Source organism: Caballeronia ptereochthonis, assembly GCF_001545075.1.
In the GTDB taxonomy this organism is placed as follows: domain Bacteria; phylum Pseudomonadota; class Gammaproteobacteria; order Burkholderiales; family Burkholderiaceae; genus Caballeronia; species Caballeronia ptereochthonis.
The window spans coordinates 344,931-400,779 of sequence record NZ_FCOB02000001.1; the positions used below are offsets into that span (position 1 = coordinate 344,931).

Sequence of the window (55,849 nt, forward strand, 5' to 3'; positions counted from 1 at the left end):
CTTCATGATCCTCGTCGGGCTGATCGCCGCCGACAACCTGCTGTGGCGGGTCGGCGGCTGGGTCGGCGCGCACGTGTTCGTGATCGTCACCGGCGACCTGCGCAAGGATCTTTTCTCCTATCTTTCCGGCCACTCGCCGACCTACTTCTCCGAGAAGCAGCCCGGCATGCTCGCGAGCCGGATCACGGCGACCTCCAACGCGATCTACACCGCCGAAAACGTGATGGCGTGGAACGTCCTGCCGCCGTGCATCGCGGTGCTGGGCGCGATCGTGATGATCGTCTCCGTCAATCCGCTGATGGCCGCCGGCCTGATGTGCGCGTCCCTGGTCTTGGCGCTGATCCTCTACCGGCTCGCCAAGCGCGGCTCGGCACGGCACCACAATTTCGCGTCGAAAGCGGCGTCGGTCGACGGCGAACTCGTCGACGTGATCGGCAACATGGCGCTCGTGCGCGCGTTCGGCATGACCTTTCGCGAGCAGAAGCGCTTCGGCTCGACCGTGAAAGCGGAAATGGTCGCGCGCCAGCAGAGCCTGCTCTACCTCGAAAAGCTGCGCCTGTTCCACGCGGTCGTCACGGCGATCCTTTCGGCCGGCTTGCTCGGCTGGGCGTTGTGGCTGTGGTCGCAGGGTCGCGCGACCTCGGGCGACATCGTGCTCGTCAGCTCGCTCGGCTTCACGATCCTGCACGGCACGCGTGATCTCGCCGTCGCGCTCGTCGATGTGACGCAGCACGTCGCGCGTCTCGCGGAAGCCGTGCAGACGCTTCTGGAGCCGCACGGCATGCCCGACCGATCGGACGCGACCGAACTCGTGCCGCAAGGCGGGCGCGTCGATTTCGACGGCGTCACGTTCGCGTATCCGCGCCGCCGCCCGATTCTCGACAACTTCCATCTGCACATCGAGCCGGGCCAGCGCGTGGGCCTGATCGGCAAGTCGGGCGCGGGCAAGTCCACCGTGCTCGCGCTCCTGCAGCGCTTCTACGAAACGCAGAAAGGCAGCATCAAGATCGACGGCCAGGACATCAACTCGATCACGCAGGACAGCCTGCGTCACGCGATCGCGCTGGTGCCGCAGGATATTTCGCTGTTCCATCGCACCGTGTTCGAAAACATCGCCTACGGCCGCCCGGACGCGAGCCGCGAGGAAGTGCTCGCCGCCGCGCGCGAGGCGCGCTGCACGGACTTCATCGAAGCGATGCCGGAAGGTTTCGACACGATCGTCGGCGACCGCGGCGTGAAGCTTTCCGGCGGCCAGCGCCAGCGCATCGCGATCGCGCGCGCGATCCTGAAGAACGCGCCGATCCTCCTGCTCGACGAAGCCACGTCCGCGCTCGACAGCGCATCGGAAGAAGCCATCCAGCAGGCGCTCGACCGGCTGATGGTCGGCCGCACCGTGATCGCCATCGCGCACCGCCTGTCGACGCTGCAGAACTTCGACCGCATCATCGTGATGAGCGCGGGCAAGGTCATCGACGACGGCTCGCCGCAGGAATTGCGCGAGCGTCCGGGACTCTATCGCGAACTGCTCGCGAAGCAGCACGGCAAGCTGCCTTCGATCGTCGCGACGCCGCACAAGCAGCCGGCCTGAGGCGTCGAAACAACGAAAAAGCCGCATGTCCGAAAGGAACGCGGCTTTTTCACGCCCGCAGCGGCGGTCAGGCCGCCTTCAGATCCCGCATGAAGTTGTCGCGCCACACCGACACGTTGTTCTCGCGCAATTGGGCGTACATCTCCTCGTAGCGCGCCTTGCGCTCCGCCAGCGGCATCCCGAGCGCCGTGGCGAGCGCATCGGCCATGCCGTCGATATCGAGCGGATTGACGATCAGCGCGGCCGTCAGCTCGCGCGCCGCGCCCGCGAACTGCGACAGCACGAGCACGCCGGGATCGTCGGGATCCTGCGCCGACACGTATTCCTTCGCCACGAGATTCATGCCGTCGCGCAGCGGCGTGACGAGACCCACGTGCGCCTCGCGGAACAGCGCCGCGAGGACGGGCCGCTCGTATTGCCGATGGATATAGCGGATCGGCGTCCAGTCGAGCTCGGCGTAGCGTCCATTGATGCGGCCCGATTCGGCTTCGAGCTGCAGACGGATGTCGCGATAAGCGTCGACGTCGCTGCGCGTCGGCGGCGCGATCTGCAGGAAGGACACGTTGTTGCGCTGATGCGAATCATGCTCGATCAGCCGCTCGAACGCTCGAAAACGCTCGACGAGACCCTTCGAATAGTCCAGACGATCGACGCTCATCACGAGCTTGCGTTCGTGCAGCGTCGCCTTGACGATCTGCACGTCGCGCCCGTCCTCGCCATCCTTCGCGAGCGCGGCGATTTCGTCGGGATATATGCCGATCGGATACGCGGCGGCGCGCAGCGTCTGGCCGAAGGCGCGGACCTCGACCGGCTTCGCGCCATCGCGACCGAGCGTGCCGCCCGCCTCCGTCTCGATGTATTCGCAGAAGGCGCGCAGATCGGGCTCGGTCTGAAAGCCGAGCAGATCGAATGCGCACAGCGCTTCCATGAGCTCGCGATGGCGCGGCACGCTCAACAGAATCTGCGATGCGGGAAACGGTATGTGTAGAAAGAAACCGATGCGATTGCGAACGCCCTGCGCGCGCAGCGCCTGCGCGAACGGGATCAGGTGATAGTCGTGCACCCAGATCATGTCGTCGGGTCTGAGCAGCGGCGCGAGCTGCGCGGCCAGCCACCGGTTCACGCGGCAATAGCCGTCGTATTCGTGGCGATCGAACTCGATCAGGTCCGGGCGATAGTGGAATGCGGGCCAGAGCGTCGCGTTCGAAAAGCCGCGGTAGTACTGGTCGTAGTCGCGCCGCACGAGGCCGATGGTCGCGAAGGTCACCGGCCCGTGCTCTTCCAGCTTGATTCCGTCGGGCGGCGCTGCGAGCACGTCCCCGCTCCAGCCGAACCACATGCCGCCGGTTTCCTTGAGCGCGTCGTACACGCCGACCGCGAGGCCGCCCGCCGCGGGTCCGCCTTCGGAAATCGGCGCGACGCGGTTCGAAACGATGATGAGCCGGCTCACGCGTGCTTCCCTGCCGTGCCCGAGATCACCTGCAGCCAGTCGAGCAGCAGTTCGACCGATTCGATGCGCGCGCGCGCCACCGTCTCGCCCGGGCCGACCTTCACCGAGAGTCCGTCGAATTCGTTGACGACGGCGAAGCCTTTCTCGTCGGTGAGATCGTCGCCGATGAACACGGGCTTGCGGCCCACGAACGGCGGCTCGGCCATGTACGCGCGCACCGCGCGTCCCTTGTCGACGTCCTTGGGCTTGATCTCGTAGACCATCTTGCCAGGCTGCAGCACGTACGCATCGGCATATTCCTGCACGAGCCGCCCGGTGGCCGCGCGCGCGGCCGGCTCGCGCTCGGGCGCGTTGCGGTAGTGCAGCGCGAGCGCCGCGCCCTTGATCTCCAGCAGCATGCCCGCATTCGCGCTGACGACCTTCTCCAGCGCGTGCTCCATGCGCAGCAGCCGCTCGTCGTTGAAGCCGATGCGCTGCACGTCGCCGTTGGCGTCGCGGCGTTCCGCGCCATGCATGCCCGCGACGGGGAGATCGGGCATCTGCAGGAACGAGTCGATATTGTCGATGCCGCGGCCCGATACGACGGCAACCGCGCCGTTGGTCGCGCGCCTGAGGGCCGCGAGGATATCGGGTACCGAGCGCGGCACGAAAATGCCGTCCGGGGTGGAGGCAAGCTCGACGAGCGTGCCGTCGAAATCGAAGAAAAAGGCGGTCTCGGCAAGAGACAGGGAATCGGGAAGAATTTGCATCGATCGTTGGCCTGTGGTTTGCCCTTGATGTCGCGTGTGCGGCGCCGCACGAGCGCTGCTGTCGCGCACGAAGATTGCGCATCTTACCGCGCGAGGCCTTTCGAACCCGAAAGGCGCGCGGCTTACGCGGCTATCGAATCGCCTTTCGGCGCGCTCACGATCAGGTGCGCCGGTGCGGCAAATCGTCTCGAACCCGCCGCAATAGCGTGATGATGCGCCTACTGAATCGCCAAAGGCGTGTATTTTGAGATGCTTTCGAGACGACTCGCTGTCGACGACCAGGCCGCGCGCGCCGCGGCAATCGAACTTTCTGATGCACGCTTCGTTCCTCCTCTCCGTAGTCTCGCGGTTCAATCCCCGACGGTCCCGATGCGCCGCCCTGCTCCCGCTCGTTTCGCTCTGCGCGCTTGCCGCGTGCTCGAAGCCCGCCGAGCCCTGGCACCTGACCGACGTGTCCGGCCATCTGCCCGATCTGGACTTCTCGCTCGTCGACGACAGCGGCGCGCGCGTCAGCGGACGATCCTTCGAGGGCCGGACCACGCTCGTCTACTTCGGCTACACGCATTGCCCGGATGTCTGTCCGGAAACGATGGCGCGGCTCATGCAGGTGCTCCAGCGCGTGGGACCGGACGCGGACAAGGCGCGCATCGTGTTCATTTCCGTCGATCCCGCGCGCGACACGCCCGCGCTGCTGCACTCCTACGTGCGCGTCTTCGACGACAGGCACGCCGTCGGCCTGACGGGCACGGACCGCGCGATCGAATCGGTCGCGCAGCGATATCGGGTCGCGTATCAGATGGAGAAGCGCGATCCGGACGGCGCATACGAAGTGACGCATAGCTCCGCCGTCTACATCTTCGACGCCGACGGTCACGCGCGCCTGCTCGCCACCGATCACGATTCCGTCGACGCCATCGCGACCGATCTGAAGCGCGTGATCCACGCGAAGGACGCCTGACGATGAGCACGCTGCTTTACTGGCTCGATCCGTGGGAGCCGTCGCCGACGGTCGTGATCGCCGTGCTCGTCGCCGCCATTCTCTTCGCGCGCGGCGCGCGGCATGCGCGCGTGTCGATGTCGCGGCGCATCGCGTTCTGGGTCGGGCTGTCCGCGCTCTATGTCGCGCTGCATACGCGGCTCGATTACTTCTTCGAGCACGAGTTCTTCATGCACCGGCTGCAGCATCTCGTGCTGCATCATTTGGGGCCGTTCCTGATCGCGCTGTCGTATCCGGGCCCGGCATTGCGGGCGGGCGTGCCGTTCGCGTGGCGGCAGCGCTGGCTGCGCCCGGCCGCGCAGACGAGGATCGCGCGCACGATCTTCGACATCGTCTTCAACCCGGTGATCGCGGTCGTGCTGTTCGTCGGGCTGATCTATTTCTGGCTGCTCTCGCCGATCCACTTCAAGGCGATGCTCGATTACCGGCTCTATCGCGTCATGAACTGGAGCATGGTGATCGACGGCCTGCTCTTCTGGTGGCTCGTGCTCGACTCACGCCCTGCGCCGCCCGCGCGGCTCGCGCCCGGCAGGCGGATTCTCGTCGTGATCGCGGCGATTCCGCCGCAGATCATCCTCGGCGCGTACATCTTCTTCACGCCGCACGAGCTTTACCCGATCTACTCGATCTGCGGCCGCGCGTTCACCTGGATCACGCCGATGCGCGATCAGCAGATCGGCGGCCTGTTGCTGTGGATTCCGGGATCGATGATGAGCGTGATCGGCGCGCTCATCGCGCTGCGTCACTGGCTGCGGCTGTCGGCGAGATCGCGCCTGAGGAAGGAGCGTGGACGCGGCGCGGGCGCGCCGGTCACGGGCGCGAAGGCGAGCGCGTCATGAGTCGAAGCCGGGACGGCGCATCCACACGTGAGGAATGCCGTCCTCGTCATGCACGCCCGACGACGGCACGAAACCGAACGCGCCGTAGAAGCCCTGCAGATGCGCCTGCGCGTGCAGGCTGATCGGCTGATCGGGCCATTGCGTGAGGATCTGCCCGAGCGCGCGCTCGAGCATCGCGTTGCCGAGCTTGAGGCCGCGGAAGTTCGCGGTCGTCAGCACGCGGCCGATGCGCACATCCTTCTCGCTCTCGTCCGGATAGCCCGGCAGCAGCACGCGCAGGTAGCCCGCGAGCGCGGGACGCTTCTCGCCTTCGCCATACGCGAAGAGATGCCACGCGTCGATATCGAGCCCGTCGATGTCGCCATAAACGCAGTTCTGCTCGACCACGAAGACGGCGCTGCGCGCCGAGAGCATGTCGTAGACCTCGGCGGTCGTGAGCTCGTCGAAGGGCTTCCAGCGCCATTCGAGTTGGGAGAGTCGATCGGTCATGGGAATCGGATGCAGGGTGGTACGGAGATTATGCCGCGCGGCGAAGGCACGCGAAAATCCGTAGCATACCGACGCCAGAAAAAGAAAAAGCCCTGACGAATCAGGGCTTTCGAGTGGAGGCGCGGACCGGAGTCGAACCGGTCTAAACGGCTTTGCAGGCCGCTGCATAACCGCTTTGCTACCGCGCCGTAAGCGATTCCGGCTGCCGGTCATCACGCCGGCTGGCTCACCAAACAAAAAGGGAAGCTTGGCTTCCCCTTTGACTGGAGCGGGAGACGAGTCTCGAACTCGCGACCTCAACCTTGGCAAGGTTGCGCTCTACCAACTGAGCTACTCCCGCAATATCCTGCAACGCTGCTACTGCTTGCTTTCGATGTGCGCTCGCTGAATCAGCGCTGGGGACATCGAAAACTTCCGAATCTGGAGCGGGAGACGAGTCTCGAACTCGCGACCTCAACCTTGGCAAGGTTGCGCTCTACCAACTGAGCTACTCCCGCAATATCCTGCAACGCTGCTACTGCTTGCTTTCGATGTGCGCTCGCTGAATCAGCGCTGGGGACATCGAAAACTTCCGAATCTGGAGCGGGAGACGAGTCTCGAACTCGCGACCTCAACCTTGGCAAGGTTGCGCTCTACCAACTGAGCTACTCCCGCATTTGCTGCTGCGTTCTTCTGCTGCTGCGCTTGTTGCGCCGCGCCGTGCATCAGAGAAACGAGATTATGTAGAAGCTAAAGAGACCTGTCAACTGTTTTGTGAGAGGATTTTTCCGGTTCAACGCAATTTTTCGCGATGGGCCCGCTCGTGCTCCGTTCCTCGCCCCGCGTGCCGTTCGACCGCTCAAAGCATGCCGCCGCGCTCGCGAATCTGCGGCCACGCGAGCTTCATGTAGTAGAGCATCGACCAGACGGTGAGGAACGCCGCAACATCGATGAGCCACAAGCCCCAGACGCGCGTGTCGATCACCCATTGCGTGCCGAAGATCTTCAGCGGGCCATAGAACAACAGCATCGGAATGGCGACCATCTGGCACACGGTCTTGAACTTCCCGAGCTGATTCACCGCGACGCTCTTCGATGCGCCGATCTGCGCCATCCACTCGCGCAGCGCCGAAATCGTGATCTCGCGCCCGACGATCACGAGCGCGATCACCGCATTCAGCCGCCCCAGCTGCACGAGCACGAGCAGCGCGGCGGTGACCATCAGCTTGTCGGCGACGGGATCGAGGAACGCCCCGAACGAGGAGGTCTGATTGAGCTTGCGCGCGAGAAAGCCGTCGAACCAGTCGGTGAGCGCGGCAAGCACGAAGATGATCATGCCGAGCAGGTTGCGATGCTCCGGGCTCAGCATCATGTCCGGCAGATAGAACACGCCCACCACGAGCGGAATCAGCACGATTCGCAGCCACGTCAGGAAGATCGGTAGATTGAACGGCATGGGCGATCAACGAGTGAGGGACATGTAAGGGAGCCGCCATTGTGCCGCGTCGACCCGGCGCTCACAAGGCGGCGGCCCGACGCGGCGCGCCGCGTGGCGGGCTTTCCCGGCTCAATCTCAATGCAACTGACGATAAATCTGCTGCGCAAGCGCAAGCGATATACCCTCGACGCTCGCCAGATCCTCGACGCTCGCCGCCTGCACGCCGCGCAAGCCGCCGAAGCGCGAGAGCAGACGCTGACGCCGTTTCGCGCCGACGCCTTCCAGCTCCTCCAGCCGCGACGTCTGGCGCGCCTTCGCCCGCTTCGCGCGCATGCCGGTGATGGCGAAGCGATGCGCCTCGTCGCGAATCTGCGCGACGAGCATCAGCGCCGCGCTTTCCTTGCCGAGCTCGAGCGCCGGCCGCCCGTCGGCGAAGACGAGCGTTTCGAGCCCGACCTTGCGCCCTTCCCCCTTCGCGACGCCCACCAGCATGCCGTGATCGAGCCCGAGCTCGGAGAATACTTGCCGCGCGACCTCGACCTGCCCCTTGCCGCCGTCGATCAGCACGATGTTTGGCAGCGTGCCGCCCGCGGCCACGGGTTCGGCGGCATCGGGCGTGACGTTGGGGTCGGCGGCATCGTCGGGCTGCAGGGTCGTGGCTTCGTCGTTCGCGTTCGCCGCGGCCTGCTCCACCATCTTCTCGTAGCGGCGCGTGAGCACCTGCCGCATCGCCGCGTAGTCGTCGCCGGGCGTGATGCCGGTGATGTTGTAGCGCCGGTATTCGCCCGACTGCATCTTGTGATGGTGATACACGACGCACGACGCCTGCGTCGCCTCGCCCATCGTATGGCTGATGTCGAAGCATTCGATGCGCAGCTGCGCGAGGTCGTCCATCTCCATGCCGAGGGTTTCCGCGAGCGAGCGCGTGCGCGCCTGCTGCGAGCCCTGCTCCGACAGCAGCCGCGCGAGCGCGAGCTTCGCGTTCTGCTCGGCCATAGAGAGCCACACGCGCTTCTGGCCTTGCGGCTGGCGCAGCAGCGTGACCTTGTGCCCGGCCTGCTCGATCAGCAGATCGACGAGCTGGCGGCTCGACGGCGCATGACTCACGACGAGCACCGGCGGCACGCGATTGCCGATGTAATGCTGCGCCATGAATGCCTCGAGCACTTCGGATTCGAGCACACCCTCGCGGGATCCCGGCTCGGCCTCCGGTTCGGCTTGCCCGGGCTCGATGTTCGTCTGCGCGGCAGACCCGACCGCACGCGCGTCCTGCTCCGCCGCCTGCACGATTGCCTCGACCTCCGCCGGCGGCACGGCGGCGGCGTCCGCCTGCGCGTCTTCGACATCGGCGACTTCGGGCAGATCGTCTTCATCCCCGAGCGCCATCGCGCTTTCTACGTGCGCCGGGAAATAAGCCTTGTCGCCGAGATGCCGTCCGCCGCGCACCATCGCGAGGTTCACGCACACCTTGCCGCCGAGCGCGACGACCGCGAGGATATCCACATCGCTCTCGCCGCCGACTTCGATCGCCTGCTGATGCAGCACAGTCGAGAGCGAACTCATCTGATTGCGCACTGCCGCGGCCTGCTCGAACTTCAGCTCGGCGGCGAACGCGTGCATCTTCTGCTCCAGATCCTTCATCACTTCGCCCTGACGGCCGAGCAGGAAGCGCGACGCGTTCGACACGTCGCGCGCGTAATCCTCCTCGCTGATGAGGCCCGTGCATGGCGCCGTGCAGCGGCCGATCTGATGCAGGAGACACGGCCGCGTGCGGTTGTTGAACACCGAGTCCTCGCAGGTGCGCAGTTGGAACACGCGCTGCAGGATCTGGATGCTTTCGCGCACCGCCCATGCGCTCGGGAATGGGCCGAAGTACTGGTTCTTCTTGTCGACCGCGCCGCGGTAATACGCCATGCGCGGGAACTTGTGACCCGTCAGCTTCAGATACGGATACGACTTGTCGTCACGAAAGAGAATGTTGTAGCGCGGGGTGAGCGCCTTGATCAGATTGTTTTCGAGCAGCAGCGCTTCGGCCTCCGAGCGCGTGACGGTGGTCTCGATCTTGCGGATGCGCGTGACCATCATCGCGATGCGCGGCGAATGCAGCGTCTTCGTGAAGTAGCTCGATACGCGTTTCTTCAGATTGCGCGCCTTGCCGACGTAGAGCACGTTGCCGTCGCCGTCGTAGTAGCGGTACACGCCGGGCAGATGCGGCAGTTGCGCGAGCGTCTTTTTCGGGTCGAAATCCGCGGAATCTGGATCTTGAGCGGGTTCGTGTGCGGCGGAATCAGTCATGCAGCGAAGGTCGCGAGGTGTCTCGGGTGTGCGCGGCAGGCGCGGCGCCAGGCGTTCGTGGGGATGCGCGCGCGGGCGCCAAAGCCGCGGACGGTATCTTAGAATCGCCAGTTTAGAACATTACGCCGCGCGCCAACCTCCCCATGTCCACGCATCCCGCCGCCCCGGAACTCGCCTGCGACATCTTCTGCGCGGTCATCGACAACTTCGGCGACATCGGCGTCTGCTGGCGCCTCGCGCGGCAGCTGCGCGCCGAGCACGGCTGGCGCGTGCGCCTTCTCGTCGACGATCTGAAGGTATTTCACGCGCTCTGTCCCGAGATCGACGCGACGCTTGCGCGGCAGGAGGCGATGGGCGTCGTGATCGAGCACTGGCGCGAACCCGCGCACGCGGGCGATACGCTGGAGCTCGCGGACGTCGTGATCGAAGCGTTCGCCTGCGAGCTGCCGCATGCGTACATCGCCGCGATGGCGCGCCGCGATCCCCAACCCGTGTGGATCAATCTCGAGTATCTGAGCGGCGAGGACTGGGTCGCCGATTTTCACATGCGGCCGTCGCCGCACCCGCGCTATCCGCTCGACAAGAGCTTCTTCTTTCCGGGGCTCGGCGCGGGCACCGGCGGCGTGCTGAAGGAGCGCGATCTCGACGCGCGCCGCGAGCGCTTCGACGCGGCGTCGTGGTGGCGCGAGCGCGTCGGCGTCGAGCGGCCGGACGACGGGCAAACGGTCGTGTCGCTCTTCGCCTACGAAAACCCTGCCGTCGACGCCCTGCTCAGGCAATGGCGCGACGGCGACGCGCCGGTCGTGCTGCTCGTTCCGGAAGGACGCATCTCGGGCGCGCTCGCGCGCTTCTTCGGCTCGCCGACGTTCGCGGCCGGCATGTCGGCGCGCGTGGGCGCCTTGCAAGCCCACGCGCTCGGCTTCGTCGAGCAGCCGCGTTTCGACGAGTTGCTATGGGCCGCCGACATCAATTTCGTGCGCGGCGAAGATTCCTTCGTGCGCGCTCAATGGGCGAGGAAGCCCTTCGTCTGGCACATCTATCCCCAGGCCGACGATGCCCACGTGCCTAAACTCAACGCCGCGCTCGCGCATTACACGCGCGAACTCTCGCCGTCCGCGCGCGAGGCAATCACGCGCTTCTGGCATGCATGGAACGGCGCGGGCGTGCCGGACTGGGCGGATTTCTGGCGCCACCGGACCGCGCTGCAAGCGCGTGCGGCGCGCTGGGCCGAAGAACTGGCCAGCATCGGCGATCTGGCGGGCAACCTCGCCGCGCACGTCGCCGCGCGCATCGCCCGTCGATGATTCGCCGGCGCCGACCGACTGGCCAAATAAGCAAAAACTCAGCTAAAATAAGCGGTTATCCGAGGAGGTAGGTCGCGGCGGAATCCGGCGCGCCGCAAATTCGCCAGAAGGCAGATCCCCTCGTTAGCAAGAACTCTCGCATGGCGGGCGGCACTGGAAATCGAGGCAGCGCCCGCCGTCCGATCGATTCAATTCCAGGCATTCAAGCCAAATCCATTCGTACAGGACCCAGTTTTATGAAGACCGCACAAGAACTCCGCGTCGGCAACGTCGTCATGATCGGCAACGATGCCATGGTCGTGCAGCGCGCCGAGTACAACAAATCGGGCCGCAACGCCGCGGTCGTCAAGATGAAGTTCAAGAACCTGCTGACGAACGCCGGCATGGAAACCGTGTACAAGGCGGACGACAAGTTCGACGTCGTCGTGCTCGATCGCAAGGAAGTGACCTACTCGTACTTCGCCGACCCGATGTACGTCTTCATGGACGCCGACTACAACCAGTACGAAGTCGAGGCCGAAATGATGGGCGACGCGCTCCACTACCTCGAAGACGGCATGGCTTGCGAAGTCGTGTTCTACAACGAGAAGGCCATCTCGGTCGAACTGCCGACCACGCTGGTCCGCGAGATCGTCTACACGGAACCGGCCGTCAAGGGCGACACGTCGTCGGGCAAGGTGCTGAAGAGCGCCAAGCTGAACACGGGCTTCGAGCTGCAAGTGCCGCTTTTCTGCAACATCGGCGACAAGATCGAAATCGACACCCGCACGAACGAATACCGCAGCCGCGCGTAAGCCTAACGCCGGCTGACCGGAGGCCGCGCGGACGGGGTGACCCACCCCGCGCACTCCAGAGAAAAGCGCCCCTCGCGGGCGCTTTTTCTTTTGCATGAATTTTTTGACAAATTCAGGCAAACTTTACCGGTCGCACCCTGTTTAATCGAGATGCCGATCGGACGAGAGACCGGCGCATGCCGCGCTTGGACCATTTACATCGGAAAAATTAACTGCGTGGCACGGTTTCTGCTCGGTTAAACGAATAAGGATTTCCAGAACCGATATGCCTAAGCCGCCTTACATCGAAAGCCGGTTATTGATCGTCGCGGCGCTCGCGTTGCCCGCATTCGCGTTCACCGCCGGCTGCAAGTCGACGGGGGCCACATCGGCGCCCCCGGCCAGTGAGGTGGCGGGTGACGACGCTGCGCTCGCCGCTCGCGTGAAGGCCGCGCTCGTCGCGGACCCAGGGCTGAAATCCTTGCCGATGAGCGTCGCGACATATCGCGGCGTCGTGCAGTTATCGGGATATGCGGATTCGGAGGTACAGATTCAGAAGGCGCTCGCCGTGACGCGCGGCGTGCCGGGCGTGCAATCCGTCAGCAATGATCTGCACCTCAGGCCGCAGTGAGGCGTTACCGGCAACAGATGACGAACGAGTAACGCAGGACGAAAAACCGCAGCGGGTCGCGCGCCAGGCGCCGGATCGAGAGGCCGTTTCCCACTCACGACACGCCCGAGTTCCATGCCACGCCAATCAGGTTCCGCATGCGGCGACGGCGCATTACAGTCCACTTTGATACGTTGGTCCGCCATGCCACACGCACTAATTGTCGAAGACGATCCCAATAGCCTTTCCGGCCTGTCCGCGATCCTGACGGCAGACGGTTTCTCCGTCGACACCGCGACGACGCTCGCCGAAGCCCGCTCCGCGCTGACGCGTTTCATTCCCGATGTCGTGCTGATCGACCTGAATCTGCCGGACGGCAGCGGGCTCGACCTCCTACCGAGCTTACCCTCGCAACCGCCCGATGGCGCGTTGCCCGTCATCGTGATGACCGGCAACGCGACGGTCGAGAGCGCGATCGAGGGCTTGCGGCACGGCATCTGGGACTATCTGCTGAAACCGGTCAACATTCCGCGCCTGCGCAGCCTGCTTGCACGCATTCCGCGTCCATACGAGCTGACCGAAGAGGTCCAGGCGCTGCGCGCGACGCTGCGCGAACTCGGCCACTTCGGCGACATGATCGGCCGCAGCCCGGCGATGCAGCATGTCTACGATCTCATCGAGCACACCGCGCCGACCGAAGCCGCCGTGCTGATCTGCGGCGAGCCCGGCACGGGCAAGAAGATCGCGGCGCGCACGATCCATCAGCTGAGCCGCCGGCGCAAGGGGCCGTTCGTCACCTTCGATTGCTCCGCCCAGCACAACGCCGGCAACGGCTCCCAGCGCTCGATGGAAAGCGTTCTCTTCGGCCACGAGCGCAACGCATTCGCGGGCGCGGAGAATCGCGAACCGGGCCTGCTCGAACAGGCGGGCGGCGGCACGCTCTTCCTCGACCAGATCGATTCGCTGCCGGCCGCGCAGCAGGAGGCGCTCCTGCGCGCGCTCGATTCGCAGACCTTCATGCGCGTCGGCGGCAGCAACCGCATCATGACGGACTTCCGCCTGATCGCCGCCTCGCGCACGCCGATGCGCGAAGCGGTCGCGAGCGGCGCGATGCGCGAGGACCTGTTCCAGCGGCTCTCGGCTTCGTCGATCATGTTGCCGCCGCTGCGCGAGCGCGATGACGACATCGCATTGATCGCGGAAACGCTCGTCGACGAACTGAATCGCGAGAATCACATCGCCGGGATCACGAGCGGATCGCCCAAGCGCATCAGTCCGGCGTTCATCCGCGAGTGCTTCGCGACCGAGTGGCCGGGCAACGTGCGCGAGATGCGCGAGCGCGTGCGGCGTGCGTATCACGCCTCGGGCGAGACCATCGAGACGCTTCGCGTGGACGAGCCGGGCGGGCTGGGCGGCCGCGGCCTGAACGGCAGCAGCGTGCAGGTGACGGTCGGCACCGCGCTCGCGGACGTCGAGGACATGCTGATCCGCGCGACGCTCGAAGCGGTCGGCGGCACGCGGCATCGTGCGGCGACCTTGCTCGGCATCAGCCCGAAGACGCTTTACAACAAGCTGCAGCGGATGAAGCTCGAATCGTCCTGATACGCCGCTTCACGCAAAGCAAGAAACGCCACGACATCGTGGCGTTTCTTGCTTTGGAGATCGCGAATCAGCCGAGCATCTCCCTGATCAGCGCGCGCGCCGCCTGATAGTCGGCATGAGCCTGCAGCTTGCTCCAGCGCAGCGCCTTGCCGCGCGGACGCATCTGCCTGATGCGCTGCCAGGACGCCTTCGGCGGCGTGTAGCGCAACTGCTCCAGCACCTTGCCCGCCTCTTCCGGCTGATTGCAGATCAGCACCATGTCGCAGCCCGCCGCGAGCGCGGCCGTGGCCGCTTCGGTGAGCGTGCCGCCGGCGCGGGCCGCTTCCATCGAGAGATCGTCGCTGAAGATCGCGCCGTTGAAGCCGAGCTTGCCGCGCAGGATGTCCTGCAGCCAGATGCGCGAGAAACCCGCGGGCTTGTCGTCCACCTGCGTATAGATGACGTGCGCCGGAATCACCGATGCGAGCGACATGCCGAGCCAGTCGTACGGACGCACGTCGGCGGCGAGGATTTCGTCGAGCGGGCGATCGTCGGTCGGCAGCGCGACGTGCGAATCGGCCTCCGCGAAGCCGTGACCCGGAAAGTGCTTGCCGCAGTTCGCCATGCCCGCGAGCGCGAGACCATGATTCAGGCTTTTCGCGAGCATCGTCACGACGCGCGGATCGCCGTGCAGCGCCCGATCGCCGATCACTTTCGACTGTCCGTAGTTGAGATCGAGCACCGGCGTGAAGCTCATGTCGATGCCGCACGCGCGCAGCTCGGCCGCGAGCACGTAGCCGAACGCGGTCGCCGTCTTGGTCGCGGCGAGCACGTCGCGATCCCACAGCGCGCCGAGCTTGCCCGGCGCGGGCAGCACCGTGAAGCCGTCGGTGCGAAAGCGCTGCACGCGGCCGCCTTCGTGATCGACGGCGATCAGGATGTCGTCGCGCACCGCGCGGATCGCATCGGTCAGCGCGACGAGTTGCGCGCGGTCCTGAAAATGCCGCGCGAAAAGAATGATGCCACCCGTCATCGGATGCGCGATGCGCTCGATATCCGCGTCGTTCAGCGTCGTGCCGGCGACGTCGAGCATGACGGGGCCAGGAGTGCGTTTCATCGGATTCAATTGGCTTGTTGTCTTGGTTGGATTGAACTCAAGGTTGATCAGGCACTTCCGCGATCACGAACGACACCGCGTAATCGCGCTCGTCGCTAACTGTGACTTTCGCGGTGATGCCGCGTTGCGCGAGCCATTCGGCCAGCTCGCCGGACGCCGCGATAACCGGCTTGCCGCTCGGCTCGTTGAGCGTCTGCAGCGCGCGCCAGGTCATCGGCCAGCGCATGCCGAGGCCGATCGCTTTCGAGAACGCTTCCTTGGCGGAGAAGCGCGTCGCGAGAAACGCGAGGCCGCGCACTTCCGAACGCGCGCGCCGCGCGTGATAGATGCGCAGCTCGTCCGGCCCGAGCACCTTTTCGGCGAAGCGCCCCTTGGTGCGCTCCATCACCGCCGCGACGCGGCTCACCTGCACGACATCCGTGCCGATTCCGTAGATCGCCATGACGCGAACGTTCAGCGCGCGTTGTTTGCAGCGAGGCGGGAGGCGACCATGATCGCCTTCATCTCGCGCACCGCGTTGTCCCAGCCCGCGAAGATCGAATGCGCGACGATCGCGTGCCCGATGTTCAATTCGACGATGCCGGGCAAAGCGGCGATCGCCTGCACGTTCGTGTAGTGGAGGCCGTGGCCTGCGTTGACTTTCAGCCCGAGCGAGTTGCCGAAATCGACGCCCGCCGCGACGCGCTCGAACTCGCGCTGCTGCCCGGCTTCGTCATGCGCTTCGGCGTAGCGGCCCGTATGCAGTTCGATGGCGGGCGCGCCTGCTTCCTGCGCCGCGCGGATCTGCGTCTCGTCCGGATCGATGAAGAGCGACACGCGCACGCCCGCATCGGCGAACTGCCTGCACGCGGCCTTCACCGCTTCGAACTGTCCGGCGACGTCGAGCCCGCCTTCGGTCGTCAGTTCCTCGCGCTTCTCCGGCACGAGGCAGACATCCTGCGGCTGGATCTCGCACGCGATATCGAGCATCTCGCGCGTCACCGCGCATTCGAGATTCATGCGCGTCTTGAGGAGCGGACGCAGCGTGCGCACGTCGGCATCGACGATATGGCGGCGATCCTCGCGCAGATGCAGCGTGATGGCGTCGGCGCCCGCGTCCTCGGCGGCGAGCGCCGCGCGGATCGGATCGGGATAGGACGTGCCGCGCGCATTGCGCAGCGTGGCGACGTGATCGATGTTCACGCCGAGATCGATCACATTTGCCGGCGATGAGAGAAAGAAGCTCATAGTTTTTGCAGGTCGATCAGTATCTGACGGGTGGCGAGCGGCGTGCCGCCCAGGTAGTGGTTCAGCAGGAAGCGCATCAGCGTCTTGCTCTGCGCGGCCGTCTGCGGGCTGGCGTAGTCGTCGCGCTCCATGTCGATGAGCGTCTGGCCCGCGATCACCGGCCATTGCGGGGGAAGCTCGTCGGACGCTTCGCGCACGCCGCGATCCGGGTCGAAGACATAACGGCCTTCGGGCACGACCGGCTGGCGCGTGACGGTGCGCATGAGGTTCATCGCGTAGCCGGTCTCGCGCAGCAGCACGCGCTCGAACGAGCGCAGCACCTGGACGGCGGGCTCGTCGTGCGCGAGGCGCGAAAGCGTGAGGACGTAGTGGTTGAAGAGCGCCGGATGCGCGTCCTCGCGCGCGCAGAACTTCACGAGCAGCTCGTTGACGTAGAAGCCGCAAAGCAGCGCGTCGCCCGCAAGCGGAAGCATGCCGCCGACCCATTCGGCGGTCGTCAGCGTGCGGACCTCGCCCTTGCCGGACCACGACAGCCCCAGCGGCTGAAACGTCTGCAACACGCCGCGCAACGCGGAATGCGGCCGCTTGGCGCCCTTCGCGACCAGCGCGACGCGGCCGTAGTCGCGCGAGAACACATCGATGATGAGACTCGTCTCGCGATACGGATAGCTGTGCAGCACGAAGCCTGGCTGCTCGGAAATACGGAAGTCGGAGCGCGGCGCGGCGCGCGGCCGCTTCTCCGCGCCATCGGCGGTGGACGACGCCGCCGCACGCCCGCGCTTGCTCGCGACGCGCGCCGCAGGACGTTCGCTCGCGTCGAAGTCGTCGTCAGGACGATCGTCGGCGGGAGGCATCATCCACGCGTCGTTCGTGCCGTCGTCCATGGGTCCGATTCCAGCGTCATTCGTAGCCGTATGCGCGCAGTCCCGCTTCGTTGTCGGCCCAGCCGCTCTTCACCTTGACGAAAACTTCGAGGTACACGGGACCGTCGAACAGCTTCTCCATGTCGAGGCGCGCCTCCGTGCTGATCTGCTTCAGCTTCGCGCCCTTCTGGCCGATGATCATCGCCTTGTGGCCGTCGCGGTCGACGAGGATCGTCGCGAAGATGCGGCGCAGGCGCCCTTCGGTCTCGAACTTGTCGATCAGCACCGTGCTCGTGTACGGCAGTTCGTCGCCGGTCCAGCGGAACACCTTTTCGCGCAGGATCTCCGCCGCGAGGAAGCGCTCGCTGCGGTCGGTCAGGTCGTCCTCGCCGTAGATCGGCTCGCCTTCCGGCAGATACGGCTTCAGGACCGACAGCAGGCGCTTGATGTCGTCCGGGTTCTTGGCCGACAGCGGCACGATCTCGCGGAAATCACGCAGCGCGGCCATCTGCTGCATGAACGGGAACAGCGAGTCCTTGTCGCCGACGCGGTCGAGCTTGTTGGCGATCAGCAGCGTCGGCGTGCCGATCGGGATCAGGTCGAGCACTTTCTGGTCGTCGGGGCCGAAGCGGCCGGCTTCGATGACGAACAGAATCGCGTCGACGGAAGTCAGCGTCGACGTCACCGCGCGGTTCAGCGAGCGGTTGAGCGCGCCGCTGTGGCGCGTCTGGAAGCCCGGGGTATCGACGAAGATGTACTGGGCGTCGTCGGTCGTGTTGATGCCGGTGATGCGGTGGCGTGTCGTCTGCGCCTTGCGCGACGTGATGCTCACCTTCTGGCCGACGAGCGCGTTCATCAGCGTGGACTTGCCGACGTTCGGGCGGCCTACGATCGCGACCATGCCGCAGCGGAAACCGGAAGAAGTAGGAGCGTTCATAGATGTGTGCGGCGAGATTTCGTTGGGGCGCGATTGCGCGGGGTGCGCGGCGGCGCGCGTCAGTGACCGGCGTCGGCGGCGCGCACGGCGCGGCCCGCGGGCTCGTCCGGGCTCGCGGCGCTGCGTGCTTCCGAGCCGGGCGCGGGATCGTCGTCGTGAGCGCCGGAAGGCGGCGTCGTTTCCGCGGCGGCGGCGTTTGCACGCTCCGAAGCCTGCGCCGATTCGGTTTTCGCCGCTTTCTCGGGCTTGTGAATCACATGACGCTCCGGCTTTTCGGCTGCCGCGTACGCGCCCGCCGACGGCTCGACGTGCGTCGCGCGAATCACGGCGAGCGGCGTGGCGGCCGGGCGCTCATCGGCGTTGTGCTGCGCCCCTTGCGATCCGTGATGACGCTCGCGCCTCTCGGGCGAGCGCAGATCCAGCGCCGCCTGAATGCCGGTGACGCCGGGCACGACTTCGAGCTCGGCGTGCTTCGCGGCGCGCGCGCCCTTGCGCTTGGGCTTCACGCCGAGCGTAGGCGCGGCGGCCATGACCTCGTCGAGCGCCTTCTTCGCCGCGGCTTGTTCGGCGGCACGACGGCTTGCGCCGGAACCCGACACCTTCACGTCGAGCTTGGGCACCGTGCATTCGACTTCGAATTGCTGATTGTGCGCGGCGCCGTGCGTGGCGACGACCGTGTAGGTCGGCAACGCGATCTTGTGGCCTTGCAGATATTCCTGAAGCAGCGTCTTGGCGTCCTTGCCGATGGTGCGCGGATCGATGTGATCCAGCACCGGCGTGTAAAGCCGCTTGATGACGGTGAACGCGGCGTCGAAACCGCCGTCGAGGAAGATGGCCCCGAAAATGGCTTCGAGCGTGTCTGCGAGAATCGACGGACGGCGAAAGCCGCCGCTGCGCAACTCGCCTTCCCCGAGGCGCAAGCCTTCGGACACGTTGAGCGCCTGCGCGATCTCGTAAAGCGACTGCTGCTTGACCAGATTCGCGCGCACGCGCGACAGGTCGCCTTCGTCGAGTTTGCTAAATCGTTGGAACAAAAGCGCCGCCACCACGCAATTTAGAACGGAATCGCCGAGAAATTCGAGCCGTTCATTGTGCGTGGCGCTGTGACTGCGGTGGGTCATCGCCTGGCGCAGCAATTCCGCATTGCGAAATTCGTACCGCAGCCGGCTTTCCAACGGAGAAGAGGGCATGGAGAGAGTATAACGCGGGCGCGCGGGCGGACGATTCCGCCCGCCGTCGCCGGAAAGCGCGTGGCGAGACGGTGTTAGCCGCGCTTCTTCACGCCGTTTCGAAGCTTGTTTTAATGATCACGAACGTCGGCTGTCGTCGTGAGACAGGCCGGCGTTTTCGGTTCGTCACTCGAACGAGCCGATGCGCTTCAGATTGCTGAAGTTCATCCAGATGAAGAACGCGCGACCGACGATGTTCTTGTCCGGCACGAAGCCCCAATAGCGGCTGTCGGCGCTGTTGTCGCGGTTGTCGCCCATCATGAAGTAGTTGCCCGGCGGCACCTTGCAGATGACGCCCTGCGCGTTGTAGTTGCAGTTGTCGCGGAACGGGAAATCGTCCGCGCCGACGACGAACGGCGGCACCTGCGGATTGTTGAGGATGTTGTTCTTGCGGCCGTCGAGGTCTTCGGTGAACTGCTTCGCGTAACCGATGCGCTCGTCGTCGAAATAATCGGGCAGCGGCGTTTCGGGCACGGGCTTGCCGTTGATCGTGAGCTTCTTGTCCTCGTATGCGACGGTGTCGCCCGGCAGGCCGATCACGCGCTTGATGTAGTCGACCGATTCGTCCTTCGGATAGCGGAACACGACCACGTCACCGCGCTGCAACGGACGGCCTTCCGTGAGCTTGGTGTTGGTGATCGGCAGACGCAGGCCGTAGTCGTACTTGTTCACGAGGATGAAGTCGCCGACGAGCAGCGTCGGGACCATCGAGCCGGACGGAATCTTGAACGGCTCGATGATGAACGAGCGCACCACGAACACCGCGAGAATCACCGGAAAAAAGCTCGCCGTGTATTCGAGCCACCAGGGCTGGCGCAGTTTGTCGTCGCGCAGGCGGGCGCGCGTCTGTGCGGCGTTTTCGTCGGCGAAACGCTCACCCACGCGCTCCTGCTGTCGGTCGAACTCGGCCACCGCGGCTTCCGCGGTGCGGCGCCGTTGCGGCAGAAACACCAGCTTGTCGAGCACCCACGCAATACCCGTCAGAACGACGAGAATCAAAAGAATCAGTGCGAAATTCATCAATCGCTTCCGGTTGTTATCGTTGTTTGCCTTGCGGCGACGTCGACGTGTGGAACGACGAGCACGTCATTCGTCCACACGCAGGATCGCCAGGAAAGCCTCTTGCGGGATCTCGACCGAGCCGACCTGCTTCATGCGTTTCTTGCCGGCCTTCTGCTTTTCGAGCAGCTTCTTCTTGCGCGTGATGTCGCCGCCGTAGCACTTCGCAAGCACGTTCTTGCGCAGCGCCTTGATGTTCTCGCGCGCGATGATGTTCGAGCCGATGGTCGCCTGAATCGCCACGTCGTACATCTGGCGCGGAATCAGCTCGCGCATCTTCGACGCCACTTCGCGGCCGCGGTGCTGGCTCTGCGAACGGTGCACGATGACGGACAGCGCATCGACCTTGTCGCCGTTGATGAGCATGTCTACTTTCACCACGTCGGCCGCGCGATACTCCTTGAACTCGTAGTCCATCGACGCATAGCCGCGCGAGGTGGACTTCAGGCGATCGAAGAAGTCGAGCACGATCTCCGCCATCGGGATTTCGTAGGTCAGCTGCACCTGGCGGCCGTGATACTGCATGTTGATCTGCTGGCCGCGCTTGTTCGTGCACAGCGTGATGACCGAGCCGACATATTCCTGCGGCATGTACAGGTTCACGGTGACGATCGGCTCGCGCACTTCCTCGATCTTCGACGGCTCCGGCATCTTCGCCGGGTTCTCCACCGAGATGGTCGTGCCGTCGCGCTGCTCGACTTCGTAGATCACCGTCGGCGCGGTGGTGATGAGGTCCATGTCGAATTCGCGCTCGAGCCGTTCCTGCACGATTTCCATGTGCAGAAGGCCGAGGAAGCCGCAACGGAAACCGAAGCCCAGCGCCTGCGAGACTTCCGGCTCGTATTGCAGCGAAGCGTCGTTGAGCTTCAGCTTTTCGAGCGATTCGCGCAACGCGTCGTACTGGTTCGCTTCAACCGGATACAGACCCGCGAACACCTGCGGCTTGACTTCCTTGAAGCCCGGCAGCGGTTCGGCCGCGGGACGGTTCGCGATGGTGACGGTGTCGCCCACCTTCGCCGCCGTCAGTTCCTTGATGCCCGCGATCACGAAGCCCACCTGCCCCGCGGACAGTTGCGAGAGATTCGTCGACTTGGGCGCGAACACGCCGAGATGCTCGACCGGATATTGCGCGCCGGTCGCCATCATCTTGATCTTGTCCTTCGGACGCAGCGTGCCGTTGACGATGCGCACCAGCATCACGACGCCGACGTAATTGTCGAACCACGAATCGATGATGAGCGCCTGTAGCGGCGCTTCGGTATCGCCCTTGGGCGGCGGCACTTTCGCGATCAGCGATTCGAGCACGTCCTCGACGCCAAGACCGGTCTTCGCGCTGCAATGCACGGCGTCGGTCGCGTCGATGCCGATCACGTCCTCGATTTCGGCGATCGCGTTCTCGGGATTCGCCGCCGGCAAGTCGATCTTGTTCAGCACCGGCACGACTTCGACGCCCAGCTCGATGGCCGTGTAGCAGTTCGCGACGGTCTGCGCCTCGACGCCCTGGCTCGCGTCGACGACGAGCAGCGCGCCCTCGCATGCGGAGAGCGAGCGGCTGACTTCATAGGAGAAGTCGACGTGCCCGGGCGTATCGATCAGGTTCAGGTTGTAGACCTTGCCGTCGCGCGCCTTGTAGGTGAGCGCCGCGGTCTGCGCCTTGATCGTGATGCCGCGCTCGCGCTCCAGGTCCATCGAATCGAGCACCTGCGCTTCCATCTCACGATCGGACAGGCCGCCGCACAACTGGATGATGCGGTCGGCAAGCGTGGACTTGCCGTGGTCGATGTGCGCAATGATCGAAAAGTTACGAATATGATTCATTCAGTGCCGATCAAGCGAAAAAGGCGCGCCCTCACCAACGCGGAGCACGCCTTGAAAATTTGGGGGAAAACTTCTGCATTTTAGCCGAAAACGGGTTCGCCCCGGCGGTTTTGCCTTTTGGGGCGATGCGCTGCGCGGGAATCACGGCGCGGCGATCGGCCGGCGCGACTGCAGCGCGGCGTGGACAGCGGCCGCGTCGAGCCGGTACTGGCACAACTCGACGCCATCGAGCACGAGCACCGGCACGCGCTCGTCGTAGCGCGCTTCCAGCAGCGGATCTTCGTCGATGTCGATCCACTCGATCGCCACGCCGTGCCGGGCGGCGATCGGTTCCAGCTCGGCCCGCATGTCCTCGCACAGATGACACCAGGCGCGCCCGTACAGGATGAACGGCGCGCCCTCTGCCGGCGTCATCGCGGCCTTATTTCTGTGCCGGCACGCGCGGGCGCAGCGGCACGAATTGGGTGTTGTCGCCGCGGCGCACGAGAATCGCGATCATCTTGCTGGCGTCGAGATTCTGCGCGACCGCTTCGAACTGCTTCGCGCTCGTGATGTCGGTGTCCCCGACGCGCAGGATGATGTCGCCCTTCTGGAAGCCCGCGCGCGCCGCCGGGCCTTCGACCGCGTCCACCTGCACGCCGCCGTTCAGCTTCAGCGCCTTCTTCTGATCAGCCGGGATGTCGCTCACCGCGACGCCGAGCGAATTGCTCGCGCGCTCCTTCGGCTGCGGCGCCTTGCGCTGCTCCGTCTTCGCGACCTTGTCCGGCTGCATCTCGGCGACGGTGATCGGCAGATCGCGCGTCTGACCCTTGCGCCAGATCGTGATCGCGACCTTCGTGCCGGGCTTCGTATCGCCGACCATGCGCGGCAGGTCGGTCGCCGTCTCGACGTTCTGGCCGTTGAACTTCAGGATGATGTCGCCCGGCTGCACGCCCGCCTTGTCCGCCGGACCGCCCGACTCGACGCTCGAGACGAGCGCGCCTTGCGCCTTCGGAAGCCCGAGCGAATCCGCGACGTCCTTCGTCACCTCGCCGATCGCCACCGCGATGCGCCCGCGCACCACCTTGCCCGAAGTCTTCAGCTGATCGGCCACGCGCATCGCTTCGTCGATCGGAATCGCGAACGAAATGCCCATGAATCCGCCCGTGCGGCTGTAGATCTGCGAGTTGATGCCGATGACCTCGCCCGCCATGTTGATGAGCGGGCCGCCCGAATTGCCCGGGTTCACCGCGACATCGGTCTGGATGAACGGCAGGTAATCGCCCGTATCGCGTCCCTTCGCGCTGACGATGCCCGCGGTCACGGTGTTGTCGAGGCCGAACGGCGAGCCGATCGCGAGCACCCATTCGCCCACGCGCACCTTGTTCGAATCGCCGATGGTAATCGCCGGAAGATTCGTCGCGCTGATCTTCACCACCGCGACGTCCGTGCGCTCGTCGACGCCGACGAGCCGCGCCTTGAATTCGCGCTTGTCGGTGAGCGTGACGTAGATGGTGTCCGCGTCATCGACGACGTGGGCGTTGGTCATCACGTAGCCGTCGGTCGACAGGATGAAGCCCGAGCCGACGCCGCTGCTCTGCTCCGAATTGTCCTGGTTGTCGTCCGGCGCGTTGCGGCTGCCGCCCTTGCCTTGATCGCCGCCGCCGTTGTTGCCGCCACCTCCGCCGCCTCCGCCACCGCGCGGAGGCTGGCCGGGCATCGGAATGCCGAAGAAGCGGCGGAAGAATTCGGACATGTCGCCGTCGTCGAGGCCGGGCGGCAAGCCGCGCAGATCGCTGCTGGAACCGACTCGCGAGGTCGTGCGAATGTTCACGACCGAGGGCCCCACCTTGTCGACGAGCGTCGTGAAGTCCGGCAGGTTCACCGTAGGCACCGCCGCCGCAGTTTGCGAGACGAACGGCAGGCACACGGCGAGCGCCGCGGCCGCGATGAACTTGCGCAGCGAGAAGTTGCTCATATGTTTGAGGCCGGGAACGGAATTACTTGGAAGGCTTGTATTCTATGGTAGAAGCAAATTGCTGCAATGTGGCTTGCGGCACTTCGCCCAGCAAGGTAATCCAGAAATCCCCGCGCCGCTTCACCAGTACGTGCGTGGCGCCGCTGTTGCCCGCGCCTTCCTTGCGCGTATTCTTTTCCACCGGCTCGACGAACACCGAAATCGTCGCCAGACCATCCGAAAACACCGCCTGATCGACCGGAATCGGCGGCTGACCTTGCTGGCTCGACGCCATCGGACGGCGCAGCTCGCGAATCTTGCGGAAGCCCGCGATGTTCGGCGTCAGCTGCCAGCCCTGCGCTTCCATGTCCACCGGCTGCACGGGCGGGCGCACGATGGTCCAGCCCGACGTGCTGCGGATGCCGCTCGCGATCGGCGCCTTGTCGATCGGCCCGCCGATGCGCACCTGCGAGAACGAAAGCTGTTCGAGCACCTGGCCGTCGGGGTCGAGCGTCTGCGCGCGCAGCAACAGGCCGGTCTTGGCGTCGGCCCACAGCTTGTAGGCGAATCGATAGGAATCTTTGGGGTCCAGCTCCAGTACCTGGCTATCCAGGCCCGCGACGCGATCGCTGCCCAGAAGCTTGGGCTCGTAGACGGAAAGCACCTGATCGCCGCTCGTCGCGAGGAGCGCGGGGAACGAGTCGCGGTTCTGCCGATGCTCGACGACCAGCAGATGCCGCTCGGGGACGAACGTGAACATGTCGTCGTCGTGGCGCAGCATCTTGCGCGGCGCGCCGTCGAGACTTTCCAGGGATTCGTATTCGCCGTCGCCTCGCGTGGCGACATGCGTGATGCGCGAGGACTGAACCGTCGCACCGCGCTGATAGACGAAGGTGCCTTCGTAATTCTGCTGCTGGGCCGCCTCGTGGATGCGGTTGAGCAGGCTGGCGGCTGATTTGCGCGCAGCGGCGGGATCGTCTCCCTGGGCAAAACTGCCCGACGCCGCCGTCAACAACGCGGCTGCGCAGAGTATCAACGCCGGCAGCCGCCCCCAATGATTCGTTTTATTCAACCGCACACTCGGTATCAAATTATTGACCTTGCGATGTAACCGCCGCCCGGATCAAAGGCATGGAACCGGGCATCGCAGGCTGTTGGGAGAACTGCTGATGCGCCTCGAGGTACTGGTCGAGATCGGCGTCGCGGATGATGTTCGCCTCCACGATCGGCGCCCGCGTGGTCACCGCCGGCACCGACGCCATCGCCACGCGCTGCATCGAATCGGCCGGCGCGACGCTCGCCACCTGAGCGCCGGTGTGGTTGTCCACGCCTTGCAGCTGCGGCACCACGATCCAGGTCAGCGTCGCGGCCGCCGCGGCCACCGCGAAAGCCGGCATGACCCGACGGCGCAGTATCCCGCCACGCGCCTTCGTTGCCGTTGCGGGAAGCGCCGCCGGCGCGAGCACGTGCGCTTCGGCCTCGAAACGCTCGGAGAATACGGCCATGAACGCGCTGCTGCGCGCCGGGCTGACCGCGAGATCGTCAGAGCGCAGGGCGTCTCCGATCAAGTGATAGTCGGACCACGCCGCGCGTTCGTGGCCGCTCAGTTCCGCGAGAAACTGGCTGATGCTGCCAATCTCGTCGAGCGACTCACCATCGACGAACGCCGACATGCGCTCGCCGCGCGGACCCGCTTGTGTCTGATTCTGCATCGAGACCGACCCCATGATGCTCCCCATCTCTTTGACCACACCCCGTAGTGACACCACCTAACCCAGATATCGCGCCCTTGTCCCGTGGATGAACGCCGCCTACCAGCGCTTGCCTTCGGGAGTGTCCAACAACGGACGCAATTTTGCCGCAATGGCTTCGCGAGCACGGAAAATTCTCGATCTGACGGTGCCGATGGGGCAATCCATCATTTCGGCGATTTCCTCGTAGCTCAGTCCTTCAATTTCCCGGAGCGTGATGGCGGTGCGCAGCTCCTCGGGCAGCAGCGCCATCGCAGCATTGACCGTCTGAGCGATCTGCTTGCTCATCAACATCGACTCGGGCGTGTTGATATCCCTTAGTTGGTCCGCGTCGGAGAAAGTTTCCGCTTCTTCCGCATCCGCCTCGGTAGAAGTGGGAGCGCGGCGGCCCTGCGTCGCAAGGTAGTTCTTTGCGGTGTTGACGGCAATCCGGTAGAGCCAGGTATAGAACGCCGATTCGCCCCGGAATTGCGGCAGCGCACGGTAAGCTTTGATGAAGGCGTCCTGGGCGACGTCCTCGACCTCGGCAGGGTCGCGCACGAGGCGCGAGATCAGTCGAATGATCTTGCGGTGGTATTTGGCGACCAGCAGTTCGAACGCGGCCTTGTCACCCTTCTGGACACGCTCGACCAGCAATTGGTCGATTTCTTTTTCGCTCACCTGGGAAATCCGTTTAACTTGGGGGTGTTGCGCGGAGGGCTATTGTAGCGTTACCGCCTGTAAGGCAACTGGAGCGCTCATGAGCCGTTACAGTCGTTACAGGTGGGAAGCGGCCGAGCGACGGGCCTGAACGGCGAGCTGGCGGAAGGTGTCGGCATCGACGGAATCGGCCGGGACGAGCAGCGTTTCGCGCCGTCCGCGCGCGCAGACGAGCGTCAGCGCGAGCAGCCGGCCGCTCCAGTGCGCGCATCCCGCGATACGCGTGCGCCGCACGTCGCCGCCGCGGCTCCAGAGCGTGAGACCGTCCGGATGCAGGCTGATGGCCGCTGGCCGGGCCCGCAGCCACCGGTGCGACGCAAGCCCGAGCGCCGCCACCGTCACCGCGCATGCCACTGCCGCGTGCCCGACCTGCTCCGTGTGAGCGAAGGCGCACTGGAACACCGACGCGCCCGCCACGCTCGCAAACCCGAGCATCGCGCCCCGCAAGAAACGCGACGGCCGCATCGCGACGCCCGGCGTCGAGCCGGTTTCCCGATGCGGCCGATCCACGCGCGCGCCCGCCATGTCGATTCCGTGCTGACGAGCGCGCCGTGCTCAGTGGCGCTTGAAGACGAGCGAGCCGTTCGTGCCGCCGAAGCCGAACGAATTCTTCACCGCCACGTCGATCTTCATTTCCCGCGCCGTGTTCGCGCAGTAATCCAGGTCGCACTGCGGGTCCTGGTTGAAGATGTTGATGGTCGGCGGCGAGATCTGGTTGTGAATGGCCAGCACCGTGAACACCGACTCCAGGCCGCCCGCGCCGCCCAGCAGGTGGCCGGTCATCGACTTGGTGGAGTTCACGACGACGTTCTTCGCCTGGTCGCCGAGCGCGCGCTTGATGCCGATCGTCTCCGCGATGTCGCCGAGCGGCGTGGACGTGCCGTGCGCGTTCACGTAATTCACCTGGTCGGCATTGACCTGCGCGTTCTTCATGGCGTTGACCATCGCACGGCGGCCGCCGTCGCCGTCCTCGGGCGGTGCGGTCATGTGGAAGGCGTCGCCGCTCATGCCGTAGCCGAGCACTTCCGCGTAGATCTTCGCGCCGCGCTTCTTCGCGTGCTCATATTCCTCGAGCACCATCACGCCCGCGCCTTCGCCGAGCACGAAGCCGTCGCGATCGGTGTCCCACGGACGGCTCGCCGTCGCGGGATCGTCGTTACGCTGCGACAGCGCGCGCGCCGCCGCGAAGCCGCCGATGCCGAGCGGAGAAACCGTCGCTTCCGCGCCGCCGGCGACCATCACGTCCGCATCGCCGTATTCGATCAGGCGCGACCCCTCGCCGATGCAATGCAGGCCGGTTGTGCAAGCCGTGACCATCGACAGATTCGGCCCCTTGAGACCGAAGCGGATCGACAGATGGCCGGAGATCATGTTGATGATCGACGCCGGCACGAAGAACGGAGAAATGCGGCGCGGACCGCGGTTCAGCAGTTCGGTCTGGGTGATTTCGATCATCGGCAGGCCGCCGATGCCCGAGCCGACCACGACGCCCACGCGCTCCGCGTTCTCCTCGGTGATTTCGAGGCCGCTGTCCTGCATCGCCTGGACGCCCGCGGCAAAGCCGTAATGGATGAAGGTATCCATATGACGCGCTTCCTTGGCGGGCATATACGCCTCGATGTCGAAGCCCTTCACCTCGCCCGCGAAACGCGTGGAGAAGTTCGCGGCGTCGAACTTGGTGATATTGGCGATGCCCGACTTGCCCGCGACCAGATTGGCCCAGCCGTCGGCAACAGTATTGCCGACAGGCGAAACGAGCCCCAGGCCTGTAACAACAACTCGACGACGGCTCACGGTAACCCCTTATCCATAGAATGACGAAAAACAAAAGCCACAGCGGCCACAGGAAACCGCCCTGTGTGCCCTGTGGCTGTGATATCGGTCAACAGCGCGGTCTGTACAGCGACGCCCCTTCAAGCGACGCCCCTTCAATTTTGGGAGCGATGAGTCGCTGACGCGTCCGGCCTCAGGCCTTGACGTTCGCGCGAGCGTAATCGATCGCTTGCTGAACCGTGGTGATCTTTTCGGCCTCTTCATCGGGAATTTCCATGCCGAATTCGTCTTCGAGCGCCATCACGAGTTCTACGGTATCGAGCGAGTCAGCGCCCAGATCGTTCACGAACGACGCTTCGTTCTTGATTTCGGCTTCCGCCACGCCCAGTTGTTCGGCGACGATCTTCTTCACGCGCTGTTCGATGTTGTCCATGCAGCCCTCCGAGGGGAAAAAAGTTCAAATATACGAGTGCGCGCATTTTATCAGGTTTGGACCCGCAAAATACGGCGCGTCAGTTCCATGCTCCACCGTCCGGTGCGCTTCATCAAGAGCGCTGCCGGGGCTTCGCGATGATTCCTTGCCGCCGCGCGGAATCGGTGCGCACGATGCCGTGTTGAGCATTTTGCGCGCCCGTCCGGCGCGGATATTAAGCGAAAATCGGCGAAATGCCTATTACATGTACATGCCGCCGTTCACGTGCAGCGTCGTGCCGGTGATATAGCCGGCGAACGGCGATGCAAGGAAGGCCACAGCATGCGCGATATCGTCGGGGCTGCCCAGTCGGCCAAGTGGTATCTGCGCGGTGAGCGCGGTGCGCTGCTCTTCGGGCAGCACCTTGGTCATGTCCGTGTCGATGAAGCCCGGCGCGATGCAGTTCACTGTGATGCCGCGGCTGCCGATCTCGCGCGCGAGCGCGCGCGTCATGCCCGCGACGCCCGCTTTCGCCGCCGCGTAGTTCGCCTGGCCGGGATTGCCCGAGCTGCCGACCACCGACGTGATGTTGATGATGCGCCCGCCGCGCGCCTTCATCATCGGGCGCAGGACGGCGCGCGACAGGCGGAATACCGCGCGCAGATTCGTGTCGATGACGGCGTCGAACTCGTCGTCCTTCATGCGCATCGCGAGCTGGTCCTTCGTGATGCCCGCGTTGTTCACGAGAATGTTCAGGCCGCCGAATTCCTTCACGGTCGATTCGATGAACGCGTCGGCCGCCGCCGCGTCGTTCACGTTCAGTACCGCGCCACGGCCCTTCGCGCCCGCTTGCTGAAGCGCTTCCGTGATGCCGGCCGCGCCGCTTTCGCTCGTCGCCGTACCGATGACGGTTGCGCCCTGCTTCGCGAGTTCGAGCGCGATCGCCCGACCAATGCCGCGCGACGCGCCCGTGACGATTGCTACTTGGTTGTCCAGATTCATTTTGCTTGTCCTCAGCCTGCGATCACTTTGCGCGTTTCCTCGAGCGACGCCGGATCGAAGATCGCGCCGCCGACGAGATTGCCGTCGATACGCTTCGTCAGGCCCGCGAGCACCTTGCCCGGGCCACACTCGATGACGTGCGTGACGCCGTCCTTCGCCATCGCCTGCACGCACTCGACCCAGCGCACCGGGCCCGCGGCCTGACGCACCAGCGCATCCTTGATCGCGGCCGGATCGGAGACGATCGCGACATCGATGTTATTGATCAGCGGAATCTGCGGCGCCTTGATCTCGACCTTGCCGAGATAGTCGCGCAGCTGATTCGACGCGGGCTTGAGCAGCGACGAATGGAACGGCGCGGAAACGGGCAGCGGCAGCGCGCGCTTCGCGCCCTTCGCCTTCGCCACTTCGCATGCCTTCTCGACGGCCGCCTTGGCGCCGGCGATCACCACTTGCGCGGGCGCGTTGAAGTTGACCGCTTCGACGACGCCCGCCGACGACGCTTCGGCGCAAACCGCGCGCACGGTGTCGTCGTCGAGGCCGAGGATCGCGGCCATGCCGCCCTCGCCCACCGGCACGGCGCTTTGCATCGCCTGTGCGCGGAAGCGCACGAGCGGCACGGCGTCCGCAAAGGCGAGCGCGCCCGCCGCGACGAGCGCGGTGTATTCGCCCAAGCTGTGACCCGCGACGATGGCAGGTGCAAGGCCGGTTTCCTTTTCCCACACGCGGTAGATCGCGTACGCCGCCGTCAGCATGACGGGCTGCGTGTTCGTCGTCAGGTTCAGGTCTTCGGCCGGACCTTCGGCGATCAGCTTGCCGAGGTCCTGGCCGAGCGCGTCGGAAGCCTGCTGAACGGTCTCGCGCACGATGGCGTGATCGGCGAATGCGTTGAGCATGCCGATCGACTGCGAGCCCTGACCGGGGAAAACGAACGCAAATTTCATATCGTCCTCGATGATTGGAATGATCCGCGACGTCGTCGGAGACTGCGCGCGCACCGCGCGCTCATGCGGCGCGCGGCGAATATCGTGACGACGGGATCAGTTACGAATGGATAGAGGGGATCGATTGGCGATTAGTAGCGGATGACCGACGCGCCCCATGTGAAGCCGCCGCCGACACCTTCGATCAGCACGTGGTCGCCGCGCTTGATGCGCCCGTCGCGGACCGCGACGTCGAGCGCGAGCGGAATCGACGCCGCCGACGTGTTGCCGTGCTCGCCGACCGTCACGACCATGCGCTCGGGCGGCAGATGCAGCTTGCGGCACGTGCTCTGCATGATGCGGATATTGGCCTGATGGGGAATCAGCCAGTCGATGTCTTCCGGCGTGAGGTTCGCCTTGTCGAGTGCTTCGAGCGCGACCTTTTCCAGCACGTTGACCGCGAGCTTGAACACGGCCTGGCCGTCCATGTACAGGAACGCGCTGCCTTCGACCACGCCGCCGTTCACGTTGCCCGGCGTGCAGAGGATGCCCGAATGGCTGCCGTCCGCATGCAGCGCGCTCGAGAGCACGCCCGGCTCCTCGGACGCCTGCAGGATGACCGCGCCCGCGCCGTCGCCGAACAGCACGCAGGTGGTGCGGTCGTTGAAGTCGAGGATGCGCGAGAACGTTTCCGCGCCGACGACGAGCGCCGTCCGGTTCATGCCGCTGCGAATGAAACTGTCCGCCGTGGCGACGCCGTACGCGAAACCGGAGCACACGGCCTGCACGTCGAACGCCGCGCCGTTGTTCTTGATGCCGAGCTTGTTCTGCAGCAGGCACGCGGTGCTCGGGAAAACGAAGTCCGGCGTGGAAGTCGCGACGATGATCAGATCGATCGACTGAGGATCGATGCCCGCCGCCTCGATCGCCTTCTGCGAGGCGACGAGGGCGAGGTCGCTCGTGGTTTGACCGGGAGCCGCAAAGTGGCGCGCGTGGATGCCGGTACGTGCGACGATCCATTCGTCGCTCGTCTCGACACCCTGCTTCGCGAGACGGTCTGCCAATTCCTGATTCGTGACGCGCTCGGCCGGCAGATAGCTGCCTGTGCCCAGCACGCGAGAGTAAAGATTGGTTTGAGCCATTATGCCTTCGAATGTAGCGCAGTCCCGGACTCGTCCGGCGGGTTCGGCTGCGAGTTTGGCGGAGAATCGGGCTGGGAAGCGGCCTGTGAAGCAGCCTGTGAAGCGGGCTGCGGGTTCGATTGATTCGCCGCAACGGCGCCAGGCGTGCTTTCGCTATTGGCTGCGGCCGACGCATCGGACGCCGGAGCATTCGCATCGGCCGCGCGCGCGGAGGGCGCATTCTCTTCCATCGCGCGCACCAGGCGTTCCAGCACGCCATTTTTGACGGCATCATACCCGCGTTTGATAGCCCACTCAAACCCGAAGGCCTCAGCCGAGCCGTGGCTCTTGATGACGAGTCCGCGCAGGCCCAGCAACGCCGCGCCGTTATATTGCGCGGGATCGACACGCTTCTTGAAACGCTTGAGCACGGGCAGCGCAACGAGCGCCATCAGCTTGGAGGCGAACGAGCGGCTGAACTCTTCCTTGATCATGTCGGCGAGCATCTTCGCGAGACCTTCCGAGGTCTTCAGCGCGACATTGCCGACGAAGCCGTCGCACACGACGACATCCGTCGTGCCCTTGTAGATGTCGTTGCCTTCCACGTTGCCGTAGAAGTTCAGCGTGCTCGCGCGCAGGAGCTCGCCCGCGCGCTTGATCGTTTCGTTGCCCTTGATGACTTCTTCGCCGATATTGAGCAGGCCGATGGTAGGCCGCTCGCGGCCTTCGATCGCCGACACCAGCGCGTGGCCCATCTCGGCGAACTGCAGCAGGTGTTCGGGTTCGCAATCGACGTTCGCGCCGAGATCGAGAACGGTCGTATAGCCCTTCTGACTCGGCATGGCGAAGGCGATGGCCGGGCGCTCGATGCCGGCAAGCGTCTTCAGCACGTAGCGGGACACCGCCATGAGCGCGCCCGTATTGCCCGCGGAAATGCAGGTCTGCGCCTTGCCGTCCTTCACGAGGTTGAGCGCGACGCGCATCGACGAGTCTTTCTTCTTGCGCAGCGCGACCTCGACCGGGTCGTCCATCGCGACGACTTCGGTCGCCGGAACGACGGTCAGGCGAGGCTCGTCGAGGGCCTTCAACTTCTTGAGCTGAGCGCGGACAGGCTGCTCGAGACCGACGAGCATCAGATGCGCGTCGGGATGCGAGCGCACGAAATTGACGGCAGCGGGAACGGTCACGGCCGGACCGTGGTCGCCTCCCATGCAGTCGATGGTGATCTTTACAGTCATGGAACGCGACGAATTTCGGGCACAAAAAAGCGGCAGTGAAATGCCGCCTTCTCGTCGTACCGGGAAAGTGTCAAGAGCGAGTTGCGCCCGCGTGCCCGCGGAACGGTTTCAGCGGGCGCATCGGGCGTCGATGAACGCTTAGTCGTTCTTCGTCTTGACGACTTTCTTGCCACGATAGTAGCCGTTCGGGCTCACGTGGTGGCGCAGATGCACTTCGCCCGTGCTCGGCTCGACAGCCAGCGGAGCCCCGCTGAGGAAGTCGTGGGAACGGTGCATGCCGCGCTTCGACGGCGACTTCTTGTTTTGCTGAACTGCCATGACTACTCCAGAAAAATTTTGCGAATTCTAACACAGCCCGATCCGCCGACAGCCCTCGGCCGTTCGGCCATCGGGTGGGCACATCGCGCCACCAGTTTGTTGCGTGCTACGAAACCATTTCAGTGCTTCTTGTCGTCGGAGCCGCCCTTTTTGAGCTTCTCCAGCGCGGCAAACGGATTCGGCTTTTCTTCCTCTTCCTGCGCACCGCCTTCATCCGACTCGTCGTCCGCGCTGCCCTGAAGCAGGCTTTCATGCACCTCGGGACACACGTTGTGCTTGGGCACGAGCGGCAAGGACAACAACAACTCCTCTTCGATCAAGTCGACGAGATCGAACTGGCGCGAGCCCACGATCACTTCGACTTCATCGTCGTCGAGCGGATATTCGTCCGCCTCTTCCTCCGTCGCCACGATCCGATACGTCGCATCGACATCGAGATGCTGCGAATACGGCGAAAGGCAGCGCTGGCACATGAGCCACACCGAACCGTGCACCGCCAGGCGCAGATACGGCTGCGGCGCCTCGGTGCCGTCGTCCTGCAGTTCCGGCTGGGTCGAGCCCTCGGCCTGCCAGGTGAACACGGTATCGCGGTCTGGCGCATCCGCCGGCACTTCGGCTAACATGCGCGGCATCTGCGACAAGCGCAGCGCGCCGGCTGCCTGCCTGCCGCTCTTGGCGAATTCGTAAACGTCGAGCGCGCGCAGATCGGCGGGGCTCACAGGTTTGCCAGGATTCTGAGTCATGTGCGCTCCTGCTTGGCAGCCTTGCGTGGTTAGTGCTTCCGGTGAGCGATCAGTATGCACCGCGATGCCGCCTCCGGGCAGCGTGGCTTGCCCGAATTTGCATCGAGCCGGCATTCGTGCTTTCTAGCTGCTTCCTGGCCAGTTTGGCGTTGGAAAGCGGCTTCCAGCGGGCTCATCAGCGTCCTCATCGGCATCGAAGGGGCATGGCGCCAGCGCACGTACCGATGAAAAGCCCAGTATCATATCGGCTTTATTCTTTCGAGTCAAATACTTAAGGGTGCGGTCGAAGGCCATCGTTTTTTTATTCATTTTTGCTGATTTCACTCCATGTCCGAGGCTACAAACCCGTCACCACGCACGCCGCGCCTGATTCTGGCGTCCAGTTCACCGTATCGGCGCGAGTTGCTCGAACGTCTGCGCGTGCCGTTCGATGTCGTCACGCCCGACATCGACGAAGCGCCGCTCGCCGGCGAGACGCCCGAGGCGACGGCCGTGCGTCTCGCGATCGCCAAGGCGCGGGCCGCAGCCGGGCGGATCGCGGGGAACGCGGATGTGCTCGTGATCGGCTCCGACCAGGTCGCGACCTTCGATGGCCGGCAGATCGGCAAGCCGGGCACGCACGAAAAAGCCGTCGCGCAGCTTCAGGCAATGCGCGGCCGCAGCGTCGAATTTCACAGCGCGCTGTGCCTGTTCGACAGCCGCACGGGGAACGTGCAATCCGCCGATATCGTCACGCGCGTGCGCTTTCGCCACTATTCCGACGCGCAGATCGAGGCCTATCTGCGCGCCGAAACGCCCTATGACTGCGCGGGCAGCGCCAAATCCGAAGGTCTGGGCATCGCGCTCCTGGACGCGATCGCATCCGACGACCCCACGGCGCTCGTCGGCCTGCCGCTCATCGCGCTGAGCGGCATGCTGGAGACCGCCGGATTTCCGGTTCTGGGGGCGGCATGGGCGGTGTTCTCTATCTGATCCCGAACACCCTGGGCGACGGCGACGCCGCCGCGCTCGCGCACGTTCTGCCCGAACCGGTACGCGCGCAGGCGGCCGCACTCGCGTACTACATCGGCGAGAACGCGAAGACGACGCGCGCCTTCCTGAAAAAAGTGGGTACGGAGCGGCCGATCCAGGAAATCGAGGTGCGCGAACTGAACGTCAACACGCCGCCGGGCGAGATCGACAAGCTGCTCGCGCCGATTCTGGCGGGTACGGACGCCGGCCTCGTGTCGGAAGCCGGCTGCCCCGCCGTCGCCGATCCCGGCGCGCTGCTCGTGCGGCGCGCGCACCAGCGCGGGGTGAAGGTGGTGCCGTTCGTCGGCCCGAGCTCGATCCTGCTCGCGCTGATGGCCTCGGGCATGAATGGCCAAAGCTTCGCGTTCAACGGCTATCTGCCCGTCGATGCCGCCGAGCGCGGCAAGCGCCTGCGCGAACTGGAGCAACTGTCGCGCAAGGCCAATCAGACGCAGATCTTCATCGAGACGCCCTATCGCAACCGCGCGATGCTCGACACGCTCGTGGCGACGTGCGCGCCGTCGACACTGATCTGCGTCGCGGTCGATCTGACGCTGCCGGGCGAAACCATCGTCACGCGCACGGCGGCGGACTGGAAGAAGCAGTCCGCGCCGGACCTGCACAAGCGCCCGGCGATCTTCCTGCTGCTGGCGTCGTGAGCGTCAGCGCAACTGGAGCTTGCCGCCGAGCGTGAGCGCGCGCACGGCGGCGTCTCCAACCGACGCGCCGAAGCGCCGCACCACGCGCTCGCTGATGCTTTCCTTCTGCGTGTAATCGACGATCTCCGGCTGCTTGATGATTTCGCGCGCGACATAGTTCGCGTCGCCGAAATCGTCGGCGAGACCGAGTTCCACGCTCTTCTCACCCGTCCAGAACATGCCGGAGAACAGCTCTGGATCATCCTTCAGACGTTTGCCGCGCCCCTGCTTCACTGCGTCGATGAACTGTGTGTGGATCTGGTCGAGCATGGCCTGCGCGTGCGCGACCATCTGCGGCGTTTCCGGGGAAAACGGGTCGAACGCGCCCTTGTTCGCGCCCGACGTGTGCATGCGGCGCTGCACGCCGAGCTTGTCCATCAGGCCGGTGAAGCCGAAGCCGTCCATCAGCACGCCGATCGAGCCGACGATGCTCGCCTTGTTGACGTAGATCTTGTCCGCCGCCGCCGCGACGTAATAGCCGCCCGACGCACACATGTCGTCGACGACGACAAAGAGCGGCGTCTTCGGATATTTCGCGCGCAGCCGCCGGATCTCGCCATTGATGATGCCCGCCTGCACCGGACTGCCGCCCGGGCTGTTGATGCGCAGGATCACGCCTGCGGTGTTCTCGTCCTCGAACGCGCTCCGCAGCGCATCGTCGATGTTGTCGGCGCTCGCATCGCCGTTCGCGGCGATCTCGCCTTGCAGGTCGATGAGCGCCGTGTGCTTGCCCGCCTTCGCGACGCGATCGCCGGTGAAATCGAACACGCCCCAGGCGATCAGCGCGACCACCGCGAGGAACAGGAACCGGAAGAAAATGCGCCAGCGCCGCGCGGCGCGTTGCTCGCGGATCGCGGCCAGCGCGATGCGCTCGAGCGCCTCGCGCTCCCAGTTTTCGTTGCCGCGCGCGGGCGGACGGGACTCGGCCCGATCGGGCGGAAAATTGTCGGACATGCGTCGTCTTGTTGTCGAGAAAGTATCAGGCGGGGCGCAATGCGTCGTCCGGCATCCAGAAAACCGAGCGGCCTTCCGGCGTGTCGCGCTCCTCGACCGTCACGGGCCGCAGGCGCGCGCCGCGGCACGGACCACCCACGCATTTGCCGGTGTCGGGCTCGTAGATCGCCCCGTGCGTTGCGCACATCAAGTATAGGCCCGAGCTCTCGAAGAACTGGCCCTCGACCCAGTCGAGCTCCATCGGCACATGCGCGCAGCGGTTCAGATAGCCATACGGCTTGCCGTCGTAGCGCACGAAGAACACGACCGCGTCGCCGCTCGCTTCCGTCGCAGGCATGCGGACGCCCGCGCCGCCATCGACCAGATCGTCCGATGCGCACACGCGCACCGCGTCGCTCTGCGCCATCGCCGCCGGCTCGCTCATGCGTGCTCCCGCAGCCAGCCGGAGAGCGACGCGACGCTGTCCGCGCAGAACTGCGGCTTGAGCGCCGCGAGCGAATCCGCCGGATGCGCGCCGTACGCGACGCCCACGCCCGCCGCGCCGGCGTTGATCGCCATCTGCAGGTCGTGCGTCGTGTCGCCGATCATCACGGTGCGCGAAAGATCCTGGCCGAGCTCGCGGGTGAGCTCCTGAAGCATCGCGGGATGCGGCTTCGAGAAGGTCTCGTCGGCGCAGCGCGTGCCGTCGAACGCGCTCGTGAGGCGCGACTGGTCCAGCGCGCGATTCAGCCCGACGCGGCTCTTCCCCGTCGCCACCGCGAGGAAATAGCCTTCGTCGCGCAATTCCTGCAGCAGCTCGCGCACGCCGCCGAACAGCTCGGTTTGCTGGCCCATCGTCAGGAAATGGAAGCGATAGCGTTCGGCGAGGCGCGGGTACTCGGACGGATCGAGCGTCGGCGCGCAGATCTGCAGCGCGTCCTTCAGGCCGAGGCCGATTACATAGCTCGCGGATTCATCGGCCGGAACCGGCAGCCCGAGGTCGCGGCATGCGGCCTGGATGCTGCGCGTGATGTGCACCGTCGAATCCATCAACGTGCCGTCCCAGTCAAAAACGATCAGATCAAATTGCTTCCGCGCCATTTAACGGGTCTCGCTCGGGTCTTGGTTCGATTGCTTGAGCTGCTCGATGAAGCGCCGGCATTCGGCGGGCAGCGGCGCTTCGAGTTGCAGCGGCTCGCCGGTTGCCGGATGCGTGATCTTCAGACGATAGGCGTGCAGGAACATGCGCTTCAACGACGGTTTCGCGCTCGGACGCGCCAGTTCCTTGTTCAGCGCGAAGTCGCCGTACTTGGCGTCGCCCGCGATCGGCAGGCCGATGCTCGCCATATGCACGCGGATCTGGTGCGTGCGGCCGGTTTTCAGTTCCGCCTCGACCCACGCGTAGTCGCCCCAGCGCTCGATCAGATTGAAGACCGTATGCGACGGCAGTCCGTTTTCCTGGATGCGCACGCGCCGCTCGCCGTCCGCCGCGACATATTTGTGCAGCGGCGCCTTCACGATGCGCCGGCGGCCCCAGTCGGCATGCCAGTCGCCGTGACCGAGCGCGTAATAGCGCTTGTCGACGCGATTCTCGCGAATCTGCTCATGAAGATCGACAAGGGCGGCGCGCTTCTTCGCGAGCATCAGCACACCCGAGGTCTCGCGATCCAGCCGATGCACCAGCTCGAGGAATTTGGCGTGCGGCCGCGCGTTGCGCAGCTGCTCGATCACGCCGAACGCGACGCCGCTGCCGCCGTGCACCGCGACGCCCGAGGGCTTGTCGATGACGATCAGGTGGTCGTCCTCGAAGAGAATCGGGAATTCGGCGGCCGGCGCGTTCGACGAGACCGGCGCCTCGTCCGGCTGCGCCACGCGAATCGGCGGCACGCGCACGAGATCACCCTGCTCCAGCCGATAGGCCGCATCGATGCGGCCCTTGTTCACGCGCACTTCGCCGCTGCGGAGAATACGGTAAATATGGCTTTTGGGAACGCCCTTGCAGACTCGCAGCAAAAAATTGTCGATTCGCTGACCAGCGGCAGTTTCGTCGATTTCGATCATCGACACCTGTTCGCTCGCGACCTGCTTATGGGATGTTTTGCCTAACTCATTCATTCTGAATATAATTTGCGAGCAGTCTGAAAAGACCGAAGCTTTGGATCAAGCAATGGCCGTGATTTGTCAGACTGTACAGGTGCAAGCGATAAACCATCATTTTACTTGCGCCCAGGGTCGGTTGCTCACCCGGAAAATCGAGCGACGAGTTGCACGCACGGCGATATCACCGGCAGGGACGGAGCCCACAGGCGCGTTCGGTCGAGTCGATCGCCGGTCGGTAACGGATTTTTGGTCAAAAAGAATTTTATCGGCGAGAAGCGACGGCGCCCGGCGAAGAAGCCGGCTGCCAGCCTGAATCGGTCCTGCCATCGGGTGGGAGAAATAGGCAAATCGACGCTCGCCGGTTTTGCGAACAACTAACGGCGAAAATCGCTGCTGCGCTGATTCCTGCGAAGCGCGACGACGCCGCAAAGAGGCGAGACACCTGGCCGCCAGCCGATGGGAGCAATCGAGCCCGCGGCGGCGCCGGCGCGGTATGGCAGCATGGAGGATCGGTCGCGAAGCATCGCGCCGGTTTGCGCGAGACCGCTCTTCTCCGCAGCCACCGTTGGGAGGAATCAGGCTCTGTTGCAAAGAGCGCGGATCGGTTCGGCGCGTCTATTTTGAGACGCGGAGCCGCTGCGCCGCCGTTCATCCTCGCCACGCGCCGCGCGGCTCCCGGCGCCTCGCCGTTGCTTCGCATGCGCCCCACGGCAAGGCCGCCCCATCGGCGGCCGAAGCCTGCTTTCGGCAATTCTCCCGCCAGAAGTCCCGCTCCAGCGTGCTTTGTGACAACACACAAAAAAGCGTGGCACGCCCACCTTCCCGCTTCGCGCGCGTGACGTTTTCCGTCACCGACGCCGATTCGCTTGACGAGGGATGCGGAGCCGCTCTGGAGCCGTTTCATGAAACGCATGCTGTTTAACGCGACGCAGCAAGAGGAATTGCGCGTCGCCATCGTCGATGGGCAGAAGCTCATCGACATCGACATCGAAACCGCCGGGCGCGAACAGCGCAAAGGCAACATCTACAAGGGAGTCGTCACCCGCATCGAGCCGTCGCTCGAAGCCTGCTTCGTCAACTACGGCGAAGACCGCCACGGGTTTCTGCCGTTCAAGGAAGTCGCCCGTCAGTATTTCCGCGACGGCGTCGAAATGCGCTCCGCGCGCATCCAGGATGCGCTCCGCGAAGGCCAGGAACTCATCGTTCAGGTCGAGAAGGAAGAGCGCGGCAACAAGGGCGCGGCGCTGACCACGTTCATCTCGCTCGCCGGGCGCTATCTCGTCCTGATGCCGAACAACCCGCGCGGCGGCGGCGTCTCCCGCCGCATCGAGGGCGACGAGCGGCAGGAACTGCGCGAAACCATGGCGCAGCTCGAACTGCCGGAAGGCATGAGCATCATCGCGCGCACGGCCGGCATCGGCCGCTCCGCCGAAGAGCTCCAGTGGGACCTGAACTACCTGATGCAGCTCTGGCGCGCGATCGAAGCCGCGTCGCAGAGCGGCGTCGCCGGCCAGCCGATGCTCATTTATCTCGAATCGAGCCTCGTCATCCGCGCGATCCGCGACTACTTCCAGCCGGACATCGGCGAAATCCTCATCGACACGACCGAAATCCATGATCAGGCACGCGCCTTCATGGATATCGTGATGCCCGACAACCTCCAGAAGGTGAAGCGCTATCACGACGACGTGCCGCTCTTCTCGCGCTTCCAGATCGAGCACCAGATCGAAACCGCGTACTCGCGCACGGTGCCGCTGCCCTCGGGTGGCGCGATCGTGATCGACCACACCGAGGCGCTCGTCGCCATCGACGTGAACTCGGCGCGCGCGACCAAGGGCGCGGACATCGAGGAAACCGCGACGCGCACCAATCTGGAAGCCGCCGACGAAGTCGCGCGCCAGCTGCGTCTGCGCGATCTGGGCGGCCTGATCGTGATCGACTTCATCGACATGGAGTCGGCGAAGAGCCAGCGCGAAGTCGAGCAGCGCCTGAAGGACGCGTTGAAGCACGATCGAGCGCGCGTACAGATGGGCAAGATTTCGCGCTTCGGTCTGATGGAGCTGTCGCGTCAGCGCCTGCGTCCGGCGCTGTCCGAAGGCAGCCACGTGACCTGCCCGCGCTGCAATGGCACGGGCCATATCCGCGATACGGAATCGTCCGCGCTGCAAGTGCTGCGGATCATTCAGGAAGAAGCGATGAAGGAAAACACCGCGGCGATCCATTGCCAGGTGCCGGTCGAGGTGACCGCCTTCCTGCTCAACGAAAAGCGCTCGGAAATCAACAAGATCGAGTCGCGCTTCAAGGTCAATGTCGTTCTGATCCCGAACAAGCATCTCGAGACGCCGCACTACAAGCTCGAGCGCCTGCGTCACGACGATGCGCGCCTCGACGAGCCGCGCGCGTCGTGGAAGATGGCCGTCGAAGCGGCGAGCGAGCTGGAGTCGGAAACCGGCTACAGCAAGCGCAGCGAGGAAGTGAAGCCCAAGCAGGAAGCGGCCGTGAAGGGCATCACGCCCGAGAAGCCGGCGCCGAGCGCGCCGGTCAAGCCCGCGCCCGTCGAGGCCGCGCCGGCACCGGCGCCCGTGGCGGCGAGCGGCGGTTTCATCGCCTGGATCAAGAACCTGTTCGGCATTCAGCCGGAAGCCAGGCCCGCACCGGCCCCGGCCGAGGCGCAACCGGCCCCGCGTCCGCAGCGCGAACGCGCCGAGCGCACCGGCGGCGGCGAGCGCAACCGCAACCGTCGTGGCGGTAGCGCCGGACGCGAAGGCGCGGCAGCAGGCACGGCGACGGGTGGCAATGGTTCAGGCCGGCAAGGCGCGCGCCGCGAGGATCGCGAGGCGCGTGGCGGCCGTGAAGGACGTGAACTGCGCGAAGTCCGTGAGCCGCGCGAGGCCCGCGAGCCGCGTGAAGCCCGTGAACCGCGCGAGCCCCGCGAACCGCGTGAAGCACGCGATCGCAACGCGGAGCGCGCCGCGCGTCCGGAAGCGGGCGAGCGTCAGGAACGCCGCGAGCGTCCCGACCGCGGCGAACGCGCGGAACGCGGTGAGCGCGCCGAACGCGGCGAACGCCGCAAGCCGCAGCCGGAAGCTGCCGTCGAGGCGCTGACGCAGGCCGAAACGGTCGTATCGGAGATCGTCGAAACGACGCAGGTCAGCACGGAAGTCGCGCAGCAGCCGGGCAGCGATGCGGCAAACGCCGACCAGACCGCCGCGCGTGACGGCGAAGAGCGTCGCCGCCGTCGCCGCGGCCGTCGTGGCGGCCGCCGCGAGCGCGACGAGGAAGGCATGACGGTGAACCACGCCGCCGATGTCGCGGAAGCAGAAGGCGCAGCGGAAAGCCTGTCGGCGCAAGCCGGCGTGTTCGATGCGGAAGCCGCGCAGGAAGCGGCCGCTCGCCGCGAAACCCGCCCGGCCGCTCCGCAGCCCGTTGAAGCGTCGGTCGAGCCGCAGGTCGAAAGACCGACCGAGGCCAAGCCCCAAGAGCAGGCGTCTGCCGCCGCCGAGGAAGCCCCGGTTGCCAGGACGCAGGAAGCCGAGCCGTTCGAAGTGAAGGCGCAGACGCCTGAATCGACGACGCCCGATCTCTTCGTCAAGCCCGCTCCGGCGCCCGCGATCGAAAATCCGTTCGGTCCTTCGCCGAAGGTTGTCGAAACGAACGTGACCGATCCGTTCGCGCCCGTCGCGACGGAAGAAGCGAAGCCGGTGGAAACGGTCAAGCCCGTCGAGGCGGCCGCGGCCGAAGCGGCGCCTGAAGCTGCCGTGGAACCCGCCGAAGCCGCCGAGCCGGTGAAGACCGCCGCGGTCGCGCCGACGCCCGAGGCAACCAGCGTCGAGCCGGTCAAGCCGGTCGAGGCTGCGGAAACGCCGGCGGCCGTGGCCGCGCCGGAGCCGGTTGCAGTCGTTGCGGAACCGGTGAAGACCGCCGCGCCGACGGCTCCCGCGACTTCGACGCCGATCGCCGCCGAAGCACTCCAGCCGATGCTGGAGCGCGCGGGCCTCGTGTGGGTCAACACGGACGAGGGCAAGCTGCGCGAAGCGAACGCCGCTGCGGCGCGCGAGCCGGCGCCGGTCCGCGTGCCGCGTGAGCGCAAGCCGCTCCCGCCGGCCGACGCCACGCCGATGCAGCAAGTGGAAACCAGCAAGAGCATCCACTAAGCGCATCGCGCCTGCACGGTTCCAGACCGTGCAGGGCAGGTGCCCGGAAAAACGCCATCGACTCGCGTCGATGGCGTTTTTTTTGCACGGTGCCTCACGCAAGAACTGCGGGAAAACCGGGATCCCGTGTCGATTCATCCCAACGCCTCCTGCAGCCCGGTTCCGCTAGAATGAGACAGTGTCCATACCTTATTCGAACAAGGCCGCAGCCGGAGCCGAACCCCGAGTCATCATGTCCCGACGCATCATTCCCCTGGCCGACATCAGCGCGATTCCGGATTTTTCCGGTGTCGCGTCGGCGCCGTCCGGAACGCTCACGGACACGCTCGCGCGTCCCCTGCGCGACTTGCGCATCTCGGTGACGGACCGCTGCAACTTCCGCTGCGTGTACTGCATGCCGCGCGAGGTGTTCGACAAGCACTACCAGTTCCTCCCGCATGCCGCCCTGCTCTCGTTCGAGGAGATCGAGCGGCTCGCGCGCGTGTTCGTCGAGCACGGCGTGGAAAAGATTCGCCTGACGGGCGGCGAGCCGCTCCTGCGCAAGAACATCGAATACCTGATCGAGCGGCTCGCGCTCCTGCGCACGCCCGAGGGCCGTCCGCTCGATCTGACGCTCACGACGAACGGCTCGCTGCTCGCGCGCAAGGCCCGCTCGCTGAAGGACGCGGGCCTGTCGCGGGTCACGGTCAGCCTGGATGCGCTCGACGATGCGCTCTTTCGCCGCATGAACGATGCGGATTTCGCCGTCGGCGACGTGCTCGACGGCATCGAGGCCGCACAGGCCGTCGGACTCGCTCCGCTCAAGGTGAACATGGTGGTGAAGCGCGGCACGAACGATCAGGAAATCGTGCCGATGGCGCGCCACTTCAAAGGCAGCGGCGCGACCCTGCGCTTCATCGAATATATGGACGTGGGCGCGTCGAACGGCTGGAACATGAGCGAAGTGCTGCCGTCGGCGCAGGTCGTCGAGCGCATCGACGTGCATTTCCCGCTCGAACCGCTCGAAGCGCACAGCGCCGCCGAAACCGCGCAGCGCTGGGGCTATCGCGACGGCAGCGGCGAAATCGGCGTGATCTCGAGCGTCACGCGCGCGTTCTGCGGCTCGTGCACGCGCGCGCGGCTCTCGACGGAAGGCAAGCTCTATCTGTGTCTCTTCGCGATATCCGGCCACGACCTGCGCGGCCTGATCCGCGGCGGCGCGAGTGACGAGGACGTGGCGACCGCCATCTCGCGGATCTGGGAAGCGCGCGGCGACCGTTATTCGCAGTTGCGCGGCAGCGCGTCGGCGCAAGCACGTGACGACGCGCCTCGCGTCGAAATGTCCTATATCGGCGGCTGACGCAAGCGGATAGCTCGTGCAGGCCGCTCCCCACGCTCATTCATCGACGAACGTCACGGCGCTCGTGCTCGCGGGCGGCCGTGGCTCGCGCATGGGCGGCATCGACAAGGGCATGCAGCCCTTTCGAGGCGAGCCGCTCGCGCTGCACGTGATGCGGCGCCTCGCGCCCCAGGCGTGCGCGATGCTGATCAGCGCCAATCGGTCCATCCAGGAATATGAGCGGCTGGGCGCGCAATTCGGCGCACGCGTCATTCCGGACGTGCGCGCGGACTATCCCGGCCCACTCGCCGGCATCGCCGCCGCGCTGCACGCCGCGAACACGGAGTTCGTCCTGACCGCGCCCTGCGACGCCCCTTTCGTCGACGAACACCTCGGCGCCGCGCTGATGCGCGCACTCGATGCGAAGCACGCCGACATTGCGTACGCCGCAACGGTCGAAGCGTCCGGAGAAGTCATGGCGCATCCGGTCTTCGCGCTCGTGCGCACGTCGCTCGCCGACGATCTCGACGCGTGGCTCGACGCCGGCGAACGCAAGGTCCGCGCGTGGTACGCGCGCCACACGGCGGTGGAAGTCCAATTTCACGACGAACGCGCGTTTTACAATATCAATGATTCACAGCAGCTGGCCGAGCTGGAGCGCCGCTGACCACACCCCCGGCTGCTCGCTCACGTCCGCCGTCGTGGCCTGACGATGCACAGGCGCTCAACCATCCCGCGGCCGCCATCCGGCGCGCGACCCACTCCGATTCATGACCACGTCCAAGGAATTCTCCGCCTGCGTCGCCCAGTACGATCCGGATGCCCTGCCCGTCGAGGCGGCGCAGGAAATCGTGCGTCAGTGGGCGATGCCGCGCGCTTCCGACGCGCGGGTGGAACGCGTGAGCCTGCACGACGCGCTTGACCGCGTGCTCGCCGAAGACGTGATCTCTCCCATCGACGTGCCCGCCTTCGACAATTCCGCGATGGACGGCTACGCGTTCGCCGGCGCTGCGCTCGCGCGCGGCGGCGACACGGTCGATCTCTCCGTCGCAGGCACGGCGCTCGCCGGGCGGCCGTTCACAGCCACGCCGGGCGCGGGCGAGTGCGTGCGCATCATGACGGGCGCGCTCATGCCTCCGGGTTGCGACACGGTCGTGCCGCAGGAGCTCGTCACGCGCGCAGGCGACACGATCCGCTTCGCGAATGCGAAAATGCGCGCGGGCCAGAACCGGCGCCTGTCGGGCGAGGATCTCGCGAAAGGCAAGCCCGCGCTGCTCGCCGGCCGCATCGTGCGCGCGTCGGATCTGGGCCTGCTCGCGTCGCTCGGCATCGGCGAAGTGTCCGTGCGCAAGCGGCTCGTCGTCGCGTTCTTCTCGACGGGCGACGAATTGCGTTCGGTCGGCGAGACGTTGAGCCCGGGCAGCCTCTACGACAGCAACCGCTACACCCTCTTCGCGATGCTCAGGCGCCTGGGCGTCGAGACGGTCGATCTCGGCATCGTGCGGGACGACCGCGCGTCGCTCGAAAAGGCGCTGCGCCATGCGACCGAAAGCGCCGATGTCGTCATCAGTTCGGGCGGCGTATCGGTCGGCGATGCGGACTTCACGCGCGAGCTGATGAACTCGCTCGGCGACGTCGCCTTCTGGAAGATCGCGATGCGTCCCGGCCGGCCGCTCGCCTTCGGCCGCCTGTGGTCGGGCGAGCGCGCGGGCACGGGCAAGGCGGCGCTCTTTTTCGGCTTGCCGGGCAATCCGGTCGCCGTGATGGCGACCTTCTACTTCATCGTGCGCGAGGCGCTGCTGGCCATGTCGGGCGCGACGCGCCAGCCGCTCACGGTCATTCGCGCGATCAGCGCCGGGCCGATGAAGAAGCGCGCGGGCCGCACCGAGTTCCAGCGCGGCATCGCGACGCGTGAGGTCGACGGGCGCTTGCGCGTCGTCACGACCGGTCCGCAGGGGTCCGGCGTGCTCAGCTCGATGAGCGAAGCGAACTGCTTCATCGTGCTCGAGCAGGCGCGCGGCGACATAGACGCCGGCGACGAAGTCGAGATCGTGCCGTTCGACGGCCTGATCTGACGGGCACTGCACACGGCGTCGCCACGACAAACATTCCTACATCGATAGACGGGGCTTCCTTCCATGAAAAAGCAGATCTCATCCATCGCACCGGGACAGACCGCCAAGGCGCTGATCCTCGTGTATCTGACCTTCAGCGTACCCATCGTGCTGCTGGGCGTGGTGGTCGCCTTCGTGCGATACGGCTCGGTGGAAGTGAGCACCGTCACGAGCGCGCTCCTGCTCAACGCGATTCTTGGCTTCATCCTGCTGTGGATCGCCTGCCACGCGTACAACTGGGTGGCCTCGCGTTTCGGCGGCATCGAGATCGTGTTGTCCGACGCGCCGGAGGAAGCATGAGCGACGCGAACGGGGGAGCCACAATCCGCGCGGCCGCACCCGCCGACGTCGCCGCGATCTTCGCGCTGATGTACGAACTGGCCGAGTTCGAGAAGCTCACGCATCTCTTCATCGCCACGGAACAAGGCGTGCACGATGCGCTCTTCGGCGCGCGGCCCGCCGCCGAAGCGCTCATCGCAGAGCAGGATGGCGAAATCGTCGGCTATGCGCTCTTCTTCCAGAACTTCTCGACCTTCCTCGGCAAGCGCGGCCTCTATCTGGAAGATATCTACGTGCGTCCGTCGGTGCGCGGCAGCGGTCTCGGCACGCTGATGCTGAAGCGGCTCGCCGCGCTCGCGGTCGAGCGCCAGTGCGGGCGCTTCGAGTGGTCGGTGCTCGACTGGAACCAGAACGCCATCGACTTCTACGAAAAGATGGGCGCGACCGTGCTGCCCGACTGGCGCATCGTGCGCGTGACGGGCGAGCCGCTCGAACGCCTCGCCCGCTGATTCACATGTCGTCGTCGCTTTCGGGCGACGACGCATCGCCCAGCAGTCCCGCCGCCTGTTCTCCCGGCAGCGCCTCGACATCGCGCAGGCGCTTGTTCATCTGCCGCGTGCGCGTCTGCGCCGCTTCGATCGAGCGCGTGACGGTTTCGAGCTGCGACTTCGTCCGCGCCAGCACCTCACCGAACTTGCCGAACTCGGTCTTCACCGCGCCGAGCACCTGCCACACTTCGCTCGAACGCTTTTCGATGGCGAGCGTGCGGAAACCCATCTGCAGGCTGTTGAGGAGCGCCGTGAGCGTGGTCGGCCCTGCGATGCTCACGCGATACTCGCGCTGCAGCGAATCGCTCAGACCGGGACGGCGCAGCACCTCGGCGTAAAGCCCTTCGGTCGGCAGGAACAGCAGCGCGAAGTCGGTGGTGTGCGGCGGCGCGACGTACTTCTGCGCGATCGATTTCGCCTCCGCGCGCAAGCGGCCTTCGAGTGCGCGCGACGCTTCCTCGACCGCGACCGGGTCGGCGCGCTCCTGTGCATCGATCAGGCGCTCGTAGTCCTCGCGCGGAAACTTCGCGTCGATGGGCAGCCACACTGGCGTCGCCACGTCGCCCGGCGCGCCCGGCGCATCGTGTCGGCCGGGCAGCTTGATCGCGAACTCGACACGCTCGCTGCTTTTCGGAACCGTCGCGACGTTCTTCGCGTACTGGTCGGGCGTGAGCAATTGCTCCAGCAGCGATTCCAGCTGCACTTCGCCCCAGATGCCACGCGTCTTGACGTTGGTCAGCACCTTCTTCAGATCGCCGACGCCGGCCGCAAGGGTCTGCATTTCGCCGAGCCCGCGATGCACCTGCTCCAGCCGCTCCGACACGAGCCTGAACGACTCGCCGAGCCGCTGCTCGAGCGTCGCGTGCAGCTTCTCGTCGACCGTGCGGCGCATCTCTTCGAGCTTCGTCGAGTTGTTCGCCTCGATGTCCTTCAGGCGCGCTTCGAGCGTCGCGCGTACTTCGGCAAGCCGCCGCTCGTTTGCTTCCGACAGTTGCCCGAGATGCAGCGTCATCGAGTCCGCGAAGCGCTTGAGCGCCCCGCTCTGCTCGTCACGCGCCTGCTGGCTCTGTTGCGCGAGCTGCTGCGCGAGCGCATCGAACTGTGCGTTCTGCACGCTCGACGTGCTCGCCAACTGCGTCGACAGCGTCTGATGGAACTGCGTGAAGCCGCTTTGCGATTCCATGCGCGAAACGCGCGCGCTCTCCGCGATATCGCCGCGCAGGCCGCGTTCGAGCCGCTCCTGCGCGCGCGCGTGCGCCTCGCCCATGTCGTTGACGCGATCGGCAAGCGCCTCGAATTCCTCGTAGATGCCCGCGTTCGAGTTCCGCCGCATCGTCATGACGAGCGCGATGAGCGAGACCACCAGCGCGATCGCCAGCACGGCGAGCGCGCCGGCCAGCAGTTCCGTCATTTCTTCAGCACGTCGGGATTGATCGGATTCGGCGGATTGCCGGCGCGCGGGCCCTCGCCCAAGGCGGCGATCAGGTTGTCGGCGGCGAGATTGGCCATCGCGCGGCGCGTGGCTTCGGTCGCACTCGCGATGTGCGGCGTCAGCACGACGTTATCGAGCGCCAGGAAATCCCGGTTCAGGTTCGGCTCGCCCTCGAACACGTCGAGGCCCGCCGCCGCGATGCGCTTCTCGCGCAGCGCGACGATCAGCGCCGCGTCGTCGACGATGCCGCCGCGCGCGATATTGGTGAGCGTGGCCGTCGGCTTCATCAGCGCGAGTTCGGCCGCGCCGATCGTGTGATGGTTCTCCTTCGTGTACGGCAGGACCAGCACGACATGATCCGCGCGCCTAAGCAAGTCTTCCTTCGACGCGTACTCGGCATTCAGCTCGGCCTCGATCTCCGGCGCCACGCGCGAACGGTTGTGATAGATCACGCGCATGTTGAAGCCGCCCGCCCGCCGCGCGAGCGCCTGTCCGATGCGCCCCATGCCGATCACGCCGAGCGTCGAGCCGTGCACGTCCGCGCCGAGGAACGAATCGAAGGACCATTTCTGCCACTTGCCCGCGCGCAGATAGTGCTCGGACTCGGTGACGCGGCGCGCCGCCGCCATCATCAGCGCCCAGCCGAAATCGGCCGTGGTCTCGTTCAGCACGTTCGGCGTGTTGGTGCCGAGCACCTGGTGCGAATCGAACGCGCGCATGTCGAAGTTGTTGTAGCCGACCGCCATGTTGGCGACCGCCTTCAGATTCGGCGCGCCGGCCAGTTCCTTCTCGCCGACCCACTCGCCCGCGGTGAACGCGCCGTCCTTGTCGGCGAGACGCCGTGCGAACTCTTCCTGCGGGAGCACGTCGCCCAGGTTCACGTCGACATCGAAATACTGTTTCAGGCGCTCGATCACATCGGGGAACGTGGGACGTGCGACAAGTACCTTCTTCTTCATCGGTTACTCCTGGAAAAATAGCCAGCCCAGAACGGCGAAAAGCGGCAGAAGGACGATGCCCGACCACGCGATATAGCCGAAGAAACTCGGCATGCGCACACCGCGCGATTCGGCGATCGCCTTCACCATGAAATTCGGCGCATTGCCGATATACGTGTTCGCGCCCATGAAGACCGCGCCCGCGGAGATGGCGGCGAGCGTCGTGGCGTCGGTGGTCATGAGCGCGCGGGCATCGCCGCCCGCGAGATTGAAGAACACGAGATAGGTCGGCGCGTTGTCGAGAAACGAGGACAGGAGGCCCGTCGCCCAGAAATAGGCAATGTCGTTCGGCTTGCCGTTCGCGTCCGATACCGCGTGCACGATGCCCGCGAACGCGCCCGCCTCGCCCGCGCGCAGGATGGTGATGACCGGCGCGATGGTGACGAAGATGGCCGCGAAGAGCTTCGCCACTTCCTCGATGGGCGCCCAATCGAACGCGTTGCCGGCGCGCGCGCGTTTCGGCGTGAGCGCGAGCGAAGCCAGCAGCACGGCGACGAGCAGGACATCGCGCACGAGGTTCTGCAATTGCACCTGGGTGCCGAACACGTCGAATGCGATGCCGGGCTTCCAGATACCGCTCATCAGCACCAGCGCGACGATCGCCGCGAGCAGCGCGAAGTTGATCTTGCCGTCGATGCCGAGCGGCGGCGTGTCCGGCGTCGGGTCGAGGAACGCGCTTCTGGCGTCGTGCCTGCGCCAGTAGTAGCTGTCGAGCGCATGGAAGATCACGAGCAGCGCGGCGCAGACGAAGAGCATCGGCAGCGCGAGATGCAGCGTCGTCCAGAAGAAGCCGACGCCGTTCAGAAAGCCCAGGAACAGCGGCGGATCGCCGAGCGGCGTGAGCGAGCCGCCCGCGTTCGCGACGAGAAAGATGAAGAACACGACGACGTGCACCACATGCTTGCGATTGTCGTTGGCGCGCAAGAGCGGACGAATCAGCAGCATGGCCGCGCCCGTCGTGCCCATGATGCTCGCGAGCGCGGCGCCGAGCGCGAGCAGGCCGGTATTGAGACGCGGCGAGCCATGCAGATTGCCGCGCACGCAGATGCCGCCCGCGACCGTGAAGAGCGACGCCAGCAGGATGATGAACGGCACGTATTCTTCGAGCATCGCGTGAACCAGCACGCCGCCTGCCGTGCCGAAGCCGAAGGCGAGCGCGAACGGCGCGAGAAACGCGAGCGCCCACGCCGCCGCGATCTTGCCGAAGTGGTGATGCCAGAGCTTTGGCGCGACGAGCGGAAAAACAGCGATGGAAAGCAGGATGCCGACGAACGGTATGCCCCACGCCGCCGAAAGCGTCGCGCCATCGAGCGTCGCCGCCGCGGCGGGCGCATTGACCAGCGCCAGCGCAGCGAACACGGCGCCGGAAACGATACGCCGCATCGTGCTCAGGCTCCGCGCACGACGATCACATGCACGCGATACGGCCCGTGTGCCCCGAGCACGATGGTCTGTTCGATGTCCCCGGTGCGCGACGGCCCCGACACGAAGTTCACCGCGCGCGGCAGCTCGCCCCGCTCCGCGCGCATGAGCGCGAAGGCGTCCTCGTGCGCCGCGACGATGCGCGACGCCGGCACGATCGCGATATGCGTCTGCGGCAGGAGCGCGCCGGAGGCGGGCGTGTCCGCGCCGGACAGCAGCACGAGCGAACCGGTTTCGGCCGTCGCGCAGAAGCAGCCCGTGATGCCGACGAGATCGGCGTCGGCCGGTTTGCGCAGCGCGGCCTGAATGCCCGCTTCGGTCCAGCACAGACCGCCGAGCGCGGGCCAGGTGACGACATCGGTCGGGAGATTCAGCGACTGGAGATAGCGCGCGGCTTCGGCGGGGGCATCGGCGAGCGCCTCCACTTCGGCGACGGTGGTGGACAGACGCTCCGCCTCCAGCCTGAAGCGCGCGATGAGTTCGTCGCGCGTCCGCGGCAGCGGCGGACGCGGCCCCGCCGGATGGCGCTCCACATACTCCTGCGCCGCCGCGCGCTCGGCGTCGGTCGGTGCGCCGCGGCGGCCCTGCGCACTGCGTATGCGCGCGAGAATATTGCGGCGCGCGGCCGATGTATCCATGGTGCCGTCCTCGTGAATGCGTGCTTGGGTGCGTGCGCCGAATCGGTCAGCGACGCGTCCGAATTATAGCGAGCGAGATTCGCGCGCGAACCCCGGCCGGACGGCATAGGCCGAACGCACGAGCGCCATGTCGTCGACCTTGTCGACCTCGTCGGCCTCGTCTGCCTCGTTGACCGGTCAGCTTTCGTCGGCGGGCTGCTCGATGCCGAATACCTGGCGCAAATAGGCGAGATATGCCTTGTCGTCGCACATGTTCTTGCCGGGCGAATCCGATAGCTTCGCGACAGGCTGGCCGTTGCAGCGGACCATCTTGATGACGATCTGCAGCGGCTGATAGCCGAGATCGTTCGTTAGATTGGTGCCGACGCCGAACGCGAGCTGGCAGCGCCCGCGGAAACGTTCATACAGTTGCATCACCCTGGGGATGTCGAGCGCGTCGGAGAAGACGAGGATCTTCGTGCGCGGGTCGCAGCGGTTCTCCTCGTAATGCCGGATGAGGCGCTCGCCCCAGTCGAAGGGATCGCCGGAATCGTGTCGCGCGCCGTCGAAGAGCTTGCAGAAGTACATGTCGAAGTCGCGCAGGAACGCCTTCATGCCGTAGACGTCCGACAGTGCGATCCCGAGGTCGCCGCGATATTCCTTCGCCCACATTTCGAAGCCGAAGATCTGCGAGTCGCGCAGGCGCGGACCGAGCGCCTGGCACGCCTGCAGATACTCGTGCGCCATCGTGCCGAGGGGCCGCAAGCCGTGCTTCATCGCGTAGAAGACGTTGCTCGTGCCGGCGAACTGCGCGCCGAGCCGTTCCTTGAGCGTCAGCACGACCTCCTCGTGCCACTGCTTCGAGAAGCGGCGGCGCGTGCCGTAATCGGCGATCTTGCAGTCGGAATACTCGGGCGGCGTGGCGAGCAGCTTGATCTTCTCGCGCAGGCGCTCGCGGCCGGTTTCGTACTCGGGCTTGCGCTGCGTGTTGCGGAAATAGACTTCGTTGACGATCGCGAGCACCGGGATCTCGAAGAGGATCGTGTGCAGCCACGGCCCCTCGATGTCGATATCGATCTCACCGTTGTTCTTCGGCGAGGGCGAGATGCGGATGGACTTCTCGTTCAGATGAAAGAGCGCGAGGAAGTCGATGAAATCGCTCTTGATGAAGCGCATGCGCCGCAGGTACTCCAGCTCCTCTTCCTTGAAGCGCAGGTTGCAGAGCTGGCGGACCTCGTCGCGAATCTCGTCGATGTACGGCACGAGGTCGACCTTCGGCGTGCGGCAGCGGAAGCGATACTCGACATGGGCCGCGGGAAAATGATGCAGGACGACCTGCATCATCGTGAACTTGTAGAGGTCGGTATCGAGCAGCGAATTGATGATCATGGTTCTGACTGGAACATCCACGCGAAGAGGCCGCGCGCCGATTCGAGCCCGCGTGCCCTTACCTTATAGTGTCTTTATGATGCCTTCAGGGCCATGTTACCCGAATGTACGGATACGCATTACGCATGCCTCGCCCTTTTACCAAGGACGCATACATACATCACGAATCGATATAAAGCGCGCTTCGCGGCGCTCGCGTCCCCTTTTCTCATTACGCTACAATACGCGTTTCGGCAAGCGCACCTCCCGGCCCATGCAGCCGCCCAGGGCGCCGCCCCCACGAATTTCGCATGCAGGAGCCTGAATGACTCACGTTGTGACCGAAAGCTGCATCAAGTGCAAGTTCACCGATTGTGTGGACGTGTGCCCGGTGGACTGCTTCCGCGAAGGTCCCAACTTTCTCGCGATCGATCCGGACGAGTGCATCGACTGCGCCGTGTGCGTGGCCGAATGCCCGGTCAATGCGATCTACGCCGAAGAAGACGTTCCCACCGATCAGCAGCACTTCACCGAACTGAACGCCGAGCTCTCGCGCAACTGGCCGAGCATCACCAAGACCAAGGCGCCGCTGCCCGAGTCGGACGAGTTCAAGGACGTGAAGGACAAGCTCAATCTGCTGGAGCGCTGATTCGCGCAGGAGCGAGCCGCCGCGCCGGACTGTTCGACGCAAAAAATTGTATTGAATGACGATTCGGCGTTGACACGCTAGCAACGGCTCCCTATAATTTCGCTTCTCTGCTGTAGATGTTCCCCGATAGCTCAGTCGGTAGAGCGCCGGACTGTTAATCCGTAGGTCCCTGGTTCGAGCCCAGGTCGGGGAGCCAAAGTCTCAGCAAGACGGTTTCAAAAAAACCCAGTCGCCCGGCTGGGTTTTTTATCTCAGTTGCAGATGTTTTCAGTTGTTCCCCGATAGCTCAGTCGGTAGAGCGCCGGACTGTTAATCCGTAGGTCCCTGGTTCGAGCCCAGGTCGGGGAGCCAAAGTCTCAGCAAGACGGTTTCAAAAAAACCCAGTCGCCCGGCTGGGTTTTTTATCTCAGTTGCAGATGTTTTCAGTTGTTCCCCGATAGCTCAGTCGGTAGAGCGCCGGACTGTTAATCCGTAGGTCCCTGGTTCGAGCCCAGGTCGGGGAGCCAAAAAATTTCGAATCGAAAAGCCCAGTCGCGTGACTGGGCTTTTTGTTTTTGCGCGCTCGTCGCTAGTCGGAAACCTGCGACACCCGCTCTCTCCCGCCTCAAGAAGTGCGCCCGGAATCCCTTCGGTTTCCTCGAGCCCGGTCATCCAAGCAAACTTCGATTATCCGTTTGTATAATTTTAGGACGTTGATGAAAGCCGGCGATTGAATGCGAAGGAGAAAGAAATGCGCTGGGTGGTGTTATTGATCTTCATCGCTTGCGCGGCTTACACGCACTGGCGCGGCAAGATCCGGCACGGCTTCTTCCGGCAGCTTTCAGATCACTCGACGTTCATGTCACCGCTGAACACCTTCGTCTATCTGTTCTCGCGCGTGCCGTCCACGCCCTACCTTCCGCCGTCGCTTTTTCCTGAACTCGCACCGATCAAGGCGCACTGGGAAACCATCCGCGCCGAGGCCGTCGCGCTGCACGAGGCGAGCAAGATCCAGGCGGCGGGCAAATACAACGACATCGGCTTCAATTCGTTCTTCCGGCGCGGCTGGCGGCGCTTCTACCTGAAATGGTATGACCGCCCGCATCCGTCCGCCGCGGCGATGTGCCCGCAAACGCTCTCGATCCTGCAGAACATTCCGACGGTCAAGGCGGCCATGTTCGCGATGCTCCCGCCCGGCGGCACGCTCACGCTGCATCGCGATCCGTATGCGGGATCGCTGCGTTATCACCTCGGGCTCGTCACGCCGAACGATGACCGCTGCGCGATCATCGTCGATGGCGAACGCTATTCGTGGCGCGACGGCGAGGAAGTCGTGTTCGACGAAACCTATCTGCACTGGGCCGAGAACAAGACCGACAAGGACCGCATCATCCTGTTCTGCGACATCGAGCGGCCGATGAAATACCGCTGGGCACAGGCCGTCAACCATGCGGTCGGCGGCTTTCTGATGCGCGCCGCCGCGTCGCCGAACGAGGTCGGGGACCGCACGGGCGGCCTGAATCGCGCGTTCAAGTATCTCTATTCGATCCGGCTCGTCGGCAAGCGGCTGAAGGCGTGGAACCGGACCGTCTACTACATCGTCAAGTGGCTGCTGTTCGGCGGCATCGCCGTGGCGATCTTCTGGAAGCACTGAGACTCAGGCGAGCCACACGACCGTCAGCGAGCGCACGCCCTGAGCGCCGCGGATCAGCACGCCTTCGATATCCGCCGTCGCCGACGGCCCGGTCACGAGCACCGCATAGCGCGCCGATTTGAAATCCGGCCGGCGATACGCCTGCTGCAAGCCTTCGATGAGCTGAGCCGGATCGAGCAGCACGACGAGATGCTGCGCGAGGTAGCCGATCGAATTCACGACGTACTCTTCCTCGCTGAACCAGACCGACCCCGTTTCGGCGACGCCGAAGCGCCCTCTCACGACGCCCACATCGACGTCCTGAAGCGACGCCGGCA

Annotated in this window: 55 protein-coding genes and 7 tRNA genes (2 of these 62 only partly in view); 20 read left to right on the top strand and 42 right to left on the bottom strand. The window is 65.2% G+C overall.

Annotated elements, in window-relative coordinates; all coding sequences use genetic code 11:
* Window positions 1-1,588: the 3' portion of an ABC transporter ATP-binding protein gene (locus tag AWB83_RS01575; protein ID WP_087042487.1), read on the top strand. Its footprint begins 236 nt before the window's first position; 1,588 of the gene's 1,824 nt are visible here — the last part of the coding sequence; its start codon lies beyond the left edge, outside the window; its stop codon occupies window positions 1,586-1,588.
* A 67-nt stretch (window positions 1,589-1,655) separates the two neighbouring features.
* Here AWB83_RS01575 and otsA read toward each other — a convergent pair whose 3' ends face one another.
* Complete coding sequence (otsA, locus tag AWB83_RS01580) at window positions 1,656-3,038, bottom strand: alpha,alpha-trehalose-phosphate synthase (UDP-forming) (RefSeq protein WP_087042488.1); 1,383 nt, start codon at window positions 3,036-3,038, stop codon at window positions 1,656-1,658.
* Window positions 3,035-3,787, bottom strand: coding sequence for a trehalose-phosphatase (gene otsB / locus AWB83_RS01585; protein ID WP_087042489.1), 753 nt, complete (start codon window positions 3,785-3,787; stop codon window positions 3,035-3,037). Before otsB ends, otsA begins: the two co-directional genes overlap by 4 nt.
* A gap of 313 nt (window positions 3,788-4,100) precedes the next feature.
* On the opposite strand from otsB, the gene AWB83_RS01595 reads away from it, so the two are divergent.
* Together AWB83_RS01595 and AWB83_RS01600 are read left to right on the top strand one after the other, a co-directional pair.
* Window positions 4,101-4,745 (top strand): SCO family protein, encoded by a 645-nt coding sequence (locus tag AWB83_RS01595; protein ID WP_087042491.1) that lies wholly within the window; start codon window positions 4,101-4,103, stop codon window positions 4,743-4,745.
* A gap of 2 nt (window positions 4,746-4,747) precedes the next feature.
* Entirely contained in the window at window positions 4,748-5,623 is an 876-nt protein-coding gene (locus tag AWB83_RS01600) for a cytochrome c oxidase assembly protein (RefSeq protein WP_087042492.1), read from the top strand.
* Here the strand turns inward: AWB83_RS01600 and AWB83_RS01605 are convergent.
* The 7 genes from AWB83_RS01605 to uvrC form a co-directional block, all read right to left on the bottom strand.
* Window positions 5,618-6,112, bottom strand: coding sequence for a GNAT family N-acetyltransferase (locus tag AWB83_RS01605; RefSeq protein WP_087042493.1), 495 nt, complete (start codon window positions 6,110-6,112; stop codon window positions 5,618-5,620). The genes AWB83_RS01600 and AWB83_RS01605 overlap by 6 nt on opposite strands.
* Window positions 6,113-6,226: 114 nt before the next feature.
* Window positions 6,227-6,300: transfer RNA gene (locus AWB83_RS01610), tRNA-Cys, on the bottom strand.
* A 76-nt stretch (window positions 6,301-6,376) separates the two neighbouring features.
* Window positions 6,377-6,452: transfer RNA gene (locus AWB83_RS01615), tRNA-Gly, on the bottom strand.
* Window positions 6,453-6,533: 81 nt separating this feature from the next.
* Window positions 6,534-6,609 (bottom strand) — tRNA-Gly (locus AWB83_RS01620).
* Between the two features lie 81 nt (window positions 6,610-6,690).
* Window positions 6,691-6,766, bottom strand: a tRNA-Gly gene (locus AWB83_RS01625).
* A 184-nt stretch (window positions 6,767-6,950) separates the two neighbouring features.
* On the bottom strand, window positions 6,951-7,547 hold the full coding sequence (gene pgsA, locus AWB83_RS01630) for a CDP-diacylglycerol--glycerol-3-phosphate 3-phosphatidyltransferase (protein WP_087042494.1): 597 nt from the start codon (window positions 7,545-7,547) through the stop codon (window positions 6,951-6,953).
* Window positions 7,548-7,664: 117 nt separating this feature from the next.
* Window positions 7,665-9,824 carry an excinuclease ABC subunit UvrC gene (gene uvrC / locus AWB83_RS01635; protein ID WP_087042495.1) on the bottom strand — a complete coding sequence of 720 codons (2,160 nt, stop codon included), beginning with the start codon at window positions 9,822-9,824 and terminating at the stop codon, window positions 7,665-7,667.
* 143 nt (window positions 9,825-9,967) lie between these two features.
* Here uvrC and earP point away from each other — a divergent pair, with 143 nt between their 5' ends.
* From earP to AWB83_RS01655, 4 genes are all read left to right on the top strand, one after another.
* On the top strand, window positions 9,968-11,128 hold the full coding sequence (gene earP / locus AWB83_RS01640; RefSeq protein WP_087042496.1) for an elongation factor P maturation arginine rhamnosyltransferase EarP: 1,161 nt from the start codon (window positions 9,968-9,970) through the stop codon (window positions 11,126-11,128).
* A gap of 236 nt (window positions 11,129-11,364) precedes the next feature.
* Window positions 11,365-11,922 (top strand): elongation factor P, encoded by a 558-nt coding sequence (efp, locus tag AWB83_RS01645; RefSeq protein ID WP_087042497.1) that lies wholly within the window; start codon window positions 11,365-11,367, stop codon window positions 11,920-11,922.
* Window positions 11,923-12,187: 265 nt separating this feature from the next.
* Window positions 12,188-12,532, top strand: a complete 345-nt coding sequence (locus AWB83_RS01650) for a BON domain-containing protein (RefSeq protein ID WP_087042498.1) — start codon at window positions 12,188-12,190, stop codon at window positions 12,530-12,532.
* Between the two features lie 183 nt (window positions 12,533-12,715).
* Window positions 12,716-14,113 carry a sigma-54-dependent transcriptional regulator gene (locus AWB83_RS01655; RefSeq protein ID WP_087042499.1) on the top strand — a complete coding sequence of 466 codons (1,398 nt, stop codon included), beginning with the start codon at window positions 12,716-12,718 and terminating at the stop codon, window positions 14,111-14,113.
* 67 nt (window positions 14,114-14,180) lie between these two features.
* Here the strand turns inward: AWB83_RS01655 and nagZ are convergent, their stop codons facing one another.
* The 23 genes from nagZ to AWB83_RS35930 all read right to left on the bottom strand — a co-directional run bounded on the left by nagZ (window position 14,181) and on the right by AWB83_RS35930 (window position 34,582).
* On the bottom strand, window positions 14,181-15,209 hold the full coding sequence (gene nagZ, locus AWB83_RS01660) for a beta-N-acetylhexosaminidase (protein ID WP_087042500.1): 1,029 nt from the start codon (window positions 15,207-15,209) through the stop codon (window positions 14,181-14,183).
* A gap of 37 nt (window positions 15,210-15,246) precedes the next feature.
* Window positions 15,247-15,651 carry a holo-ACP synthase gene (acpS, locus tag AWB83_RS01665; RefSeq protein WP_087042501.1) on the bottom strand — a complete coding sequence of 135 codons (405 nt, stop codon included), beginning with the start codon at window positions 15,649-15,651 and terminating at the stop codon, window positions 15,247-15,249.
* 11 nt (window positions 15,652-15,662) lie between these two features.
* Complete coding sequence (gene pdxJ, locus AWB83_RS01670; protein ID WP_087042502.1) at window positions 15,663-16,436, bottom strand: pyridoxine 5'-phosphate synthase; 774 nt, start codon at window positions 16,434-16,436, stop codon at window positions 15,663-15,665.
* The gene (gene recO / locus AWB83_RS01675) at window positions 16,433-17,320 is read right to left on the bottom strand and encodes a DNA repair protein RecO (protein ID WP_087042503.1); all 888 of its coding nucleotides are present in this window, start codon (window positions 17,318-17,320) and stop codon (window positions 16,433-16,435) included. The genes pdxJ and recO overlap by 4 nt, the downstream gene beginning before the upstream one ends.
* Window positions 17,321-17,336: 16 nt before the next feature.
* A complete protein-coding gene (gene era, locus AWB83_RS01680) occupies window positions 17,337-18,236 on the bottom strand; it encodes a GTPase Era (protein ID WP_087042504.1) in 900 nt (299 codons plus the stop codon).
* 59 nt (window positions 18,237-18,295) lie between these two features.
* Window positions 18,296-19,426, bottom strand: a complete 1,131-nt coding sequence (rnc, locus tag AWB83_RS01685; RefSeq protein WP_087042505.1) for a ribonuclease III — start codon at window positions 19,424-19,426, stop codon at window positions 18,296-18,298.
* 165 nt (window positions 19,427-19,591) lie between these two features.
* Window positions 19,592-20,485 carry a signal peptidase I gene (gene lepB / locus AWB83_RS01690; RefSeq protein ID WP_087042506.1) on the bottom strand — a complete coding sequence of 298 codons (894 nt, stop codon included), beginning with the start codon at window positions 20,483-20,485 and terminating at the stop codon, window positions 19,592-19,594.
* A 66-nt stretch (window positions 20,486-20,551) separates the two neighbouring features.
* Entirely contained in the window at window positions 20,552-22,342 is a 1,791-nt protein-coding gene (gene lepA / locus AWB83_RS01695; protein ID WP_087042507.1) for a translation elongation factor 4, read from the bottom strand.
* A 141-nt stretch (window positions 22,343-22,483) separates the two neighbouring features.
* Window positions 22,484-22,756: a glutaredoxin family protein gene (locus AWB83_RS01700; RefSeq protein ID WP_087042508.1), complete on the bottom strand. Its 273-nt coding sequence runs from the start codon at window positions 22,754-22,756 to the stop codon at window positions 22,484-22,486.
* A 7-nt stretch (window positions 22,757-22,763) separates the two neighbouring features.
* On the bottom strand, window positions 22,764-24,299 hold the full coding sequence (locus AWB83_RS01705; protein ID WP_087042509.1) for a DegQ family serine endoprotease: 1,536 nt from the start codon (window positions 24,297-24,299) through the stop codon (window positions 22,764-22,766).
* A 22-nt stretch (window positions 24,300-24,321) separates the two neighbouring features.
* Window positions 24,322-25,365: a MucB/RseB family sigma factor regulatory protein gene (locus AWB83_RS01710; protein WP_087042573.1), complete on the bottom strand. Its 1,044-nt coding sequence runs from the start codon at window positions 25,363-25,365 to the stop codon at window positions 24,322-24,324.
* Window positions 25,366-25,369: 4 nt separating this feature from the next.
* Window positions 25,370-26,005: a sigma-E factor negative regulatory protein gene (locus tag AWB83_RS01715; RefSeq protein WP_087042510.1), complete on the bottom strand. Its 636-nt coding sequence runs from the start codon at window positions 26,003-26,005 to the stop codon at window positions 25,370-25,372.
* Window positions 26,006-26,089: 84 nt separating this feature from the next.
* A complete protein-coding gene (gene rpoE / locus AWB83_RS01720) occupies window positions 26,090-26,689 on the bottom strand; it encodes an RNA polymerase sigma factor RpoE (RefSeq protein WP_008342103.1) in 600 nt (199 codons plus the stop codon).
* A 96-nt stretch (window positions 26,690-26,785) separates the two neighbouring features.
* Window positions 26,786-27,253, bottom strand: coding sequence for a protein YgfX (locus AWB83_RS01725; RefSeq protein WP_087042511.1), 468 nt, complete (start codon window positions 27,251-27,253; stop codon window positions 26,786-26,788).
* A gap of 30 nt (window positions 27,254-27,283) precedes the next feature.
* Complete coding sequence (gene fabF, locus AWB83_RS01730; protein ID WP_087042512.1) at window positions 27,284-28,522, bottom strand: beta-ketoacyl-ACP synthase II; 1,239 nt, start codon at window positions 28,520-28,522, stop codon at window positions 27,284-27,286.
* A 172-nt stretch (window positions 28,523-28,694) separates the two neighbouring features.
* Window positions 28,695-28,934, bottom strand: coding sequence for an acyl carrier protein (gene acpP, locus AWB83_RS01735; protein WP_004197638.1), 240 nt, complete (start codon window positions 28,932-28,934; stop codon window positions 28,695-28,697).
* Between the two features lie 240 nt (window positions 28,935-29,174).
* Window positions 29,175-29,915: a 3-oxoacyl-ACP reductase FabG gene (gene fabG, locus AWB83_RS01740; protein ID WP_087042513.1), complete on the bottom strand. Its 741-nt coding sequence runs from the start codon at window positions 29,913-29,915 to the stop codon at window positions 29,175-29,177.
* A gap of 11 nt (window positions 29,916-29,926) precedes the next feature.
* Complete coding sequence (gene fabD, locus AWB83_RS01745; RefSeq protein ID WP_087042574.1) at window positions 29,927-30,859, bottom strand: ACP S-malonyltransferase; 933 nt, start codon at window positions 30,857-30,859, stop codon at window positions 29,927-29,929.
* 131 nt (window positions 30,860-30,990) lie between these two features.
* Complete coding sequence (locus AWB83_RS01750) at window positions 30,991-31,980, bottom strand: beta-ketoacyl-ACP synthase III (protein WP_087042514.1); 990 nt, start codon at window positions 31,978-31,980, stop codon at window positions 30,991-30,993.
* Complete coding sequence (plsX, locus tag AWB83_RS01755) at window positions 31,980-33,197, bottom strand: phosphate acyltransferase PlsX (protein ID WP_087042515.1); 1,218 nt, start codon at window positions 33,195-33,197, stop codon at window positions 31,980-31,982. The genes AWB83_RS01750 and plsX overlap by 1 nt, the downstream gene beginning before the upstream one ends.
* Before the next feature lie 138 nt (window positions 33,198-33,335).
* Window positions 33,336-33,515 carry a 50S ribosomal protein L32 gene (rpmF, locus tag AWB83_RS01760; RefSeq protein WP_087042516.1) on the bottom strand — a complete coding sequence of 60 codons (180 nt, stop codon included), beginning with the start codon at window positions 33,513-33,515 and terminating at the stop codon, window positions 33,336-33,338.
* Window positions 33,516-33,634: 119 nt separating this feature from the next.
* The gene (locus tag AWB83_RS01765; RefSeq protein ID WP_087042517.1) at window positions 33,635-34,258 is read right to left on the bottom strand and encodes a YceD family protein; all 624 of its coding nucleotides are present in this window, start codon (window positions 34,256-34,258) and stop codon (window positions 33,635-33,637) included.
* 123 nt (window positions 34,259-34,381) lie between these two features.
* On the bottom strand, window positions 34,382-34,582 hold the full coding sequence (locus tag AWB83_RS35930; protein ID WP_143750002.1) for a hypothetical protein: 201 nt from the start codon (window positions 34,580-34,582) through the stop codon (window positions 34,382-34,384).
* A gap of 3 nt (window positions 34,583-34,585) precedes the next feature.
* Between AWB83_RS35930 and AWB83_RS01770 the strand changes: the two genes are divergently transcribed.
* Window positions 34,586-35,230: a Maf-like protein gene (locus AWB83_RS01770; RefSeq protein WP_087042518.1), complete on the top strand. Its 645-nt coding sequence runs from the start codon at window positions 34,586-34,588 to the stop codon at window positions 35,228-35,230.
* The gene (locus AWB83_RS01775) at window positions 35,209-35,928 is read left to right on the top strand and encodes an SAM-dependent methyltransferase (RefSeq protein WP_087042519.1); all 720 of its coding nucleotides are present in this window, start codon (window positions 35,209-35,211) and stop codon (window positions 35,926-35,928) included. The genes AWB83_RS01770 and AWB83_RS01775 overlap by 22 nt, the downstream gene beginning before the upstream one ends.
* A gap of 3 nt (window positions 35,929-35,931) precedes the next feature.
* Here the strand turns inward: AWB83_RS01775 and AWB83_RS01780 are convergent, their stop codons facing one another.
* Genes AWB83_RS01780 through rluC form a run of 4 tightly spaced genes read right to left on the bottom strand, consistent with a single transcriptional unit; the run spans window position 35,932 to window position 39,015 of the window.
* The gene (locus AWB83_RS01780; RefSeq protein ID WP_087042520.1) at window positions 35,932-36,921 is read right to left on the bottom strand and encodes a S49 family peptidase; all 990 of its coding nucleotides are present in this window, start codon (window positions 36,919-36,921) and stop codon (window positions 35,932-35,934) included.
* Between the two features lie 25 nt (window positions 36,922-36,946).
* Window positions 36,947-37,345 (bottom strand): Rieske (2Fe-2S) protein, encoded by a 399-nt coding sequence (locus AWB83_RS01785; protein WP_087042521.1) that lies wholly within the window; start codon window positions 37,343-37,345, stop codon window positions 36,947-36,949.
* The gene (locus AWB83_RS01790) at window positions 37,342-38,001 is read right to left on the bottom strand and encodes an HAD-IA family hydrolase (protein ID WP_087042522.1); all 660 of its coding nucleotides are present in this window, start codon (window positions 37,999-38,001) and stop codon (window positions 37,342-37,344) included. Before AWB83_RS01790 ends, AWB83_RS01785 begins: the two co-directional genes overlap by 4 nt.
* Window positions 38,002-39,015 carry a 23S rRNA pseudouridine(955/2504/2580) synthase RluC gene (rluC, locus tag AWB83_RS01795; protein ID WP_087042523.1) on the bottom strand — a complete coding sequence of 338 codons (1,014 nt, stop codon included), beginning with the start codon at window positions 39,013-39,015 and terminating at the stop codon, window positions 38,002-38,004.
* A gap of 887 nt (window positions 39,016-39,902) precedes the next feature.
* Here rluC and AWB83_RS01800 point away from each other — a divergent pair.
* The 6 genes from AWB83_RS01800 to AWB83_RS01825 all read left to right on the top strand — a co-directional run bounded on the left by AWB83_RS01800 (window position 39,903) and on the right by AWB83_RS01825 (window position 47,374).
* Complete coding sequence (locus tag AWB83_RS01800; RefSeq protein ID WP_087042575.1) at window positions 39,903-43,154, top strand: Rne/Rng family ribonuclease; 3,252 nt, start codon at window positions 39,903-39,905, stop codon at window positions 43,152-43,154.
* A 232-nt stretch (window positions 43,155-43,386) separates the two neighbouring features.
* On the top strand, window positions 43,387-44,493 hold the full coding sequence (moaA, locus tag AWB83_RS01805; RefSeq protein ID WP_087042524.1) for a GTP 3',8-cyclase MoaA: 1,107 nt from the start codon (window positions 43,387-43,389) through the stop codon (window positions 44,491-44,493).
* A gap of 91 nt (window positions 44,494-44,584) precedes the next feature.
* Complete coding sequence (gene mobA, locus AWB83_RS01810) at window positions 44,585-45,139, top strand: molybdenum cofactor guanylyltransferase MobA (RefSeq protein ID WP_279629069.1); 555 nt, start codon at window positions 44,585-44,587, stop codon at window positions 45,137-45,139.
* Between the two features lie 103 nt (window positions 45,140-45,242).
* Window positions 45,243-46,547, top strand: coding sequence for a molybdopterin molybdotransferase MoeA (moeA, locus tag AWB83_RS01815; protein WP_087042526.1), 1,305 nt, complete (start codon window positions 45,243-45,245; stop codon window positions 46,545-46,547).
* Window positions 46,548-46,610: 63 nt separating this feature from the next.
* Complete coding sequence (locus tag AWB83_RS01820) at window positions 46,611-46,886, top strand: hypothetical protein (protein ID WP_061171310.1); 276 nt, start codon at window positions 46,611-46,613, stop codon at window positions 46,884-46,886.
* Window positions 46,883-47,374: a GNAT family N-acetyltransferase gene (locus AWB83_RS01825; protein ID WP_087042527.1), complete on the top strand. Its 492-nt coding sequence runs from the start codon at window positions 46,883-46,885 to the stop codon at window positions 47,372-47,374. The genes AWB83_RS01820 and AWB83_RS01825 overlap by 4 nt, the downstream gene beginning before the upstream one ends.
* A 1-nt stretch (window position 47,375) precedes the next feature.
* On the opposite strand, the gene AWB83_RS01830 is transcribed toward AWB83_RS01825, so the two are convergent.
* The 5 genes from AWB83_RS01830 to pncB form a co-directional block, all read right to left on the bottom strand.
* Entirely contained in the window at window positions 47,376-48,824 is a 1,449-nt protein-coding gene (locus AWB83_RS01830) for a DNA recombination protein RmuC (protein WP_087042528.1), read from the bottom strand.
* Window positions 48,821-49,804, bottom strand: coding sequence for a 2-hydroxyacid dehydrogenase (locus AWB83_RS01835; protein WP_087042529.1), 984 nt, complete (start codon window positions 49,802-49,804; stop codon window positions 48,821-48,823). The genes AWB83_RS01830 and AWB83_RS01835 overlap by 4 nt, the downstream gene beginning before the upstream one ends.
* A gap of 3 nt (window positions 49,805-49,807) precedes the next feature.
* Window positions 49,808-51,226, bottom strand: coding sequence for a sodium:proton antiporter (locus AWB83_RS01840; RefSeq protein WP_087042530.1), 1,419 nt, complete (start codon window positions 51,224-51,226; stop codon window positions 49,808-49,810).
* 5 nt (window positions 51,227-51,231) lie between these two features.
* Window positions 51,232-51,903, bottom strand: coding sequence for a LutC/YkgG family protein (locus AWB83_RS01845; RefSeq protein WP_087042531.1), 672 nt, complete (start codon window positions 51,901-51,903; stop codon window positions 51,232-51,234).
* Between the two features lie 177 nt (window positions 51,904-52,080).
* Window positions 52,081-53,271: a nicotinate phosphoribosyltransferase gene (pncB, locus tag AWB83_RS01850; protein ID WP_087042532.1), complete on the bottom strand. Its 1,191-nt coding sequence runs from the start codon at window positions 53,269-53,271 to the stop codon at window positions 52,081-52,083.
* A 304-nt stretch (window positions 53,272-53,575) separates the two neighbouring features.
* On the opposite strand from pncB, the gene fdxA reads away from it, so the two are divergent.
* The 5 genes from fdxA to lpxO all read left to right on the top strand — a co-directional run bounded on the left by fdxA (window position 53,576) and on the right by lpxO (window position 55,532).
* Entirely contained in the window at window positions 53,576-53,899 is a 324-nt protein-coding gene (fdxA, locus tag AWB83_RS01855; RefSeq protein ID WP_087042533.1) for a ferredoxin FdxA, read from the top strand.
* Window positions 53,900-54,019: 120 nt separating this feature from the next.
* Window positions 54,020-54,095: transfer RNA gene (locus AWB83_RS01860), tRNA-Asn, on the top strand.
* A gap of 79 nt (window positions 54,096-54,174) precedes the next feature.
* Window positions 54,175-54,250: transfer RNA gene (locus AWB83_RS01865), tRNA-Asn, on the top strand.
* 79 nt (window positions 54,251-54,329) lie between these two features.
* A tRNA-Asn gene (locus AWB83_RS01870) sits at window positions 54,330-54,405 on the top strand.
* A gap of 224 nt (window positions 54,406-54,629) precedes the next feature.
* Window positions 54,630-55,532, top strand: coding sequence for a lipid A hydroxylase LpxO (gene lpxO, locus AWB83_RS01875; RefSeq protein WP_087042576.1), 903 nt, complete (start codon window positions 54,630-54,632; stop codon window positions 55,530-55,532).
* Between the two features lie 3 nt (window positions 55,533-55,535).
* On the opposite strand, the gene AWB83_RS01880 is transcribed toward lpxO, so the two are convergent.
* Window positions 55,536-55,849, bottom strand: the 3' portion of a protein-coding gene (locus AWB83_RS01880) for a LutC/YkgG family protein (RefSeq protein ID WP_087042577.1). Its footprint extends 268 nt past the window's final position; 314 of the gene's 582 nt are visible here — the last part of the coding sequence; its start codon lies beyond the right edge, outside the window; the stop codon is at window positions 55,536-55,538.

Coding starts and splice junctions, on each gene's coding strand:
- otsB (WP_087042489.1), bottom strand. CDS start 3,787: ATGCAAATTCTTCCCGATTCCCTGTCTCTTGCCGAGACCGCCTTTTTC.
- AWB83_RS01595 (WP_087042491.1), top strand. CDS start 4,101: ATGCACGCTTCGTTCCTCCTCTCCGTAGTCTCGCGGTTCAATCCCCGA.
- AWB83_RS01600 (WP_087042492.1), top strand. CDS start 4,748: ATGAGCACGCTGCTTTACTGGCTCGATCCGTGGGAGCCGTCGCCGACG.
- AWB83_RS01605 (WP_087042493.1), bottom strand. CDS start 6,112: ATGACCGATCGACTCTCCCAACTCGAATGGCGCTGGAAGCCCTTCGAC.
- pgsA (WP_087042494.1), bottom strand. CDS start 7,547: ATGCCGTTCAATCTACCGATCTTCCTGACGTGGCTGCGAATCGTGCTG.
- uvrC (WP_087042495.1), bottom strand. CDS start 9,824: ATGACTGATTCCGCCGCACACGAACCCGCTCAAGATCCAGATTCCGCG.
- earP (WP_087042496.1), top strand. CDS start 9,968: ATGTCCACGCATCCCGCCGCCCCGGAACTCGCCTGCGACATCTTCTGC.
- efp (WP_087042497.1), top strand. CDS start 11,365: ATGAAGACCGCACAAGAACTCCGCGTCGGCAACGTCGTCATGATCGGC.
- AWB83_RS01650 (WP_087042498.1), top strand. CDS start 12,188: ATGCCTAAGCCGCCTTACATCGAAAGCCGGTTATTGATCGTCGCGGCG.
- AWB83_RS01655 (WP_087042499.1), top strand. CDS start 12,716: ATGCCACACGCACTAATTGTCGAAGACGATCCCAATAGCCTTTCCGGC.
- nagZ (WP_087042500.1), bottom strand. CDS start 15,209: ATGAAACGCACTCCTGGCCCCGTCATGCTCGACGTCGCCGGCACGACG.
- acpS (WP_087042501.1), bottom strand. CDS start 15,651: ATGGCGATCTACGGAATCGGCACGGATGTCGTGCAGGTGAGCCGCGTC.
- pdxJ (WP_087042502.1), bottom strand. CDS start 16,436: ATGAGCTTCTTTCTCTCATCGCCGGCAAATGTGATCGATCTCGGCGTG.
- recO (WP_087042503.1), bottom strand. CDS start 17,320: ATGGACGACGGCACGAACGACGCGTGGATGATGCCTCCCGCCGACGAT.
- era (WP_087042504.1), bottom strand. CDS start 18,236: ATGAACGCTCCTACTTCTTCCGGTTTCCGCTGCGGCATGGTCGCGATC.
- rnc (WP_087042505.1), bottom strand. CDS start 19,426: ATGCCCTCTTCTCCGTTGGAAAGCCGGCTGCGGTACGAATTTCGCAAT.
- lepB (WP_087042506.1), bottom strand. CDS start 20,485: ATGAATTTCGCACTGATTCTTTTGATTCTCGTCGTTCTGACGGGTATT.
- lepA (WP_087042507.1), bottom strand. CDS start 22,342: ATGAATCATATTCGTAACTTTTCGATCATTGCGCACATCGACCACGGC.
- AWB83_RS01700 (WP_087042508.1), bottom strand. CDS start 22,756: ATGACGCCGGCAGAGGGCGCGCCGTTCATCCTGTACGGGCGCGCCTGG.
- AWB83_RS01705 (WP_087042509.1), bottom strand. CDS start 24,299: ATGAGCAACTTCTCGCTGCGCAAGTTCATCGCGGCCGCGGCGCTCGCC.
- AWB83_RS01715 (WP_087042510.1), bottom strand. CDS start 26,005: ATGGGGTCGGTCTCGATGCAGAATCAGACACAAGCGGGTCCGCGCGGC.
- AWB83_RS01725 (WP_087042511.1), bottom strand. CDS start 27,253: ATGGCGGGCGCGCGCGTGGATCGGCCGCATCGGGAAACCGGCTCGACG.
- acpP (WP_004197638.1), bottom strand. CDS start 28,934: ATGGACAACATCGAACAGCGCGTGAAGAAGATCGTCGCCGAACAACTG.
- fabG (WP_087042513.1), bottom strand. CDS start 29,915: ATGAATCTGGACAACCAAGTAGCAATCGTCACGGGCGCGTCGCGCGGC.
- fabD (WP_087042574.1), bottom strand. CDS start 30,859: ATGAAATTTGCGTTCGTTTTCCCCGGTCAGGGCTCGCAGTCGATCGGC.
- AWB83_RS01750 (WP_087042514.1), bottom strand. CDS start 31,980: ATGGCTCAAACCAATCTTTACTCTCGCGTGCTGGGCACAGGCAGCTAT.
- plsX (WP_087042515.1), bottom strand. CDS start 33,197: ATGACTGTAAAGATCACCATCGACTGCATGGGAGGCGACCACGGTCCG.
- rpmF (WP_087042516.1), bottom strand. CDS start 33,515: ATGGCAGTTCAGCAAAACAAGAAGTCGCCGTCGAAGCGCGGCATGCAC.
- AWB83_RS01765 (WP_087042517.1), bottom strand. CDS start 34,258: ATGACTCAGAATCCTGGCAAACCTGTGAGCCCCGCCGATCTGCGCGCG.
- AWB83_RS01770 (WP_087042518.1), top strand. CDS start 34,586: ATGTCCGAGGCTACAAACCCGTCACCACGCACGCCGCGCCTGATTCTG.
- AWB83_RS01775 (WP_087042519.1), top strand. CDS start 35,209: ATGGGCGGTGTTCTCTATCTGATCCCGAACACCCTGGGCGACGGCGAC.
- AWB83_RS01780 (WP_087042520.1), bottom strand. CDS start 36,921: ATGTCCGACAATTTTCCGCCCGATCGGGCCGAGTCCCGTCCGCCCGCG.
- AWB83_RS01785 (WP_087042521.1), bottom strand. CDS start 37,345: ATGAGCGAGCCGGCGGCGATGGCGCAGAGCGACGCGGTGCGCGTGTGC.
- AWB83_RS01790 (WP_087042522.1), bottom strand. CDS start 38,001: ATGGCGCGGAAGCAATTTGATCTGATCGTTTTTGACTGGGACGGCACG.
- rluC (WP_087042523.1), bottom strand. CDS start 39,015: ATGAATGAGTTAGGCAAAACATCCCATAAGCAGGTCGCGAGCGAACAG.
- AWB83_RS01800 (WP_087042575.1), top strand. CDS start 39,903: ATGAAACGCATGCTGTTTAACGCGACGCAGCAAGAGGAATTGCGCGTC.
- moaA (WP_087042524.1), top strand. CDS start 43,387: ATGTCCCGACGCATCATTCCCCTGGCCGACATCAGCGCGATTCCGGAT.
- mobA (WP_279629069.1), top strand. CDS start 44,585: ATGGGCGGCATCGACAAGGGCATGCAGCCCTTTCGAGGCGAGCCGCTC.
- moeA (WP_087042526.1), top strand. CDS start 45,243: ATGACCACGTCCAAGGAATTCTCCGCCTGCGTCGCCCAGTACGATCCG.
- AWB83_RS01820 (WP_061171310.1), top strand. CDS start 46,611: ATGAAAAAGCAGATCTCATCCATCGCACCGGGACAGACCGCCAAGGCG.
- AWB83_RS01825 (WP_087042527.1), top strand. CDS start 46,883: ATGAGCGACGCGAACGGGGGAGCCACAATCCGCGCGGCCGCACCCGCC.
- AWB83_RS01830 (WP_087042528.1), bottom strand. CDS start 48,824: ATGACGGAACTGCTGGCCGGCGCGCTCGCCGTGCTGGCGATCGCGCTG.
- AWB83_RS01835 (WP_087042529.1), bottom strand. CDS start 49,804: ATGAAGAAGAAGGTACTTGTCGCACGTCCCACGTTCCCCGATGTGATC.
- AWB83_RS01840 (WP_087042530.1), bottom strand. CDS start 51,226: ATGCGGCGTATCGTTTCCGGCGCCGTGTTCGCTGCGCTGGCGCTGGTC.
- AWB83_RS01845 (WP_087042531.1), bottom strand. CDS start 51,903: ATGGATACATCGGCCGCGCGCCGCAATATTCTCGCGCGCATACGCAGT.
- pncB (WP_087042532.1), bottom strand. CDS start 53,271: ATGATCATCAATTCGCTGCTCGATACCGACCTCTACAAGTTCACGATG.
- fdxA (WP_087042533.1), top strand. CDS start 53,576: ATGACTCACGTTGTGACCGAAAGCTGCATCAAGTGCAAGTTCACCGAT.
- lpxO (WP_087042576.1), top strand. CDS start 54,630: ATGCGCTGGGTGGTGTTATTGATCTTCATCGCTTGCGCGGCTTACACG.